Genomic DNA, 57,671 nt, shown 5'->3' on the forward strand with positions numbered 1-57,671 from the left:
TATTGCGACGAACTTCTTCAAGTCTTTTCGCAAGCATGTGTGCAGTATCAATCGCAATTGGCATATAACCTTTTGATTCATCGCACGCAAATCCAAACATAATACCTTGGTCTCCTGCACTAAGAATATTGCTGTCTACTGCATTAGAAATCTCCATTGATTGTTTATTTACTTTGACTAATACTTCATATTCTTCTTCATATCCAATTTTTCTTAATACATCTTTTGCAATCTTAGCATAAGGGATATCTGCTTTTGTATTTGCTTCACCATAAACTAAAATAAAATCATCTTTGATCGTTGCCTCGACAGCCATCTTACTTGTTGGATCTTGGCGTAATGCTTCATCTAAAATGTGATCGGCAATCCAGTCACAGATTTTATCTGGATGTCCACTTGTTACTGATTCACTTGTAAATATTGTTCTCATATTTTCCTCCTTGTCAATTTTACCAAATAAAAAATGCCCCTAAGAAAGAGGCATTGCAGTTTAAGATTCTCTCTTCCTTATCGTTGTTAGCGTTACCACCTTACTTTGTGCAGGTTGGTATGGTCTCATCGAGCTAACCCTCTAAACCATTCTTGATAAATGACTTATTTATTAAACCATAAGGTAGATTGTAAGTCAATAAGTTCTTTGTTTATCTCAATTTTGTTTTATAATAAGTAGAGAAAGAAGTGAGTGTATGGCAAAGGGAATTGAGAAAACAAATGCAATTCGTATCTTGGATAAATCGAAAATGAAATATGAAATCCATACTTTTCAAGATGATATAGCATTAAGTGGTGTTGAAGTTGCGAATTTACTCCATCAAGATCCAAGTCATGTCTTTAAGACTTTGGTTACGATTGGAAAATCAAATCAACATTATGTCTTTGTTATTCCGTCAAGTTGTGAACTGGATTTAAAGAAAGCAGCAAAAATTGTAGATGAGAAATACATAGAGATGATAAAATCCAAAGAATTATTACCTCTAACAGGGTATATTCATGGTGGATGTTCACCCATAGGGATGAAGAAATATTTTAAAACAACAATTCATGAAAGTGCGAAAGACTTTGATACAATTTATTTCAGTGGTGGAAAGATTGGATATCAGATTGAAATGAATGTTATGGACTTAGGAAAAGTAATTCAAATAAACTTTGGGGATGTTGTAGAGAAAGAATGATTAAAATGGTAAAATAGGAATTGAGGTTAAGACAAAATGAAATATAGATTGAAAGAAGAAACAACTGAATTAACAAAAGCTCTTACAATTGCTGGAATTATTATTGTTATTGTTTGTTTTTTGTTATCTAGATTTAATGAAATAATGGTATGGATAGGAAAATTTATTAATGTTTCTATGCCATTTATCTTTGGTATGGCAATCGCTTTCTTATTAACACCGATTGTTGTTTATGTAGAATCAAAGTTATTAACAAAATCAAAAATAAAAGATTCAATGAAACGGATAATCGGCGTAGTATGTGCGGTTTTGTTCTTGATTTTATTAATTGGAGGAATCTTGGCGTTATTAATTCCTCAACTTTATGTAAGTGTGATGACGTTATCAGGGGCAATGGGACAATATATTGATGAAGCACAAAAGTTTATATCAAATCTTTCTATTAATTCAACATTCTATGAAAAGATACTAGAGTACTTGTTTGCTTATGGTGAGCAAATTGTCAATGTAACAATAGAAGGAATGCAACAATACTTACCTCAAATCTTAAATTACTCTTGGGGGTTTGTGATTAGAATTTTAAATTTCTTTGTAGGTGTATTTATTGCTGTGTACATTTTATTATCAAAGGAACGGTTTGGATTGCAATTTAAAAAATTATTATTCGCAGTATTCCCATTAAATTTTGCGAATCGTACAATCAAACTATCACGTCTTACTACACATATGTTGAACTCATTTGTAGTAGGGAAATTTATTGATAGTGTGATTATTGGGATTATTTGTTTTGTGGGTATGTTGATTTTTAAAATGCCGTATGCAGTATTAATTAGTTTCATTGTTGGAGTAACAAATATGATTCCAGTATTTGGACCATTCATTGGTGCAATACCAGGTATCTTTATTCTGTTAATGGCTAATCCAATTAGTGCTGTTTGGTTTGCATTGTGGATTTTAGCGCTTCAACAATTCGACGGAAATATTCTTGGCCCTTATATCTTAGGTGATAGTTTGGGACTACCTAGTTTGTGGATTATGTTTTCAATTATTGTCGGTGGTGGATTCTTCGGAGTTGTAGGTATGTTTTTAGGAGTTCCTCTATTCTCGGTAATTTATATTGTGATTAAAGAGTTTGTAGAAAACCGATTAAAGAAAAAAGAATTAGAAGTAGAGAAGTTATAATAAAAACTTACCCTAGGGTAAGTTTTTTTATCGATTACCAAACAATAAATCGCCATATAATGGCAAATTATAAATATCTTTCGAAGATATTTTTTCATAAGCATCAATTGAATTACGGATATCTTTCATTAATGGTGCTATTTTATAATAGTTTTCAATTCCTTGCGCATGGCTTTCTTGGATAGATAAGACTGTATCGAAAGAAGCATGAAGCATTTCTTGTTTTGCTTCTAGATCATTCATAATACTTTCTAATTCATTAAAGCGAGACACAATGTATTTAGGACAATGGTTAGAAGTGAAAAGTGGTATTAGTTCATTCATTTCTTTTGTAAGTAGTGGAAGAATTTCACGTTTTACAATTTGTTGAAGTGTACGAACTTCTACTTCAATAGTTTTGTTATAGTCTTCATTTAGAATTTCGTAACGTGCAAATAATTCTTTCTCTGTATAAATTTTATAATCAGTAAATAACTGAATAGATTTTGCTTCAATTAATGAGGGGATGGATTCAATATAGGAAACAATATTAGGAAGACCACGTTTTTTTGCTTCCATTACCCATTCATTGGAATAACCATCACCTGAGAAAATAACACGTGAATGATCAATTATGATTTTCTTACATAACTCAAGACTTTTGTCACGAACATCTTGAATGTATTTGATACCTTCTAATTTCACGGATAACTCATCCAAGGTTTTAGCCATCATCGTATTCATGACAATATTTACAGTTGATGCAGAAATGGATGAACCTAGCATTCTAAATTCAAATTTATTCCCAGTAAATGCCATCGGCGATGTACGATTGCGATCAGTATTATCACGTGGAATATAAGATAATCCAAGAATTGGATTTAGATCTGTTTCTTTTTGTTTAGCTTTAACATTGTTTGAAGAGATATTCATTAATAATTCTTCAATGTATTCTCCTAAGTAGATGGAGATAATAGCAGGAGGTGCTTCATTTGCACCAAGACGATGATCATTGCCAGCATTGGATGCAGCCATTCTTAATAGCTCAGGGTATTCATCAACAGCCTTTATGAAAGCACACATAAAGACTAAGAAACGAATATTCTCTGCGGGTTTATCACCTGGAGAAAATAAATTTTGTCCGCTATCAGTACAAAGTGACCAGTTGTTGTGTTTACCTGAACCATTTAAACCCGCAAAAGGTTTTTCATGAAGAAGACAGGCGAAATTATATTTACGTGCTGTTTTATTCAAAATATCCATAACAAGTAAATTTTGATCAACAGCGACATTGCAATTTGTAAACACAGGTGCAAGTTCGAATTGTGCAGGTGCAGCTTCATTGTGTTCAGCTTTAACATAGATTCCCAGTTTCCATAACTCAACATTTACTTCTTTCATGAAGTCAGAGACACGACTTGGAATACTGCCGAAATAATGATCATCTAATTCTTGTGTCTTAGCGGAATTAGAACCAAATAGTGTTCTTCCTGTAAAACGCAAATCCAATCTTTTCTTATACAATTCGATATCAATTAAAAAGTACTCTTGTTCTAAGCCAACAACTGGGGTTACATGTTTAACATCTTTTTCACCAAGTAAGTTGACAATCCGTGTTGCTGCGGTATCGATAGCTTCAATGGATTTAAGCAAAGGAGCTTTTTTATCAAGTGATTCACCATGGTAGGAAACAAAAACTGTGGGTATGCAGAGAATGTTATCTTTTATAAATGCAGGTGAACTACAATCCCAGTAAGTATAACCGCGTGCTTCAAATGTGGCACGCAATCCACCACTTGGAAAACTAGAAGCATCAGGTTCACCCTTAATTAATGATTTGCCAGAAAAACGAAGTAAAGGTTCACCATTTTCATCCGGTTCAATAAATGAATCATGTTTCTCAGCTGTTGAGCCAGTAAGGGGTTGAAACCAATGGGTAAAATGAGTTGCCCCATTTTCTAGAGCCCATCCCTTCATTGCATGAGCTATCGCATCAGCAGTGTTACGATCAAGACTATTTTCTTTCGTCATTGTTTGTTTCCATTGTTCATAAACAGGATAAGGTAAACGTTCCTTCATGACCTTTTCGCTGAATACCAATGAACCAAAATCATCAAATACTGTCTCAAATTTCATAATTTACTCCTTTTTTCAAAATATAAATCAATTATTCCATATAAATTCGATAAAAAGAAGAAAAAAGTGAAAAAATATTACGAAATTCCAAAATATTTTTATGAAATGTTAAAGAAAATGAAAAAAACTAGTATTTTCTACTAGTTTTTAGAATAAATGTTGAGATTCTTCAAGTTTTACTGCGGTTACACCTTCAACTTCTTCAAGTAAGATTGCTTCAATGCCATCAGATAATGTAGCGTCAAGTGACAAACAATCTGCACAAGCACCTAGCATCCGAACAGTAACAACTCCATGTTCATCAACTGAGACAAATTCAACATCTCCACCATCGCGTTGGATGTAGGGGCGAATCTTCTCCAATACTTCAATAATTTTTTCTTTCATATAAAACTTACTCCTAAGAAATAAATAACACCAGCTACAACAATCCCATGGAATATTCCACCGATAACTTCTATCCATTTATGACCAAGAACTTCTTTTACTTTAGTAAGATAAATTGGATCCTCTAATTTCATTTCTGTTATGACTTGTATATCTCTAATTAGTTGTTGAGTAATCTGTATATTACGTCCAGCATAATAGCGCACATTTGCGGCATCGTAAGTTACGATGAGTGCGAATGCAAGTGAAACAGCAAAAATAGTGCTAGAAAATTGTTCTTGTAAACCTACAGCTAAACTAAGCGCAGCAACACCTGCGGTATGTGAACTAGGGTAACCACCACTAGCGAATATTTCATCCCATGACCACTCTTTTGTTTTTAAATAAACAAAGATGGGTTTAACGAGTTGAGCAGTAATTATAGCTATTAGGCAAGCCCAAAATGGGTACATGCTACTGAGTGTTTTTATCATTCTTCCACCTCGCTATACAGTATAGCATACTTTAAGTTTGTTGTGTTATACTATTAAAAGGTTAAGGGGTGATCAAATGCAATATCATATTGGACAGATAGTAGAGGGTAAAATTACCGGTATTCAAGCCTATGGAGCATTCGTTTCAATAGATGAAAATACTAAGGGTTTAGTCCATATTTCTGAAATCAGTGATGGTTATGTAAAAGATGTTTCTAACTTTGTATCACTCAATGATACAGTACGCTTTAAGATAATTGATTTTGATGAAAAAACTAGTCAAGCCAGATTATCACTTAAGGCAGTACAGCCAAATCGATTTAGAAAAGAACGTAAACATCAAAAGATGGGAACAGTCCCAGTAATGAGATTAGGGTTTAAATCGATTCAAGACAAGATGGATCAATGGATTGAAGAAGCCAAGGAGGAAAAAGTATGATTCAATTCGATAGTACACATGCATTTCTAAAAGAAGATATTTTAAGTTACCAAGATAAAGTAAACCAATGTCATGAAGCACTAATGTCTAAAACAGGTGCAGGGAATGATTATTTAGGTTGGGTTGAATGGCCTTACCAATATGACAAAGAAGAATTTGAAAGAATTCTTAAAGTCGCAGAAAATGTAAAAGATAAAGCAGAAGTTTTATTAGTTTGTGGGATTGGTGGGTCGTATTTAGGAGCACGTGCTGCAATTGAAATGATTCAAGGGTTGTATCCAAAAAATAAAACTGAAGTTATTTTTATTGGGAATACATTCTCTAGTACATACTTTAAACAAGTTGAAGATTATATTAAGGATAAAAGTGTTGTATTAAATGTTATCTCTAAATCAGGGACAACAACAGAAACTGCGATGGCATTTAGAATGCTAAAGCAAATTATGGAGAAGAAGTATGGAAAAGAAGAATGCAAAGTACGTATTATTGCGACTACTGATAAAGCAAGGGGAACATTAAAAGATCTTGCAACAAAAGAAGGTTATGAAACATTTGTAATTCCTGATGATATTGGTGGAAGATATTCTGTGATTACTGCTGTGGGATTATTACCACTTGCGATTATGGGAATAGATATCAATAGTATAATGCAAGGAACTCAAAAAGCATATGAAGATTTAAAAGATTCAAGCTTAACAACGAATGCTGCTTATCAATATGCAGTATGTCGTCGTATTTTACAAAATCAAGGTAAAGATGCAGAAATGTTAGTGACTTATGAACCTCAAATGTCAATGGTTGCGGAATGGTGGAAACAATTATTTGGTGAATCAGAAGGAAAAGATGGTTTGGGTGTACTTCCTTGTAGCGCAACATTCTCAACTGATTTACACTCACTTGGTCAATTTATCCAAGAGGGTAAAAAAGTATTGTTTGAAACGTTATTATTAGTTGAACATCCAACAATGGATGGATTATTTCCACATGATGATGACAACATGGATAACATGAATTATCTAGAAAATAAGAGCCTTGATTGGGTAAATAAAATGGCTTGTAAAGGAACACTTGAAGCTCATGAAATTACAGGGAATGTACCTAACTTAATTTTAACATTACCTGATATGAAGGAATTTACTTTTGGTTACATGTGTTATTTCTTCTTTAGAGCTTGTGCAATTACTTGTTACTTATTGGATATTAATCCATTTAATCAACCAGGTGTAGAAGTATATAAGAAAAACATGTTTAGATTATTAGGAAAGGATTAGTTGTTGGTTCTCCAACAACTTTTTAAAATAAACCGATGTGTGGTGTGTGCGAAAGAATTAAAATGATTCAAGAGGGGAGTAATCCCTTCTTTGTTTGCCAACTTGAAACAGGCTATGTTGTGATTGGTGATCATCAACGATTTAAAGGATATACTTTGTTTTTATGCAAACAACATGCCAAAGAAATTCATGATTTGCCCTATGATTTTCGTTGCCAACATATGCTGGAGGTAGTGCTAGTTGAAGAAGCGGTTTCGAATGTATTTAAACCAGATAAGATGAATATTGAATCATTGGGTAATGGGATTGAGCATGTACATTGGCACTATTTTCCTAGATTTAATGGGGATACCCCAGTAAAGGGTCCTGTTTGGTGGCTTCCCAAAGAAGAGATGTATAATCAACGATATGAAACAACAACAAGTGAATTAGAAGAATATAAAATAAAAATAAGAAATGAGTTAAATCGTTTGCAAGCAAAAAGAGGCTAATATGCCTCTTTATTTTGTAATAACTTCAATTGAACCAATTAAATCATCAGTGTAGACACATAAGTAGTTACCAGCGACAAGTTTGTTATCGGTTTCTACTTCGTGATTTGCATCCATTAGCCACACCGCTGAAACTAAAGAATCTGGATGTTCTTGATTGTATTTTGAAAGAAGAGCCAATCCTTCTTCATAAGTCATTGTAAACAGTGTTGTACTTAATGCATCCGCAACAGCACTATCTGGAGTAATAATGGTTACTGAATGAAAGTGATCTGCTGGGAAATTTGTACGAGGGTCAATGATGTGATGGTAAGTATTACCATCTTCTGCAATGTAGTAGCGTTGGTAATCACCACTGGTTACAAAGGATGCGGTACCTTTGCGCTCAACGATAAGAGTTGAATCTTTTCCCTCAGGATTTTCGATTTGTACTCGCCAAGGTTTATCACCTTGCTTTGTACCGATAGTACGTGTATTACCCCCTGCATTGACAACACCAGTAGTAACACCTTGACTCTCTAAATCCTTTGCGATGACCTCTGCGGCAAAACCTTTTGCAATACCACCGACATCAAGGGATACACAAGGATTGTTGATAAACACAGTATCTTTTTCGTCATCAATTTCTACATATTGCCATCCAGAGCATGCTTTAGCTTCTTCTAATTCTTCTTTTGAAGGAACTCTTCCAAGTTCTCCCTCACTCATATAAAGCAAACCTTCTTCACGATATTTATGCCATACTTTAAGTAAAGCACCCATCGTGATATCAAGCTCACCATCTGAGTAATCATAGAATTCTTTAGCAACATGGAGCATATCAATAATGGATTGATCAACTTGAACAGGAGCAACTCCTGCTTGATCATTTATTACTTTGAGGTTATTTACCCCATCATACGTATGGTAAATATCAAAATATTGGTTTAATTCCTCGAATTTTTTGATGGAACGCTCAAAATATTCATCAAATTTTTCCTTGGATTCGGTTAAAACTTGGATTGAGATAAAGGTATCAAATCCGGCTGTTACTGATGTATTTGAGAAGGTCTCAAGCTTCTTTGTTTGGCAACCAGCCAATAGAGCTAAAACCATGATAAATACGACTATTTTCTTCATTTTAATCACCTCGGTTATTATAGCATAAAGGTCAAAACTTTTATAGAAAATAGTGCCTATTAATGATATAATAGTTGCGAAGTCTTTTTTTGACTTGATTATAAAGGAAAGGAATAAGGAAAATGTCATTTATTATTGGCCCAATGCGTAAACACGTTGATGGACATAAAGAACTTACAAGTCATACTGATGTTGTAAATTTAAGTCCAAATACAGTTGCTATTCCATTGGTAAGTGGAGCAATGACTGCTGACTTACTAGTAAAAGAAGGAGATAAAGTAAAGGTTGGAACTAAAATTGCACAATGCAATGGAAATTTTACAATTCCAATGTTTAGCTCTGTTTCAGGTACAGTTAAGGGTGTACAACAAATCATGCATTCATGGTTAAAACCAGTTGATCATTTAGTAATTGAAAATGATCAACAATACACATTTGAAGCACCATTTGCACCAGTAGATTTTGAGAAAGCATCACGTGAAGAATTAATTGAATTCACAATGAATGCTGGAATTGTTGGTTGTGGAGGTGCAGGATTCCCTACTTATGTGAAATATAAATTTGCTAAAGATATCCAACTATTAATTATTAATGCGGTTGAGTGTGAACCATACATTACTGCAGACTACAAAGAAATGAAGGCACATGTGGCTGAATTAGTACTAGGCACTAGAGCATTGTTAAAAATGTCTGGAGCACAGGTTGCTAAAGTTGCAATTAAAGCAACAAAGAAGGATTTCATTCCTACGCTACAAGAAGCATTTAAGCCTTATTCAAATATTGAAGTTGTAGCTGTTCCTGATGTTTATCCTATGGGATGGGAAAGAACATTAGTGTATGAACTTACAAAGAAACGTTATGAAAAATTACCAAGTGAGGTTGGATGTATTGTTAACAATGCAACAACAGCAATTTCACTTGCTCAAGCTTTAAAAGAAGGTAAACCAATTGTAGAAAAAATCATTACTGTTAGTGGAGATGGTATCAAAACACCAAGTAATGTAAAGGTGCCAGTTGGTACAACTGCTCATGAATTAGTTCAAACATGTGGTGGTTATGCTGCAGAAGATGTACTTCTTATTGCAGGAGGACCTATGATGGGTAAAACAATTACAAGTGATGCATTTGTAATTGCACCTTATTCAAATGCTTTGACAGTATTTGTAAATAAACCAGTTGAAGCAATTGCTTGCTTACGTTGTGGTAAATGTTCAGATCATTGCCCAGCAGGTTTACAACCAGTTCGTATTAACAATGCTGCTAAAGTAAATAATACTGCATTGCTTGAAAAATTAAATTACGATGCTTGTATCGAATGTGGTATGTGTTCATACATCTGCCCATCTAAAATTGATGTTACAGAAGGTATTCGTAGAGCAAAACGCTATATGGCGTTAAAGAAGAAATAGGGAGGGGAGAATAACGATGAAATTTACTTTTAAACCGTCTCCAAACTATCGCGATAAACAATCAACTCATTCAATTATGCTTGAATTGATGATTGGTTTATTGGTTGTCTTTGGATTCTCTGTATATTATTACTTTACAGAGTTTGGTTCACAATATGGGATTCGTGCTATCGGCTTACTTGCAACTGCAATGGTAGCAGCATTTGGTACTGAAGCAGTTTGGTATGCATTCAGTAAGAAAAATGTAGCAAAAGAAATTAAGAATTCATTCCCAGCTATCACTGCAACGATTCTTACATTAATGGTTTCAATCAACACAAGCTATTATGCATTAGCAATAGCTACAATTGTTGCGATTCTATTTGGTAAGTTAGTATTTGGTGGTTTTGGACAAAATATTTTCAATCCTGCAGCTTTAGGGCGTGCAGTCATCATGGCAAGTTTTGCTGGTTCAGTTGCAGCAGACTTTGCAACAGGTGCAACTCCAACAGCAGCATACGCTTCAGCAGGTTGGATGAGTACATCAGCAAGTGCATTTGATGCATTTGTAGCTAACTTTGGTGGTATGAGCAATATGTTTGTTGGTATGTATCCGGGAGCATTAGGAGAAACTAGCGCATTAGTTATCATCTTGGTTGGTGTTTATTTAGCAATTAGAAAAGTAATTGACTGGAGAGTTCCAGTTGTCTATGTAACAACAATGTTTGTCTTAACATTCATGGTTGGTGCAATGCATGGTCAAGGATTGTATTATCCTTTATTCCACCTATTATCTGGTGGTGCGTTATTTGGAGCTGTATTTATGATGACAGATCCAGTAACAAATCCAACAAGTGCAGCAGGCAGAATTATCTTTGCGATGGGATGTGCAATCTTAACGGTTGTTATCCGTCTTAAAGCAAATCTTCCTGAAGGGGTATTGTATTCAATTCTATTAATGAATATGTTAACTCCTGCAATTGAAAGATTAACAGATGGTCAACAAATTAAAATGATGAAGAAAAATCTTCTTACAATTGGAATTGTTGGTGTTGTAGGTATTGCTTCAGTTGCTGCTTGCTCACTAGGAGTAACTGCAAAAGAAAGTACAGGTAGTGATGCTGGTACTGGTGAGTCAACAGAAGGTGGATCATCTACTGATGCCCCTGCATTAGCATTAGGTAATCCAGTTGCATTGGATGCTGATTTTGCTAAATTCGATGCTCAAGTTGAATCAAGTGAAGGTGGCGTTTATGTTGTTAAAGTTAAGGGTTATGGACTAATTGATCCAGAAGGTCACGCAGGTGAATCTGGAATTGATTATGCAAGAAACGTATTTGAAGTTCAAATTAATCCTGAAACAAATGAAATTATGAGTATTAAAAACACAACATTTGGAGATACTCCAGGTATTGGGGATAAAGGTGTTAGTGAAGCATATTTAGAAACATTTGTTGGTTTAAATACAACAGATGTTACACAAGAAGTTGATACAGTAACAAGTGCTACTTGGACAAGTGAATCAGTTGTTGCTGCAATACAAGCTGCTATTAATGCAGTAAATGAATAAGGAGGGGACAAACAATGAAGAAAATACTTTATTTAGCTTGTTTCCTAGCTATTATTAGTGCTGTAGCGGGTGGTGCTTTATCTTATGTTAATGGCATCACTGCTCCTATTATTAAAGAAATGGGAATTGCAGCTGAAAAGGAAAATCTTGAATTAATGTTCCCAGGTGCAGACTTTGCAGAAATTGAATATGTTGATGAAACAGGTTTAGTTAAAGGTGCATATGAAGCAACTGGTGAAGGTTATATTTACAAAGTAGAAACAAATGGTTATAGCTCTACACCTATTATCTTCATGATTGCATTTGATAATGATGGTAAGGTAGTTGGATTTACACCATTACAACAACAAGAAACTAGTGGATTTGGTACACGTGTATTTGAAGAAGGATACACAAGTCAAGTTATTGGAAAAACATCTGCTGATGGATTCCCATTACTATCAGGAGCTACTGTTACAAGTACTGCTGTAGTAAACGGTATTAATGCAGCGAAAACAGTATTTAATGATATGAAGGGCATTACCGCTGATCCAAATGCACCAGTTGAAGAAATTAAACCGGAACTAGCATTAGGTAATCCAATTAAGCTAAGTGAAGACTTTGCAAGATTTGATGCTCAAGTAGAAGAAACTGCTGATGGTGTGTATACAGTTAAAGTTAAAGGTTATGGATTAATTGATCCAGAAGGACATGCAGGAGAGAGTGGAACAGAATATGCAAGAAACGTATTCGAAGTCACAATCGACAAAGCAAACAATAAAGTCGTAAGTGTTGTAAATACAACATTTGGAGATACTAAAGGATTTGGTGATAAAGCAACTGGTGAAGATTATTTAGCATTATTCACTGATTTAGATTCAACAAATCTTGATCAAGAAATTGATACAGTAACAAGCGCAACATGGACAAGTAAGTCTGTATTGGCTGCTGTACAAGCTGCAATGAATGCAGCGAATCAATAAGGGGGAAAACAGAATGAATAGAATGAAAAATTTCACAGCTGGATTCCTTCGTGAAAATCCAGTATTCGGATTGTATCTTGGTTTATGTTCAGTACTTGCAATTTCTACAACATTAAACAATGCTATTGGTATGGGTGTTGCAGTTATCGCAGTATTGGTTATGTCAAATGTGATTATTTCAGCTTTACGTAAAATCATTCCAGATGAAATTCGTATTCCAGTGTATATCGTAATTATTGCAACACTTGTTACAATCGTTGAAATGCTTATTCATGCATATGCTCCAAGTTTATATTCAGCATTAGGTGCATTCATTAACTTGATTGTAGTTAACTGTATTATCTTAGGACGTGCAGAAGCATTCGCTAATAAAAATGGTATATTTGATTCAGCTTTAGATGGATTAGGCATGGGACTTGGTTATACTGCAAGTTTGACTTGTATTGCATTAATTCGTCAATTACTTGGTACAGGAGCTCTTAGCTTCTCAAATCCATTTACAAATGAAATCATATTTAACATTCAAATTATTCCAGTTGGATATGAAATCCCATTGTTTACTACAGCTACAGGAGCATTCATTACCTTTGCTTTATTAGCTGCAGCATTATCTGCTTATAACAACAAAAAAGCAGAAAAAGCTAAAAAGGAGGCTAAATAATTATGGCTGAAATGTTCTCAATGTTTTTAGCTGCTGTGCTTATTAATAACATCGTATTATCAAAATTCTTAGGTATGTGTCCTTTCTTAGGTGTTTCTAAGAAGTTAAGTTCTGCAATTGGTATGGGTGCAGCGGTTATCTTTGTTATTTTCGGAGCATCAATCTTCACTTATGGTATTTACTATTTAGTACTTGAACCAAATGGCTTAGACTATATGAAATTAATTGTATTCATCTTAGTTATTGCAGCATTTGTTCAATTTACAGAAATGGTTATTAAAAAATACTCACCAAGCTTATATAAAGCTCTAGGTATTTATCTACCATTAATCACAACAAACTGTGCAGTATTATTCGTTGCACTAGACAACATCACTTCTAAATTCACATTTACAGAAATGTTAGTAAATTCAATTGCTGTTCCAGCAGGATTCATGTTAGTGTTGGTCATCTTCTCAACTATTCGCGAGCGTTTAGATACAGCAGATGTTCCAAATTCATTTAAAGGAAACCCAATTGCATTAATTGTTGCTGCTGTTATGGCATTAGCATTCAGTGCATTTGCAGGTCTAGTATAGATGTTAGTTGCACTTCTTGTCTTTGTTGCATTAGCAGCAGGCTACGGAGTACTCTACTATATGAATCACAAAACACCAGTCCCTGAGGGCTGTGAGAATTTAAAAGCAGAGTGTGAAGGATGTAAAGTCACATCATGTGAAATGCATCCTGTTCACGATACAAGTAAAGGAGAAAACGAAAATGATTGAAGCAATCATAATGATGTTAGTTGTTGGAGCAGTCTTAGGTGCTGCACTCGGTGTTGCAAATAAAGTTTTCTATGTAGCAACCGATACACGTGTTGAAGATGTAACTGCAATGCTTCCAGGTTATAACTGCGGAGGTTGTGGATACCCTGGGTGTTCTGGTCTTGCTCAAGCTTTAGTAGATGGTGAAGCAGATGTTGTAGATTGCAAACCTTCTAAACAAGAAGCTAGAGATCAAATCAAAGAATATCTTGCAAAATAAATATGAAAGAAGAGCCAATAAAGCTCTTCTTTTTTTTAGGCAAAATACAAAATTTGCATATTAATAAGTAGGAGGTAATGCATGAAAAGAATACTTTTATCTTTAATATGTTTAATTTTGATCTGTATAAGTTTATATTTTGGCGTGGATTATTTATCAACAAAAAAGATAGATTTAATTGAAGTAATTGTAGCAAGCAGAGATATTGGACCTCGGGAAATTATCGAGGTAAATGATATAAAGACAATCTTTATTCCAAGAGATTATGTACTAGAAAACGCAATAAATAAACCAGAAGAAATCATTGGGAAAATAACTTCACTTCAAGGGTTGATTCCAAAGGATTCACTATTTTATAAAACGCAATTGGATTCAATAAATAAAATTCCAGATGCAGCAGTACCATTACTTCAAAGGAATGAAGTTGCTTTTCATATTACAAATGATTCAGGTGGACTTGATTTATCTACTTTTATCATAGGACAGACCGTGGATATATATGGAACAATAAATCAAAGAAATGAAACACCTATATTTGATTTACTGTTATCATCAGTACGAGTTGTATCCATTAAGGATCGCAAAGGAATAGAAATTGGAAAAGAAAGTACAGGATCTCCATACTCAATAACACTAGCGATTAATCAAGACCACATTAGTATTTTATCAATGATTCGTAAAACAGGTACTTTAGAACTATATGCTACAAGTAAAAGCTATAGTGGTAAGGAATCAAAACTAAATGAAGATTCAAAAATATTAGAATTTATAAAATAGTCAACATTGCTAGATATCCCCTTTAAAAAGAAGTATACTATTTTTAAGTTGTAGGAGGATAAGGAATGTTTAATCAAAGGAAAACGAGTACATTATTAAAAGAAATGTCATTTGAAAGATTCGGTGGAACTGCTGAAGAACTTAAAGCGGCTAAACTAATTCAAGATGCTTTAAGTAAACTAAAGTTAAAAACAAAATTAGAATCTTTTCCAGTTCAAATGGGAAAAATTAAGAAAGCAAAACTAGAAGTCATTGAACCAGTTAAAATGGAAATTGAGTGTACAGCTTATATGTGCTGTGCAAATACTCCAGCAAAGGGAATTGAAGCAGAGTTTTACTACTATGAACAAGTCAATGATGTCAATTGTAAGCAAGCTAAAAATAAGATTTGCTTAGTGAATGGCTACGTAAATAAGAAGTTGTATAAAGAATTTGTTAAAGCAGGAGCACTTGCACTTATTTCTTTTAATGGAAATATTGATTTTCCAGATGCATATGATTTAGATTGTAGAGAAATGAGACCAACATTATCAGAAATCAAAGCGTTACCAGCAGTCAACATTCTTGTAAAAGATGCAATGAAACTTATTGAAATGAATGTGACTAAAGTGAAAATGACAACGATTCAAGACATCACAACTGCAAAATCGCACAATGTCATTTGTGATATTAAGGGTAGTGATAGTAATGATGTAATTGTATTAACAGCTCATTATGATTCAGTAAGATTTTCTAAAGGTGCATATGATAACGCAACAGGTTCTGTTTGTCTTTATGCATTAGCGGATTACTTCAGTAAGAATCAACCTAAACATAATCTAAGATTTATTTGGTGTGGCTCTGAGGAAAGAGGACTACTTGGATCAAAAGCTTATGTAGAAAAACACAAGAAAGAATTAGATGATATTAAACTATGTATTAATATTGATATGATTGGTTCTACTCTTGGAAAAAGAATTGCAGTATGTACTGCCGATATGAGTTTGGTGCATTGCATTGATTATCTTGGTAAAGTTGTAGGTTTTCCTATCAGTGCTTCTCAAGATGTTTATTCTAGTGATTCAACACCATTTGCGGATGTTGATATTCCAGCACTATCCTTTGCACGTATTACACCAAGTGGTGCAGGCGATATTCATCATCGCTATGATGTATTGGAACATTTATCAGATAAATACCTATTTGAAGATATTAATTTCATTCTTGAGTTTACAAAACGTATGGCAACTGCTTATATTATCCCAGTGCCACGTAGCATTCCTCAAAATATGAAGGATGCAATTGATGCGTACTTTGCTAGAGAAAAAGAGGTAAAGAAATAATGTTTAGAGAACTTCGAAGAAATAAACAAATTCTATCACATGGTGAATGTATAGAAATACTACAAAATGCAACTTCTGGTGTACTTGCAGTATTGGGCGATGATGATTATCCATATGCTGTCCCATTAAGTTTTGCTTATGATGAAGATAGAATAATATTCCATTGCGCGAAAGCTGGGCATAAATTAGATGCAATACTGAAGCATGAGAAAGTATCATTTTGTGTTATTGACAAAGATGATGTTGTTCCCCATGAATTCACGACTTACTTTAGAAGTGTAGTCTTGTTTGGCAAAGCACAACTTATTGAAAAAGAAGATGCAAAAAGAAAAGCAACAGAAATTCTATGTAAGAAATATCAACCTACGGGTGAGGGGATTGAAGAAGAAATAAATAAATCAATTGATCACATGCAAGTAGTTCAAATAAATATTGAACACATGAGTGGTAAGGAAGCAAAAGAACTTGTAATGCGAAGAGGAACTGAATAAGTTCCTTTTTCTATGAAAGAGCGTCAAAAAATAGAATTGAGTGAATTATGATAAAATAATACTATATTATTTTTATCTGTTCATGAAAAGTAAGGGAGGGATTTTTATTGATTAAAGAATTATTAGTTGTTGGTATCATTATCATTATTTGTGTACTTAGTAATAAGTTATCCAATAAAATAGGTATGCCGGTATTGTTTGCATTTATTGTTTTAGGAATGTTATTTGGAACTGATGGTATAGGGAAAATTCATTTTGATAATTATGTTATTGCCGAACAAGTTTGTTCTATTGCTTTAATTTTTATTATGTTTTATGGTGGATTTGGTACAAAATGGAGTGAAGCAAAACCAGTTGCAATAAAAGGAATTGTTTTATCATCAGTAGGTACATTACTTACTGCATTCATAGTAGGTTTATTTTGTTATTTTATATTAAAAATTGATTTGTTGGAGAGCTTCTTAATAGGATCTGTAATTAGTTCTACAGATGCTGCATCAGTATTTTCGATTCTTCGATCAAAACATTTAAATTTAAAAGATAATACCGCATCGCTTTTAGAGATAGAAAGTGGAAGTAATGACCCATTTTCATATATGTTGACCATCATCGTTTTATCACTCATGAATGGACAAGGATCATCACAAGATACATTTGTATTAATTGCAACGCAAATAATTTTTGGAATTTTATTCGGTGTTATCATTGCAGTTTTAGCTAAACAATTTCTTAAATTTGTTAAAATTACTTCTTCAGGATTTACTGCGATTTTTATGGTAGGTATTGCAATTGTTGCGTATGCATTGCCCTCACTTTTTAATGGTAATGGTTATCTAAGCGTTTATATTGCAGGAATTATTTTAGGTAATAGTAAATTACTAAATATGAAAGAATTAGTACATTTCTTTGATGGAGTAACAGGATTAATGCAAATGGTTTTGTTCTTCTTACTTGGGCTTTTATCATTTCCATCATCTTTACCAGGAGTTGCTTTTGTAGCGTTGTGTATTGCAATATTTTTAACATTTGTTGCAAGACCAATAGCTGTATTTTTAATTCTTTCATTCTTTAGGAGTAGTTTAAATCAAAAACTCCTAGTTTCTTGGGCGGGGATGCGAGGTGCTGCATCAATTGTTTTTGCAATTATGGCAGTAATTAATCCTGCTTCAACTAATAATGATATTTTCCATGTTGTTTTCTTTATTGTTTTATTTTCTATTTTATTTCAAGGTACATTCATTCCGTTAGTAGCAAAGAAATTATCCATGATTGATGAACATGTGGATGTTATGAAAACATTTACGGATTACATTGAAGAAATACCTGTTCAATTCATACAATTTAGAATACCTAGTTTGCATAATTGGCTTGGAAAAACGATAAGTGAAATTGAATTACCACCTCGAACCATAATTACTTTAGTTAAAAGGAATGGTGAGAAATTAATTCCAAAAGGTGAAACAATTATTCAGGAGAATGATTTATTAGTCCTTGGTGGTATAGCGATGAATGAAAACAATGAAGTTCAGCTGTTTGAAAAGAATATAAGTGAAAATAGTTCATGGGCTAATAAAAAAATTAGTGAAATTGATTTAAAGAAAGATTTTATTGTTTTGATAAAAAGGACAGATCAAGTCTTGATTCCAACAGGAGAAACACTATTAAAACAAGGGGACACCGTTGTTTTAACAAATAAAGAGAATCTTAAGTAAGTTTTATCTTCTCATTTTTAATTTTGAGTTTATAATAAAGAAAACAATGGGGAGATTAAGAAAATGGGTACGATAGAATTAAAAAAATGGTCAAAGAAGTATAAGAAAGATTTGATGAAGATTTGTAATCAAGCAAATAGAGAATATCTAGCAAACCGTTTACCCTATCCCTACAAGGAAAGCGATGCAGATTGGTGGCTAGATATGATAAGTAAGTTAGAAGGAAAAGAAGGTATATTCCGTGCGATTTTCTTTGATAACCAATGTGTTGGAAATATTACGATTGAAAAAAAGAGTGATGTATTTTCGAAAGATGCAGAAATTGGTTATCTTCTAATTGATGAAGTAAAGGGAAAAGGTATCATGAGTCAAGCAGTGAAGACAATATGTGAAATTGCATTTGATGAACTAGATATTACAAGAATAAGTGGCTCTGTATTTAAACCAAATATCGGTTCCATCAAAGTATTGAAAAAGAATGGATTTGTTGTTGAGGGTACAATGAAAGAAGCAGTATATAAAAATAATAATTTCTATGATCTAGTCATACTAGGTTTGAGAAAAGATAAAAAAATTGAAATCACAGTTTCAAAAAAAGAACTAGCAAAGAAACTTCACACAACCAAACTAGGTGAACAACGATGCAAAGCGAATCTAGAAATATCAGATGAAGATGTGATTGAATATTGTAAGAAAGTAATTTTGGATAAAAAGAGTAAAGTTATGCAAGAAGGCAAGAATTATTATGTACAATTGTATGATGTTAAACTTGCAATTAATGCAAAGAGTTTTACATTAATTACTGCACATAGAAAATAGGTAGAGGACATGCAAGCTAAGGAATTATGGCAAAGGTTTAAAATAGAAAAAAACATTGAAACTGATGTATATGAAGCATGGGCATTTGGTGCTAGTCCAGATAAGCTTTTGGATTTAGTGCTTCAAGGAAAGAAAATTGCAACAGCTTCTGCTTATCGTTTATATGAATTAGAAAAAGAGCCATCTCCAGTAGTAGGTGGATATAGCGTTCTTTTGGATTCTAGGGGTGATGCTAAATGTATTATTGAAACAACGGTGTTAAATCAAGTTCCTTTTAATGAAGTAAGTGCAGAGTTCGCTGCAAAAGAAGGTGAAGGTGACTTATCACTACAATATTGGAGGGAAGTTCATCAAGAATTCTTTACAGATTGCCTACAAGAAATTGGAGAAGTCTTTACTGAAGATATGATTGTTGTATGTGAAGAATTCAGACTTGTTTATCAAATATAACTTAGGAGAAATCGAATATGTTTTGCGAGTATGAAATTAATGTACTATGTTGCAAAACAGTTAATGAATGCTCAAAAATCATTTGTTCTTGAGAATAACTTTGAAAATGTTTCTATACAAGATTTACTCTCTTTGATTAAAGAGACATCTTATAGCGTAATTCACATTCGTGTAATGGGAGATTATCATATAATCTATGAACGATTTATCAATCGTGACCAAAGTGAAGAGCGTCATTTGGGGCATTTTTTGAACTCGAAATATCCATGTGTGGATATGCATGAGTATAAAAAGCTAACATTTGAAGAGTTTGTTGAATCAATTCAATTAAGAGGAATGGATAGCTTTGAAATTACTGAACATAAGATTTTAATTGATAACACAGATTTTTCAAAAGTTAATCTTGATGGTATCATGCAAGAGATAAATTCTATGATAGAAAATTAAGTCAGTTGGACTAAAGTTACAATTGACTTTTATTATGCAAAATAATAAAATAGTCCTAGTTTGTTTAAACTCCATCGAGCTTATGCTTTTGCTCGTAAAACTCGAAAGTAGAGCTTATGCTTTTTGCTCATAAAACTCGAAGCACATGGAGGGAATAAGATAATGAAGAAGATTTTATTAAGTGTACTTGCTTTAGTCATGCTTGCAGGCTGTGCAACAACACCAACAACACCTGAAACAACACCTACACCAAGTGTACAACCTACAGCGCCAGCAGACGCTGAAACAGGGGCTACTAGTGATGCAACTACATCAGCATCAATTGTTGTAGATGAACTTGTAAAAGAATACACACCAAAAGGATTTACTGATGCAGAGGTTGAAAAAGTATTATTTGTCGTTGGAGATCCACGTCACAACAGTGTAACTTGGGATTTAGCGAATACAGCAATGGCTTATTTTGAAGAAAAAGGGATGGAAGTAGAATTACGAGATTTATATGCAATGAATTTCAATCCAGTATTATCTGTTGAAAATTTCTACTATGCGAAAGACGGAGCAGGGGAACCAACTACAGAAATAAAAGCTGAACAAGAATTAGTTAAAGCTGCTGACCACATTATCTTTGTATATCCAAATTGGCATGATTCTGAAATCGCAATTGTTAAAGGATACAAAGAAGAAGTATTTGCGAAGAAATTTGCATATCAAGATTCTGAAAGTGGTTTAGAAGGATTATTAAAAGATAAGTCAATTTATACAATCATGAACTGTGGTTACTTAGGTGGTGGTCGTGGTTGGATTGGCGATGGAATCATCGACACAGAAACATGGGATAAATACATGAATGCATTCGATGTATTTGATCAAGATACAGCTGCATTCTGGGGAGTTACTAGTTATGGTCGTTATGTAAATGATAGAACACCAGCTAATACTTCTGAAAACTACGCAGAAGAATTAAAAGAATTAGAAGATAATTTAATTACTCATTTAGACAAAGTTTACTTTTCTAAAAACTAATGATGAAGATAGGCTTACCGGTGTAGGTCTATCTTTTATTGTGCTCATTTGTTATGATTAAAATATAAAACTCATAATTAATAAGAGGAAGAGTCAACGTTCATTGAGGCAACAGATTTTGTGTGGATACAATAAGATCAGCTTAGTTACAGTTGTAGAAAGTGGTAAATCGATATGGAATTTCAATATAAGTTGCAAGAGCTTAGAAAACAAAAAGGTTTAACGCAGGAAGAACTATCAGAAGTATTGTATGTTTCTCGCACTGCAATATCGAAATGGGAATCTGGACGTGGTTATCCAAGTATTGATTCCCTAAAGGCAATATCAGAATATTTTTCAATTTCAATTGATGAATTGTTATCAAATAAGGAGTTAATTCGATTTGCTGAAAAGGATAGTAACCAAAAAATACAAAGACAGCGTGATTTAGTATTTGGTTTATTAGATTGTTCAATAGCTATGTTGTATTTCATACCAATTTTTAGTTATAGAGTAGATGATTTTGTAAAACAAGTCTCCTTATTCTCAATAGAGAATAAACCGGATTTCATTTTAATTAGTTTTGTTTCAATTATTACACTAACTGTATTGTGTGGAATTACTATTTTAGCAATGCAAAGTTCTACAAATGAAGTATGGAATAAGATTAAGTTAAATTTATCTTTAGTGCTTAGTATTATTAGTGTTGTTGTATTTTTAGCAACATTGCAAAGTTATCCTACATTTTATACCTTTGTCCTTCTTATAATTAAGGGAGCATTGCTCATAAAACAGTAAGACACGAAGCGTATCATCAATGTGACTCCTCGTTTCTTTAACGAATAGCTTATCTAAGTTAATTTTGACTTAGGCATGAGCCGTAAAGAAAAAGGAGTTTTTATATGAAATTAAAAAGAATTAACTTAAGTCTTATTACATCATTTTGTTTGCTTATTTTATTTATTGCCTATACATGGATGGTGATGAAATTTGATCAAGCAGCAATAGGCCCACAGGGATCAATTGTAGGATTTTCAAAACTGAATCAATATGTACATGATTTATTTGGAGTAAACATGATGCTTTACAATTTAACGGATATCCTTGGTTTTGTGGTACTTCTTTTGATGGGAATCTTTGCACTTATAGGGGTTACTCAATTAATCAAGAGAAAAAATATCAACATGGTCGATAAAAATATTATTTTATTGGGCGTATACTATGTGCTTGTTTTCTCTGTGTATCTTTTTTTTGAGACATTTGTAGTAAATTATAGACCAATTCTTATTGAAGGGGTATTAGAAGCATCTTATCCTTCTTCTACCACTATGTTAGCTCTTTGTGTAATTCCTGCTACAATGATGCAATTTAAATACTACATTATCAATAAAAAAGTAAGATACGCATTAAATGTTGTTTGTTCTATTTTCTTAAGTTTCATGGTATTTGGTAGAATTTTATCAGGTGTTCATTGGTTTACAGATATCTTTGGAGGTATCTTAATTAGTGGTGTCCTAGTCTGCTTATATGTTTACTTTGAGCAACAAATAAACAGAAAAAAAGCCTTTAAATAAAGGCTTTTAAATTGCAAATGGGGCGACTGAGGGGAATCGAACCCCCGAATGTCAGAGCCACAATCTGATGTGTTAACCACTTCACCACAACCGCCATGTGCATTACTTATATTACCTTATTTGGGTGCTTTTGTAAAGGAAAAAAGTGCAAAAAATGCATCTAGTTATCATGACGACATGGTATAGATAAAGAACTATGATATAATTTATACTCGAGGTGGAATTTATGAATAAAATTGCAATCCTAGTTGATTCATCTGCAGACATTACAAATGAAGAAGCTAAAGCTTTAGGTATACATGTAATTCGTATGCCATTAACTATCAATGGCGAAGATATAATGGAAACTGATGGCATTTCAGATGAGGAATTTATCCAAAAGATGAAAAATGGAGCTACAGTTAAAACATCACAACCACTGTTGGGGAATCTTGTGATGAAATGGAAAGAATTATTAGAAGAGTACGATGCAGTGCTATTTTTGCCAATCTCTTCTAAATTAAGTGGTACATATAACAGTGCCGTACTTGCTAGTCAAGATTTTGATGGGAAAGTAGTAGTAGTCGATACAGAAATGGCATGTTGCCCATTACAATTTACTGCTATGGATGCAAAGAAAATGGCTGAAAAAGGTTATTCTCTTGAAGAGATAAAGAATAAGATTGAGAATGAAACCTATATGTTTGCGTGCATTGTACCTGAAACACTAACTTATTTAAAAAATGGTGGAAGAATATCACCAGCTGCTGCAGCTTTAGGAAACTTATTAAAAATTATTCCAATTCTTAAAGTTGAAGAAGGATATATTGATGTAAGTGATAAAGTACGTACGACAAAAAAAGCTTATTTAGCCGCAATTGAAAAAACAATCGATGTACCAAACAAAGAAGATTATTATTGGTTTGTTGTTCATTCTGATTGTGAGGAATTAGCAAAAGAGTATAAAACGATTGTAGAAGAAAAAGTGAATCAAGATGTACAAGTTATGCCAATTCGTGCTATTATTATGGCACACACAGGGCCAGGTACTCTTGGAGTAGGAAGATTAAAGAAATTATATTATTAATTCAGCCGAGTGCTGAATTTTTATTAGGTGAGAGATGAAAATTAATTTAGATGATTTAGAATTTAATGTAGAAATTGAAAGAAAAAGGATCAAGAACATGTATTTGCGTGTTCGTTTAGATAGAACACTTTTTATTACTGCTCATCCTTCTGTTCCTCAACATCAAATAGAAGCTTTCATTCAATCTCGTAAAGAGTGGATAATCAAAACACTTAAAAAAGAAGCAGCGAGAGAATTACAAAATAGAAAAGGAATTAATGGTCCAATTCTGTATTTATTGGGTGAGAAGAAATATGTAAAATATGAAATATCAAAGAAGAGTCATGTCTTATTAGATGATGATATTATTACTTTTTATGTGCCTGAGATTAATGATAGAGAGATTATGAAAGCATTTCAAAACTTTGCGAAACCTTATTTAATGAAAATCCTTGAAATTCAAAGAGTTCGTTGGGATCGTATAATGGAGATGTATCGTGTAGAACTACCTTCAATTAAAATTAAAATGCTGACTTCTAAATGGGGTAGTTGCCTAGTTGAGAGATCAGAGATTACAATGAATTTATCACTTATCCATTATCCTCTTGAGTGCATTGACTATGTCTTGTGGCATGAGTATGTTCATTTGATTGTCCCTAATCATTCAAAGCGCTTTTATGATTTGCTTAGTCATCATATGCCAGAGTATAAAAAAGCCAAAGATAGGTTAATATGATAAACTAAATTTAAGGAGATTTGAACTATGAAAGAAATAATGAATCTAGGTACTGATTATTTTACCAATGGATTAGTTGGATCGTTTATATATTGCGTTATTGTGTATATCTTAGGTGCAATTATAAAAAAATATGCATATAGCTTCTTTAATCATAAAATTGAGAAATATGGGAAAGCTCAAGCTACATCTTATACTTTTGCGAAAAATACTGTCAAAGGAATTGTGAATATAGTTATTATCTTTTTATGCTTAATGGAAATCAAAGCTTTTCATCGTTTAGGAACTGCAATGTTAGGTGCCTCAGGTGTAGTTGCCGTGGTAATTGGTTTTGCAGCACAAGAATCAATGTCCAATTTTATAGGTGGTTTTTTATTATCATTTTATAAACCATTTAAAGTTGGCGATTTGATTAGTATATCGGAAAAAAATTTAGTAGGAACAGTAGAGGACATTGGACTAAGGCATACAATAATAAGAACATTTTCAAATTCAAAAATTGTTGTACCAAATAGTGTTATGAATTCTGCAATCATCGAGAATAAAAATAATGATAATAATAAATTCTGTAATTTTATTTACTTTACGATTTCTTATCAAAGTGATATAGATAAAGCAATGTCATTAATTCAAGAGATTGCGACAAAACATCCAGATTGCATTGATGTAAGAAATTCAAAAGACAAAGCGAAGAATGCACCAATTGTTACTGTATATGTAACTGCATTAAAAGAATATTCTGTAGAACTGCGTGCTTCAGTTTATAGTAAGGATGCAAATGTTGGATTTTCTATGTCATGTGAACTAAGAAAAGAAATCAAAGAAACATTTGATAAAGTAGGTATTGTAATTCCATATCCTACGCAATTAATCTATACACAAAAAAATAACTGAAAATATTTTCATGATTTTGAGTGAATACTTCGTGAAATTTCAAGAAAATGTCAAAAGACTATTGATAATAAAAATTAATGATTTAAAATGAAAGTATAAAGAACCTTTGAATGGAGTGAAAGATCATGAGAAAACAAGTACAACCTGTTTTCATTGTTCAAAAGATGAATGATTATGATGTGAAAAAACCTGTTTTCAACGGGGTTCAAGGGAAAATTGTGTATCATTTTTAAGATGGGCTTAATTGTGTCCATCTTTTTTGTTACACAGTTGTTTGAGAAATAAAAGGAGGAAAATATTATGGATCAAACAAACAAAGATTTTTTCGAAGCAGCAGCTAGCGGTGATTTTGCTAAAGTATGTGCTGCAGTATCAAAAGGTGCTAATGTTAATATTAGTAATGGTGATGGCAGAACAGCGCTTATGCGTGCTTCAAAACGTGGTTATGAAGATATCGTACGTTTCTTATTAGATAATGGTGCGGACACAAGAGCGAGAGATAAAAATAATAAAACGGCATTAATGGGAGCAGCAAAGAAAGGACATTTAGAAATCGTAAAGATGTTAGTTGAAGCTGGTGCTGATCCTAATTCTCATGATAATAAAGGTCGTACAGCGCTTATGCGTGCAGCGTTCCTTGGTCAATTGGATGTTGCTGAATACTTAGTAAGTAAGGGTGCAGATATTAATAAAACAGATGATGAAGGAAGAACTGCTTTAATGGAAGCAGTGAATGCATTTAAAGTAGAATGCATTAAATATTTAATTGATCATGGTGCTACTTTGAATGTCCAAGATAATAAAGGATGTACAGCACTTATGCGTGCAAGTTATGGTGGGTATTTGGATTTGATTAAATACTTATTGGATCATGGAGCAGATAAAGAATTACTAGATAATGAAGGTAACAAAGCAATTCACTATGTTCGTAAAGAAAACTTCGAAGAATTGAAAGAATATTTGAAGTAGGTGAAATTATGAGAGACTATCTAGCGAATGAAGTAAGAAATATCGTATTATTAGGACATAGTGGTGCAGGGAAAACAAGTGTTGTTGAAGCTGCATTGTATTACACAAAAAATACCGATCGTATGGGATCAACAATAGATGGAACAAGTACACTTGATTATGATGCAGAAGAAGTGAAACGTGGTTTATCTGTTTATACTTCACTAGCACCAATTGAATGGAAGAATTGTAAAATCAATTTTATTGATACACCAGGTTACCTTGATTATGAAGGTGAAATGTTAAGTGGACTTACAGTAGGTGATAATGCACTAATTGTAGTAGGTGCAAAAGACGGTGTTCAATCAGGAACTGAAAGAGCATGGAAACAAATTACAAAACGTAAACTTCCTACAATTTTCTTTATTAATAAAATCGATGAAGAAAATGCTTCCTTCGATAACACATACAATCAATTACGTGATACATTTGGTAAAACTGTTATTCCATTTGAAGTACCAATTACTGAAAATGGTAAAGTAGTAGGTAGTATAAATATTTTAAGAAATAAAGCTTGGTATCATGATGATAAAGTAGAACCAAAAGAAGTACCAGATGATATGAAAGATATTGTTGAAGAGTACTACAATCAAATTGCTGAAGCAATTGCAATGACAGATGATGCATTGATGGAAAAATTCTTCTCTGGTGAGCGTTTCGACGAAGATGAAGTAGCTAAAGGACTTCGCATTGGTGTTCGTAATGGAGATATTCGCCCAGTATATTGTGGTAGTGCAGTAAATCAAACAGGAATTGAACGTTTAATGGATTTAATTACTGAATATTTCCCAAGTTATGCTGAAATAGGACATATCCATGCATACAATGAAAAGGGAGAAGTCATTGATTTAGAAACAAATGAACAAGAAGCAATGTCAGCAATGGTATTTAAAACAATTGTTGACCCATTTGTTGGAAAGATTTCATTTATCAAAGTATTAACGGGAGTTATGAGTAGTGATTCGCAAGTCTTAAATGCACAAAAGGGTGAAACTGAAAAAATTGCTCAAATCTTCGTTATTAAAGGAAAATATCAAGTTGCGATTGGTAAATTATTTACTGGAGATATTGGTGCTGTGGTTAAACTACAATACACTGATACAAACGATACATTGTGTACGAAGAATAAAGTTGTTACTTACAGTGCAATTGAATTTCCACAACCAATGTTGGGTGTAGCGATATGGCCAAAAACAAAAGCGGATGAAGATAAACTAAGTTTTGGTCTTCAAAAGATGACTGAAGAAGATCCATCTGTTCGTATCGTAAAGAATGCTGAAACAAAAGAAACAATTCTATATGGTATGGGAGATCAACATATCAATGTAATTCTTAGTAAACTAAAATCGAAATACAAAGTAGATGTTGAAACAACAAAGCCAAAAGTACAATATCGTGAAACGATTCGTTCTAAAGCTGAAGCAGAAGGAAAACATAAGAAACAATCTGGTGGTGCTGGACAATATGGACATGTAAAGATTCGTTTTGAACCATGTGAAAGTGAAGAAATGGTTTTTGAGGAAGATGTATTTGGAGGTGCAGTACCTCGTCAATACTTCCCAGCAGTTGAAGCAGGTCTTCGCGAATGCATGGAAAAAGGTGTTCTTGCAGGATATAAAGTTGTAGGTGTTAAAGCAGTACTTTATGATGGATCTTATCATGAAGTAGATTCAAAAGAAATTGCATTTAAATCTGCAGCACGTCTTGCTTACAAAGATGGTATGCCAAAAGCAAAACCAATCATTCTTGAACCAATTGGTAAAGTAGATGTTATAGCTCCAGAAGAGTATACAGGTACAATTATTGGTGATTTCAACAAACGTCGTGGTATTATCGTTGATACAGCAATGGTTGATGAGAAAGATCAAAAGATTACTGCTGAGGTACCAATGGCAGAAATGCAAGTATATGCTACAGAACTTCGTAGTATGACACAAGGTAGAGGAACATATATCATTGAATTTGATCGTTATGAACCAGCACCTCAACCAGTAGCTGATAAAGTAATTAAAGAAACAGTATTAGCAAAAGAGGAAGAAGAATAATTTAATATTAGGGATATCGTTTCCATGATATCCCTAATTATTTATTTGTAGGAGGAATGGATGAAATTATTTGTAACAGATTTGGATGGAACACTTTATCCTAAAAAAGAAGTAAGTAACCCGAATCAATTCGAAGATAATTTAAAAGCAGTTCACAAATGGATAGAACAAGGTAATAAATTTGCAGTTGCAACTGCTCGAGGTGTTCACCATTATGAAGTATTGTGCAAGAAAATAGGATTAACTCCAATTTTTATAGGTGCTAATGGTGCACAAATACGCTATGAAAATGGCGAGGTCATAGCGAAAACAATTCCTATCAGTATATTCATCGATTTATGTAAGTTGATAACACAGCATAAGATAAACGCAAGTGTTGCAACAGGTATCAATAAGCAGTGGGTATGGTCAAGTAAAGATTGTTACCCTTTGGATTGTGAAGTAAAACCACCATACATCAATGATGTAGTTGTGATGGATGTTGAAGATATTGATATCACACTGGGAACAGAGAGAATACAAATATTTGTATCGAAAGAAAAAAGAGATGAGTTAAGAGCGTTTCTTGAATCAAAAAATTATCCAGTTACCATTACAACAAGTGATGTCGATTTAATTGATATTGGTCCACTTAATTCATCAAAGGGAATTGCAATAGAAGAAATTTGTAATCACTATGGTATTGCGAAAGAAAATCTTGTGGTTGCTGGTGATTCAGAAAATGATATCACGATGTTTGAAGTAACAGATCATAGTTATTGTATTGATCATGCAGAACCAGATGTATTAAACAGTGCAAAACATACTGTTGCATCTGTTGAAGAAATCATTAAATTAGAAATATAAAAGAGTTCACAGTGATGTGAACTCTTTTGCTGACTTGGGTATTCTTAATTGCAATGCTTTGTTTTGAAGTGTGATATGTAATTCTCGCTGCATGAAATTTTCGCCATCGGATTGAATATGAACAGGCCGATTTACTTTTATGTGAATATCTTTTCCATGCAAGTGAGAGACTTCCTTAATGTTCTCGGTATTGCCTTTAAAGTATTTTGGTAATAGGTACAACATTTTTACAATCGGTGTTGTATGGACAATACAAATATCAAACAGTCCATCTTGAATATCTGCGTACTTTGTGGGAGAAAACCCATTTCCATAATACTTTCCATTCATAATTGCGATAAGGATACTGCTTATTTTTGTTTCTTTTCCATCAACCGTGATTGTTGCTTCAAAAGGTTGTGGATTGAAGATGTTAACAATTGCAGCAATACCATAAAGTAGGAATTTTGGTAAAGGTGATTTCTTCAGTAATTCACACACCATATTGTTCACCCTGGCATCAAGACCAAGTGTGGTGGTATTAAGAAATACTTTATCATTGCATAATCCATAATCAATCGAAATTGTTTTTCCTTCAATTGTTTCTTGAATGATTTCGTGAATATCTTTGTCTTTGACTTCTAGCATTCGAAAGAAGTCATTACTTGTTCCAGCTGGAATTATAGCCATAGAACATTCCTTTTGTAATCCATTTGCGATTTCATAAGCTGTGCCATCACCACCAACACTATAGATACAGGTATCTTTTTTATATTGTTTGGTGATATCAGTAGCATGTCCCACATAATCAGTTTTAATTATTTTGTGATCAAGATGCAATGTAGAACAAAGGAATTGTATCGTTTCGATTAATTCATTTGTTTTATCCTTACATGTAAATGGATTAACGATAAAAACATGCTGCATTTCACTCACCTCCCCTAGATTGTGATGATCAAAGATTATTTATTATTGCTTGTGTATAGTCTGTTGTTGAAGATTTACCACCAATATCTTTTGTACATTGATCAATGTTTTCTAAAGTCTTGTTGATTGCATTTCGAATTTGAGTGGCTTCTGTTTGGAATCCTAAATAGTCTAACATCATGCATGCACTTAATAGTAATGCAGTAGGATTAGCTATATTTTTACCTGCGATATCTGGTGCTGATCCATGTACTGCTTCAAACACTGCATATTCATCATTCCATTGAGCACTTGGTAGTAAACCTAAACCACCAATTAAACCACTTGTTAAATCAGATAAGATATCACCATAAAGATTTGGCATAACAAGGATATCAAATTGTTCAGGTTTCATTACAAGTTGCATACATGCGTTATCAACAATTAAATCATTAGCTTCAATTTGTGGATACTCTTCTTTTATTTGATTGAATATCTCTAAGAATAAACCATCACTTTTTTTAAGAATGTTTGCCTTATGAACACATGTTACTTTATTGCGATGATGATCTGCAGCATATTCAAATGCAGAACGAATAATTCTTTCTGAACTTTTACGAGTAATTTTTTTGATAGCGTGTACTTCATCAGGGCTAATCACTGTTTCTTCACCGATATATAAATCTTCTGTATTTTCTCTGAAGACGATAAGATCAATATTTTCATATCTACTTTTGATATTTGGTAAAAGTTTTGCGGGTCTTACATTCGCATACAAATCAAAAATCATACGAAGTTGAACATTTACACTTCTAAACCCTTTACCAATAGGTGTTGTTACAGGAGCTTTAAGTGCAACTTTATTTCTTTTAATTGATTCGATGGATTCATTTGGAATAAGTTCTCCACATTTTTCATAAGCAGTTTGACCAATATCATATTTTTCGAATTGTAAAGGTAGTTTACAAGCTTCTAGAATTTGAATAACTGATGAAGTGATTTCTGGCCCAATGCCATCACCTTCAAATAGTGTTATTGTTTTCATTTTATTCTCTCCTTTTTCTTTCCTACATATAAACCTGCAGGTCTAATGATTCGATTGCAGTATAGTTTTTCTTCAATATTATGTGCTAACCAACCAACACTTCTACTTGTTACAAAGAGTGGTGAATATAAATCTTCTGGTATTTGTAACATGTCATAAATAAGTCCACTGTAGAAATCAACATTTGCACAAATATTTTTCCCTTTATTTACTTTAAAGTAACTGACAACCAATTCTTCAAAACGTTCATAAAAAGCAAGTCGCTTAGTTTCACCACAAGCTAAAGCTAACTCTCTTGCTTGATCTTTAAGTAAGATGCAACGAGGATCAGATAGTGTATAAACAGCATGTCCAAAACCATAAATAAGACCTTGTTTATCAAAGAAATCTTTTTGATGCAAACGTGTAATAATTGTATTAATTTCATCATCACTAGCATCCTCACCGATTTCTGCAATGATGGTATCCATCATTTGTTTGCATGTTATGTTTGCACCACCATGTCGTGGACCTTTAAGTGATCCAATGGATGCGGAGAAAGCAGAGTAAATATCTGTTCCAGTTGATGCTACAACAAGATTAGAGAATGTTGAGTTATTTCCTGAACCATGATCTGCATGCATGATTAATAATAAATCAAGAATCTTAGCTTCTTCTTTTGTAAAGTGTGAATCAGGACGAAGCAAGTGAAGAATATTTTCAGCAATACCATAGTCTTTATTTACAGGGTGAATCATTAAACTTTTATTATCGATAAAATGTGCTTTAGCTTGATATGAATAAATCATCATTTCTGGAAGTTTTGCGATGATTGATAATCCTTGTTTTAAAGTATTGGTAACACTTGTATCATCTGCTTTTTCATCTTCGTTATATAAATTAAGTAAGTCTTTTTGTAATTCATTCATAATACTATTCGAAGGGCGTTTTAAAATGTTTGTAGTTAAGAAATCTTTTGGTAATTCATAACCTTGTTGAAGTTCGTGTTTGAAAAGATCCAATTCTGCTTTGTTTGGTAAATAACCAAAAAGGATTAAGAAGCAAGTTCTTTCAAAACCATCAACTTGTTCACTTTCAACTTGCTTTAGTAAATCAGCAAGTTCAATACCACGATAATATAATTCACCTTCAGCATCAATTTTTGTACCATTTTCTAGTTTTTGATAGCCAACAACATCGGCAATTCTAGTTAGACCAATTAATACACCAGTTCCATCTTCATTACGCAAGCCCTTTTTTACATTATATGTCGAATATAAATCATGAGAGATATCGTTATCTACAATCGATTTATCAAAGATTTCAAGTATTTTTTTGTCCATAAAAAAACCTCCTAATTGTGTATAGTTTAACACAAAGTGAGATAAATGTGCATTCTTTGGCAGGTGGAAATGGATATTTATAAAAATCATGATATAATTTTTTCTAGCTGGAGGTAAATCATGAAAAGTGTAGCTTATAAAATATTAGAAAAACACCTTGTAGAAGGTCAAATGATACAGGGAGAACCAATAAAAATACATATTGATACAACCCTAACACAAGATGCAACAGGGACAATGACCTATCTGCAACTTGAAAAAATGGGAATTGATAAGGTGAAAACAGATTGTTCTGTTAGTTATATTGATCATAATACCCTTCAAAATGGTTTTATGAATGCAGATGATCATCGTTATTTACAAACTGTGGCTGATGCTTATGGAGTTTACTATTCAAAAGCAGGGAATGGAATTTGTCACCAAGTTCAATTGGAACGATTTGATAAGCCAGGTCAAACATTACTTGGATCAGACTCTCATACACCAACGGGTGGTGCAATGGGAATGATTGCAATAGGTGCAGGTGGTTTAGATGTAGCTTGTGCAATGGCAGGAATTCCATTTTCACTAAAAATGCCAAAGATTATAAATATTAAATTAACCGGGAAATTAAAACATGGAGTTGCAGCAAAAGACATCATCTTAAAAGTACTTGAAATTTTGAGTGTAAAAGGTGGAGTTGGAAATATTTTAGAATACAGTGGTGAAGGCATTGATACACTCTCTGTACCTGAAAGAAGTACAATTACCAACATGGGAGCAGAACTAGGTGCTACAACCTCTCTTTTCCCATCAGATAACCAAACAAAGATATTCTTAGAGAAGCAAGGACGTGGGCAAGATTATATTGAAATTGTAGCGGATGAAGATGCAATATATGATGAAGTCATTGAAATTAATCTTAATGAACTTGAACCATTAGTAGCGGCACCTCATTCTCCTGATAATATTGAGACGGTAACAAGTTTAGTTGGAAAGAAAGTGGATCAAATTTGTATTGGTTCATGTACAAATAGTTCATTCACTGATTTATGTACAGTTGCGAATATTTTAAAGGGAAAGAAAGTTCATTCAGATGTATCTTTATCCATTTCATTTGGTTCTAAACAAGTTTTAGAAATGCTTGCGAAATGTGGTGCACTTAATGATATTTTATCAAGTGGTGCACGTGTATTAGAAGCAACTTGTGGTCCATGTATCGGTATGGGACAATCACCTAAATCAGATGCAGTGTCACTGCGTACATTTAATCGCAACTTCTATGGACGAAGTGGTACGATGAGTGCAGGGGTATATCTAGTTTCACCAGAGGTTGCAGCTGTTTCAGCAATTGCAGGTGTTATTACAAATCCAATGGACATAGAATTTGAAAAAGCACAGATGCCAGCGACATACATCATTGATGATTCAATGATTCTTGTTCCAACCCGTGATAAGTCAAAAGTTATTGAAAAAGGTCCCAATATTAAGGACTTACCTTCAAAAGAACCTTTATCTACAATTGATAAAAAAGTGATGATAAAAGTCGAGGACAATATAACGACTGACCATATTATGCCAGCTGGTGCTAAAGTTTTGCCATACAGAAGCAACATTGAGAAAATTAGTGAATTCTGCTTTAGCCAAATTGATGAGAATTTCTATTCTCGTTGTAAGGCAAATGATGGGGGTATTATTGTTGCAGGTGATAATTATGGTCAAGGATCATCAAGAGAGCATGCGGCACTAGCTCCTATGTACTTAGGTATAGATGCAGTTATTGCAAAAAGCTATGCAAGAATACATCAACAAAATCTAATTAATTCTGGAATTATTCCAACAGTGTTTGAAAATCCACACGATATGGATGCAATTGATTTATTGGATGAATTGGAATTTGTAGATGTTGCAAATTTAGAAGTGGATCAACCTCTTGTCGTTAACAATAAAACAAAAGGAACATCATTTAAAGTTTTGCATAACTTAACAAGTGAACAAATAGATACTATTAAAAATGGTGGATTACTTAATACAATAAAAAAATCAGTTATGAATTAATAACTGATTTTTCTTATGAATTGTTCTGCGCAACGTAATCCATCAACAGCACTAGATACAATACCACCTGCATAGCCTGCACCTTCACCACATGGGTAGAGGTTTGGTGTACTTGTACTTTCTAATTGGGCATTGCGTAATACACGGATTGGACTACTTGATCTTGTTTCCACACCAGTGAAGACTGCATCACCAGAAGAAAATCCAGGCATTCTTTTTTCAAAATAGGTTAATGCTTCAACCATAGCTTCATTTATCTCAGAACTAAATAACTCCTGAAGATTAGCGAATGTTGTTCCTAATGAATAGGATGGAGTGACTCCTTTTAATTCTGTTGTGACTTTGTTTTCTAAATAATCGGAAACAAGTTGAATTGGAGCTTTGTATTGTCCGTTACCTAATTGGAATGCTTTTGCTTCTAATTCGTGTTGGTAGTTAAAACCATCAAAAGGAGAATTTTTATAAAAGTCTTCTTGATGAACTTGAACAAGAAGAGCACTATTTGCGTTTTCTTGATTACGATCATGTTCACTCATTCCATTAATCACAATCGTATTCTCATTGTTTGAACTAGAGATTACATAGCCACCAGGGCACATACAGAAACTATAAACACCACGGCCATTATTTGCAGTATGAGTAATACGATACTCGGCAGTTTTTAGTCGAGGATGATTAGCATGGCTACCATATTGCATGTGATTGATGAAGTCTTGTTTATGCTCAACCCTTAACCCAACTGCAAAACCTTTAGGTTCAATATAAACTGATTGATTATAAAGAGATTCATATGTATCTTTAGCACTATGTCCTGCACATAAGAAGACAGTATCTGTATCATACGTTATGCCACCTGCTTGAACACCTACAATTTGATTGTCAGATAGAATGAGATTTTCAAATTTTGTATTAAAGTGAATTTCACCACCTAATTGAATAATCTTGTTTCGAATGTTTTTTACAATACCACGAAGTTGATCTGTACCAATATGCGGATGAGCCACATAAGCGATATCTTCATCAGCACCAGCTTCGATTAATTCTTCGATTACTTTAGTAACACGAGGATCTTTGATGCGTGTTGTTAGTTTACCATCAGAAAATGTACCTGCACCACCTTCACCAAATTGAACGTTGCTTTCAGTATTAAGAATTCCTTCATTCCAAAAAGCGTCTACATCATGTATACGGTTTTCAATTGCACTACCACGTTCAAAGATGATTGGCTTGCAACCAGCTTCTGCAAGGTATAATCCTGCAAACATGCCTGAGGGACCAAATCCTACAACAATAGGACGATGCGTTATCGGTTTATCTAGTGTAGGAAAAACATAAGGTGTAGGCTCATAGAGGCTTACATCTTTACGTTTGATATATCTTGATTCATTTTTAACATCTGCTTGGACTGTATATACAAAATGGATTTCATCTTTACGTGCATCAATAGATTCTTTATTGATTTTGAAAGAAATGATATCTTGTATTGGACAACCAATTTTTCTTGAAATTGTTTCTTTAGTGCATTCATCATCTAAGGTGCACTTGATTTGATTTATTAAAAGCATATTATCACCCAAAACATTATAGCATGGTATAATAACAATAGATATGGAGGAATTTATATGAAGAAGACATTTCTAATATTATTATCGCTTATAGTATTGGGTGTTGCTGGATGTAGCAGTAAACCTGAAGAAAATAAAACTACCCCAACGCCTACCCCAGCGGTAACTTCGACTGAGAAGCCAATGGAAGGACCATCGGCAACACCAAAGCCTGAGGAAACAATGATGCCGAAAGAAGATCTTGAAATTGGAGATACTTATATTCAAGGTACATTTATCGAAAATACAGATAACTCACCTACAACTCTAACTTTTATGAAAGATGGTAATTTCACATCCAATGTGAATGCTTGTACAGGTATGGTGTTTGTTGAAGGTACTTACTTAAAGGATGGAGATACAATATCACTTTCTATTCCTGCTGAAACAGGCGTGTACTATATTGATCATGATCAACCATTCTACCTAACAGTTGAAGGTAAAACATTAAAAGATAAAGATGATGGTGGTTTCTCATGCGCTGATGTTGGCGAATACATACCAGAGTAAAAAAACAAAGCTATCGTAAGATAGCTTTACTTATGTAAAAATTCAAGGATTGTATTGTATAAATCAGTATCTCTAGAATAATCTGCAACAAAGGCGTGATCCACAATGCCTTTGTTTTTTAATTCATTGAATGCATCTAAGTTTTCATGAGGTTGATAAACAAAGATAGGTAATCCACCGTGTTCTTTTACAAAACTCATTGCATAAGCATCAGTTAAACCATCACCAATATAGATTACATTTTCTAAATTCAAATCATCTAAATGATTCAATGCACAAATTTCTTTAATCTTATCAACTTTACGACGATCATTCATTGCATAAGCAATACCAGTTGCTGTTTTGTTTTCATCATAGCTAAATACAGTACCATAAATTTCATCAAAATATTTCGCAACTCCTGAATGTTGTAAAGGTACTTTAAATCCAGAACTTACTAAATAGTTTTTCGTAAGATTTTTTATGTCTTCAAAATATTCAATAACACCAGGATTATAATCGTTAAGATTACCACCCATAGCAAATGTTTCATCAGTTAATGGGTAACCATACTCCTTTAAAACATTTAGGAAAGTTATATAGTAAGCATCAAAAACATCTTTGGTTGGATTCAATGCTAGCCAAGCTTTCATCTTTTCTTCGTATTCTTGAGCAGTACAACCAATTTTATCCATCAGTTCAATTTTTGGAACTGAATAAGGGGTAAGCGTTCCGTCAAAATCATAGATTACAATTTTATTCTTCATCATCTTCCTCGCTTCTATGTAATTATTATATCGAGAAAATAAGCTTTACTCAATGAAAACATAGTCTTCCTTTTAGGAACATGCTAAAATAAAAAAGGAGATATGACTATGATTGTGACTGTAAATACAATGAAACAATGTGAACAAAATTCAGGCTTATCCAATTTCGAATTAATGGAGCAAGTTGGTTTTAAACTCGCAATTGAAATCATGAATCGTCACAAACAACATGAAAATATAGTGATTGTATGTGGTAAAGGAAACAATGCAGGAGATGGATTTGTCTTAGCAAGATATCTTTTGGATTCTAACTATCATGTAAGTGTAATTGCTTTGTATTCAGAGCTAACAACACCTGAATCACAAGAAAATATGAAAAAGTTACCAAAGAAAATCTTTGTTAAGAAGAATGATATTTTTAATAGTATTGAAAATGCAAATGTTCTTGTGGATGCAGTGTTTGGATTTGGTTTTAAGTTTGAAATACCAAGTGAATGTAAAGAAGTGTTTGTTCAATATAATCAGTCAAAAGCAGTTAAGTATTCAATTGATATCAACAGTGGTGCAGAGGCAGATACTGGACACATTGCTTGTGATGCACTCAAATCGCATATTACATTTGCACTGGGATATAAAAAAATTATACATGTTTTGCGTAAAGATCATCACTTGTTTGATGAATGCATTGTTATCCCCATCGACATAAAAGAATGTGATCACTCTGAACTTGTTGAAATGACACAAGAGCAGTTTGTAAAAGAGTTTCCAAGAATTCAAGAAGATGCCTACAAAGGTCAAGAAGGCATACCTTTGATTGTGGGTGGATGTTATGGCATGGCAGGAGCTACTTGTCTTAACATATTGGGAGCAAAAGCAAGCGGAATAAGTTATCTTCATGTTGCTTGTGATGAGAAAATTTATCCAATTCTTGCGACGAAGGAAATAACACCTGTATTTCATCCTTTTACACTAGATACGGTTGGCTCTGTATTAAAAGAAGTATTGCCCAAAGTAAAATGCATTGCTTTTGGAAGTGGTGCAACTTATCTAGATAGTAAAAAAGTAATATTGGAATTACTTCTTCAACAATCCACATGTCCTGTTGTATTGGATGCTGAAGGAATACGTTGTCTTCAAAACAATCTTTATATTTTAAAACTTGTAAGAACCCAAGTCATTTTGACACCACATTTAAAAGAATTTGCGGATTTAATTGGAATGTCACTTGAATCATTAAAAACAAACAAACTAGAAATTGCAAAAGAATTTGCAAAGGAATATCATGTAACACTTGTATTAAAGGGACCACATACTTTAGTTGTATCAAGCCAAGGTGAAGTCTATATAAATCAAACAGGAAATGCAGGTCTTGCAAAAGCGGGTAGTGGGGATTTCCTTACAGGTTTAATCACAGGGTTTATAGCACAGAAGAGAGATGTTTTTATGGCGGTTATCCTAGCTGTATGGTTACATGGTCACGCAGCAGATCTAGCGCTTAAAAATCATCATCAACGTATGATTCAAATTGAAGATTTAAAACAAGAAATTGAACAATTTTATTTTGATCAATGTTAGTCATGACATAGAGGAACTCTTCATGTATAATATATAGGCAAACGAAGAGCTGGCCGAGCGGTCGAAGGCACCATCTTGGAAAGGTGGCGTAGTGCAAGCTACCGTGGGTTCGAATCCCACGCTCTTCGCCAACAAATCGTCAAGGCTTCTTGCTTTGATGTTTTTTTTGTTGTATTCTAAGCGAGATGGTAGATAGTCTGCTTATATTTACCACAGTTAGGAGGCACCCTATGAGTTGTATTGATTTCATCCTCGAAAATGGTGAAACGTGGTTAAAATATGCGGTCAAAATAAATGTTTTACAAGAAAACAAGGATAGCTTAAAAGAGCTAAGACAGCAGGCGTTATGTGACCCGAAAATCAAGGAATATCTTACAGATGTTTCGAATTTTCATAGCTGTCTTGTAAGTAATCATAAAAACCCTGACTTAACTATGCACAAACTGCTGTTTTTATTAGAGCTTGGGTTTGACACGGACGTTGTGGAGATACAGGCGGGTGTGGATGAAATTTTGGCACATATTGATGAAAACGGTGTTTATCAGTCACTGACTAATATTCCTAAACATTACGGCGGTAGTGGAGACAATACCTTTGGCTGGTGTTTGTGTGATGCGCCTCTGTTACTTCTTTTATTGCTAAAAGCAGGTGTTGACTACGATAAACATATTAAGCCAGGTGTTGAGTATCTTCTGAATTTTCACACACAGGACGGCTTCCCCTGTACTGTTTCCAAAGAACATGGAAAATTTAGAGGGCCGGGTCGAAAAGACGATTGCTGTCCCTTTGCTACACTGATGATGCTAAAACTACTTTCTAATATTGAGCAGTATAAAAATAGTAAGATTGCTGAAGAAATAGCGTTGAGTTTTCTTTCTTTGTGGGAAAACAGCTTGGAAAAGCATCCCTATATGTTTTATATGGGGACAGACTTTAGAAAGCTGAAAGCCCCGGCTATGTGGTATGATATTGTGAGTGTTGTTGATGTTTTAAGTCGCTTTGAAAATATAAAAAATGACAAGCGCTTTATTGAAATGGTTATGATTATAAAATCCAAACAGGATGAGAACGGTTTATTTACACCTGAATCTGTATATCAAAAGTTTAAGGGTTGGGATTTTGGGCAAAAGAAACAACCATCCCCATACCTAACCTATCTTTGTAGCCAAATTTTATTGCGGGCAGGCATATGAGCCTTTTGCGCCTTTGCCCCATTGGGCCAAGACATACGAATTGAGTAGAATCTTACTCTAATTCAAAATAGCATTTTTGTATCGCTTTTTCAAAAAAGACATATTTTTTCCACTTAGAAAATGGTATGTCTTTTTCTGTATCTAAAACTATGATATATTGTAAATTAGATTATATTTGCTTGGGAGGTATAGAGCATGGAATTATGGGATGTATATCACAGTGACCGAACAAAGACAAATAAAACGATGATTCGAGGAGATGAATTTGAAAATGATTCCTATCATTTAGTAGTTCATGCCTGTATTTTTAATTCAAAAAATGAAATGTTAATTCAACAAAGACAACCATTTAAATCAGGATGGTCAAATATGTGGGACATAACTGTTGGAGGAAGTGCTGTATCAGGTGAAAGTAGTCAAAGGGCAATAGAAAGAGAGCTATTTGAAGAAATCGGGTTAGAAATTGATTTGCAAAATATCCGTCCTCACTTAACAATCAATTTTGATCAAGGTTTTGACGATGTATACTTGATTGAAAAAGAAGTTGATACTGAAAAGTTAAAATTACAATATGAAGAAGTTCAGCGAGTAAAATGGTCTTCTATAGATGAAATATATCAAAAGATAGATGAAGGTACATTTATTCCCTACTATAAAAGTTTCATTCAATTGCTTTTTGATATAAGAAAACAATATGGATGTCAGCAAACAGTCGATCATCAGTAGATTGAATTAGAAATCATTTTTATGATTCAATTCAAGCAGAAAGGATTATCATGGAAAACATAGCAATTGAGAATAAAATGTATCAAATGGCGATTGAACTGATTGAAAGTCGCTATCCTGTTGGATGGGGTGGTGCTGCCGTCATCCATACTGCTAACGATAATTATTATTCAAGTGTTGCATTAGAAACAGCAAATGGAAGTGCACAGTTATGTATAGAAGTCGGTGCAATGTGCGATGCTCATAAATTTAATGAGAAAGTAACTCATTGTTTATGTGTTGTACGTGATGATGAAAAGTCATCCTTCAAAGTTTTATCTCCTTGTGGTATTTGCCAAGAGAGATTGCGCTATTGGGGAAAAGATGTTTTGGTGGGTGTTACTACAAGTGACCATCAACTTAAATTCATAGAATTATCAAAACTTCAACCTCATCATTGGTCAGATGCTTATCCAGCAGAAGAATTAGAGCATTTTGAAGAATAACAGATGGAAATACATCAAAGGAAGTTAAGTATAGTGGGTGGACAAACCTACTTAAAAACCATAGGTAATATAAGACAATGATAACTCAAATTGATTTACAAATTATGGAATGGATTCAAAATCATCTACAATCGGAGATGATGACTTTTATTATGAAGTTTTTTACTCATGTGGGTGATTTGATGTTGCTGTGGGCAATATTGTTGATCATCTATTTTTTATTTAAGAAAGATAAAATGAGATCAAAAAAAATATTCTTTTCTTTACTTTTAACATTTATTATCAGTGAAATTATTTTGAAGAATATTGTAAAACGACCAAGACCATTTGTTGAGAATAAACATTTGCAATCACTTATACACGATCCAACATCATATTCATTTCCATCAAGCCATAGTGCTACCTCATTTGCAGTAGCCTCATCACTTACAAAGATTAAGCCATGGGTTACTATAGGTTCCTATGTGTTAGCTGCATGTATTGCATTTTCAAGAGTATATTTGAATGTTCATCATCCAAGCGATATTCTCATAGGTGCTCTTATCGGTATTTGTGCATCTAAGTTTATAGATTATGTGCTAAAGAAAATTGATTTGAATAAATCTAAAAAGAGTGAGGAAATTAACTTATGAAAAAAATGATGAAGATCTTGATTTGTATTGTCCTTGTTAGCCAACTCTTTGGATGCGAATCAAGTCCAACTAATTTAAAGAAAGTAATCACTTTGGATATAGAAAACATGAAAGTTGATTTCTATGTTGATAAGACCGACAAAACCTTAAAATTTACAAGTGATAAAAAAGCATATTATAATGCAGATGATGCGAAGCAAGAACTTATTATTGACAAGGAGTACTTTATTTATTGTGACTCATTGTCCACTGATTCGATTATCTACAATGGAGAAATTATCTTGCCATTGGATACTTTTGAGTGGTCAGATGATGAATCAACTTCTAATATAGCTTCGGTCTATGTATTGAATAAAAATATTGAATACCAATTTATACCTAATAAATAAGTAAAAGAAAAACCTGCATCAATCGATACAGGTTGAAGTACAAAATGGTGCCCCAGGCCGGACTCGAACCGGCACAGTATTGCTACCGACGGATTTTGAGTCCGTTGCGTCTACCAATTTCACCACTAGGGCATGTGCTTTAATATTGTACCTTATGAAATCATAAAAATCAACTTGAAATCGTTGCAATAAAGTAGCGAAAGGAGTGAAAAGATGAAGATTGCTTTCTTAGACCGTGATGGAACAATTAATTTAGATTATCCTAATCAAATGTGGGCAAAAGTGAAGGAACCAGAATTTCTTGAAGGAAGTTTTGAGGGGCTGAAATTTATTTTAAGCCAAGGTTATCAGATTATCATCATTACAAATCAATACATTATCCAAGATGGAATTATTACAGAGAAGCAGTATCATGAATTTCATAATCTATTTTTAAATCGATTAAAAAAAGAAGGGATAACAATTTTAGATACGTTTTATTGTCCTCATAATGATAGTGAAGCTTGTAGTTGCAAAAAACCAAAAGATGGATTGATTAGGCAAGCACTACAAAAATATCCAAGTATTGATTTATCAAACTCATTTTATGTAGGTGATAGTCTTTGTGATAAACAATTAGCGAATACAATGAAATTACCATTCTATACAAATAACTTAGCCTTAAAGGAAGATTCATTTTATATCAAGAATTTGAATGATTTAAGAAATTATATCAAGAAGAAATAGAGGTATATTTATGGAGAAATGGGATGGCTATGATTGTGTGTGTAATCCTCTAAACTTAACATTAATACGGGGAGAGCCAATACCAGTAGGTGTGTATCATATAGAAGTCATTGTAATTGTTGCGTCGAATGATGGAGAATTTTTACTAATGCAAAGGTCATTGGATAAGAAAGAGTTTCCGGGTTATTATGAGCCAGGGGCATCCGGTAGTGTGCTTCAAGGGGAAACAATTTTAGAGGGAGCATTTAGAGAACTAGAGGAAGAAACTGGGATCGTCGCTCATAATATGATATTTATTGAAAGATCAGTAAGAATTGAATATAAAACAATATACTATGTCTATTACACAATTTACGAGGGTGATAAAAATAAAATATCACTACAAGAAACTGAAACGATTAGCTTCAAATGGTTAAGCAAAGAAGAGATGAGAAAATCCTTTGATGAAGAGTGGTTACTTCTTATGTTTAAAGAGGCAATGGATTTTGTGATAAAGAAGATGTTGGTGTAACTTACTGCTCTTGATTAATACCTCTACAATTCTCAAAAAAAGAATGATATAATATAACTAATCACAGAGGCATCGTGATGGGAAAGGGGTACTTAGAATGGCAGAAAAAAAAGAAGTTAAAAAAGCAAAAGCAACTACTAAGAAAGAACCTACTAAAAAGGCAGCGAAGGTGACAGAAAAGAAGGTTGCAGAAAAGAAAGTTACAGAAAAGAAAGCGCCAGCTAAAAAAGCTGCACAAAAAGAAAAAGTAACTAAAAAAACGATGCAAGATTACATCGATGTAATTAACTGGAAGAAATGGGAAGCACATCACATGAATTGGCTTTATATTGAAGTGAATGCAGGTGACTTGTTGACTGAGTGTGAAGCAGGTGTAAACAACATTCAAGCATGTTGTAAAGCAATTTTAGATTGTATGCTTGAAGGTGATGCATTTATTGTTGAACCAACTGTAAAAACTAAAATAGCTGATTCATTAACTGTTCGCTATTATGTAGATAATTTAAGTCCTGAACGTAACAAATACTAAGTCGCCTTGGCGACTTTTCTTTTTATTAAATAGAGTAGAATGGGTGTTGTTACACAAAATATGACTTCAACTAATCCATTAATACTTCCATAATACATGGTGATAGAAAAACAGATTCCAATCATTACAAGATAGAGACTGTACAAAATAGAAAGTTGTTTGATTGCGTAAAAACTAGTCATGGAAGCAATTTTATATAAACAAAGATTATATAAAATAAAAGCTAGATAGGCAGTGGCAACATGAAGAAATCCCATCAATGAAATTCCCTTTTCATAAGGAATAAGAGCGGATATCAACATCGTTATAAATGTTATAAGGATAAGTTGAGGCTTTAATTTTATAATCTTGTATAGTGTATAAAGTAAGTAAGCGTGTGTTAGTATGGAAACCAAGAGCCAAACCATAAATAAGGGTTGAGTAAGTGGCTGATTAGCAAGATAAGTAAAATTATTTGTTAGCATATTGGCTTTAGAACCAAGAAATATTGTCAATCCGGGTACAATAAAACAGCTACTTAGACAAAGTAGAAATGAAATTAATTTTTGATTTAATTTAGATTTACTTGATTTTTGCATGGTACAATTGTAGCATGAATTTATATTTTGGGAGACAGAGAATGGAAAAATTAAAAGTTGGATATCAAGGAGAACATGGTACATTTAGTGAAATTGCCGTATGTCAGTATTACAAGAATATAGAAATTGAACAAAGAAGTTATAAGAATTTTATTGATATTTTAAATGATTTAGAAAGCGGTGTTTTAGATACAGCACTTTTACCTGTTGAGAATAGTACAACGGGAATTATTTATCGTACCTATGATTTACTTGCGAGTCGTGATGTTTTTGCGATTGGTGAGCAAAACGTTAGAATACAAGAAAACTTAATTGGTATACAGGGTTCAAAAATAGAAGAGATTAAAGAAGTTTATAGTCATCCAGAAGCTTTAGGACAATGTACTGGTTTCTTTAATACGCATCCATGGATGAAACCAGTTTCTTATCAAGATACTGCAAAGAGTGTTGAATTTATTAAGGAGTGTAATGATCCAACTAAAGGGGCACTCGCAAGTTATTTAGCGGCAGAATATTATGATTGCCCTATTCTTGAAAAGAATGTGAACGATAATGCATTAAACACAACTCGCTTTCTTTGCGTATGTAAGGGCGAAAGAATTGTAGAGAATGCAAATAAAATAAGTATGTACTTTGTTGTAAACCATGAACCAGGTGCACTTTATGAGGTGATTAAAATATTCGCAGAGAATCACCTAAATATGTTAAAATTAGAGTCTAGACCAATTCAAGGTCGATTGTTTGAGTATTGTTTCTATATTGATTTTGATGGTAGCCTTGATAATCCTGTTGTTCAAGAAGTCATTGCGAAAGTTAAAGGTCATTGTGTAGAAATGAAATGTTTAGGTTCATATCGAAAATCGATGGAGGATTAATATGAAAAAAATAGTTTGTTTATTATTGGCTTTACTGCTTGTGGGATGTGCGACAACAACTGCACCTACACCAACACCTGAAGAAACAGGAAAGCCAAGTAGTAATGTTGGTTGTGATGTAACAAGTCAGTGTGAAGAGGGAGAAAAAGCAGATATGAGTGCTTATGAAAACTTTATGGATACCGATCACGTTTTCCGTTCAATTTCTATGCAAGAAGGAAATGAACTGTTAGAGAGTGATAAAACTTTTGTTTTATACTATGGTTTTTCTACATGTCCTTGGTGTATTGAATTATTACCAATACTAAATGATATAGCGAAAGAAAATGAGTATGCTGTGCATTATGTAAATGTGCGACCTGAAGGAACAGATTCAAGTTTCGATATTCGTGTGGATACCAATCCAGATTATGTTAAGCTTACAGAAATCGTGAGTGATTATCTTCCAGTAAACGATGAAGGGGTTAAAAGATTATCCGTTCCTTTTGTCTTCTTTGTAAAAGATGGTGAAATAGTAGAAACTCATATTGGTACCTTAGATACCCACGATGCTAAGGAAAGAGTCATGACAGAAGATGAAAAAGCAGAATTAACTACAATTTTGCAACAAGATTTTCAAAAAATGAAAAAATAGTAAATAATTTTCAGAAAAATATTGAAAATATATTCATGTATGTTAAAATAGGACTATATTCGAGGTAAAGATTATGAAACAAAACAATATTTTGAAAGGATTCTTTTATTACTTTAGATAGCAGGGTGATGTCAATAGATATTGCCCATTTCTTGTGACTTGGCATATCTATGGTAAATATACTTAATAAAACCATATAGATTGCCTATATGGTTTTTATTTTAGACTGGTGAGGGAAAAGTATGAAAATGCATTGTAATTTAGGTGAAAAAGGTTATGACATTCTACTGGAAAGAGGATGTTTAGACAAGTTGAGTAAGGTAATGGATACCACGAGGCGCTATTTTATAATTAGTGATGATGGAGTACCTACTGAACTTATCATGAAGGTTCGCAATCAACTACAAGATGCGAATATGGTAATACTAAAACAAGGTGAAGCATCCAAGAGTATGGAGAATTATGAACATTGTTTAAAAATGATGTTGCAAAAGAAATTTACTCGCCGTGATTGTGTCTTAGCAATTGGTGGAGGCGTTGTAGGTGACTTAGCAGGCTTTGTTGCTGCAACTTATATGCGTGGAGTAGATTTTATTAATATCCCAACGACAACACTTTCTCAAATTGATAGTAGTATTGGAGGTAAGGTTGCGATTGATATGATGGGTATTAAGAATTGTGTGGGTGCATTTTGGCAACCACAACTCGTTCTTATTGATCCAAACGTATTGACTACATTACCAACCCGTCATTTCTATAATGGCTTAGTAGAAGCGTTAAAAGCGGGTTTAATTCAAGATAAAATCTTGTTTGAACTCTTTGAAAGAGATGATTATTTAGATCATCTTGATGAAATTCTAGAACGCTCTCTTGAAGTGAAACGAAAAGTCGTTGAAGAAGATGAAAAAGAAATGGGTCTAAGAAAAATATTAAACTTTGGACATACAGTAGGTCATGGTATTGAAAGTGCACTTCACTTTGAAGGGTATTATCATGGTGAATGCGTAGGATTAGGAATGATTGCGATTTTAGATAATCAAGAGATACAAGATCGTACTAGGAAAATACTTATTAAAATGGGTTGTCCAACGCATGCAAAAGTAAAAAGTGAAGAAGTAGGAAAATATATTGCAAGTGATAAAAAATCGAAAGGTGAATTAATTACTGTAATACGAGTTCCTCGAATTGGAGAAGCCATCTTGGAAGATATTCCGATTCAAGATGTAGAGAAAATAGCAAAGGAGGTTTGCGAATGAAAAATACAATAGGAAATTTATTTAGAGTCACACTTTTTGGTGAATCTCATGGAGAAGCTATCGGTGTTGTTTTGGATGGTGTACCTGCAGGAATTGAAATTGATAAAGAATTATTTGATCATCAAATGTTTCTAAGAAAACCAAAAGGAACTATCTCAACACAGCGACGTGAAAAAGATGAAGTCAACTTTGTAAGTGGACTCTTTGAAGATAAAACAACAGGAGCACCATGTTGCATGTTGATTTACAATGGAGATCAACATTCTCAAGATTACTTAAAGATTAAAGATGTTGCACGACCATCTCATGCAGATTATGCCGCAAATGTAAAATATGGAGGATTCCAAGACTATCGTGGTGGTGGTCATTTCTCAGGAAGACTTACAGCACCACTGGTTGCAGCAGGAGCTATCGCTATTCAAATACTTAAAGAAAAAGGAATTACAATTGGAACACATGTTAAACAACTACATACGATTGTTGATGATTCCTTCTCAACAGAGATTGAAGAGTGTAAAAAACAAATTGAAGAAATTAATCAAAAAGAATTTTCCATAATAAATGAAGATAAAAAAGAAGATATGATTCAAAGAATTGATGAAGCTCGAATGAGTCTTGATGCAGTTGGTGGTGTACTTGAAACCTGTGTAATTGGAATGCCTGCCGGAATAGGTGAACCAGCATTTGATTCAATTGAAAGTCGATTATCACATGCGATATTCAGTATAGGTGCTGTGAAAGGAATTGAATTTGGATTGGGATTTGGATTTAAAGATAAAATGTCGTCTGAGGTCAATGATGAATTTGAAGTAATCGATGGCAATATAGTAACCAAAACAAATAACAATGGTGGTATCAATGGTGGTATTTCAAATGGTATGCCAATTTTGTTTAAGACAGTAGTTAAACCGACTTCATCGATTGCGAAGCATCAAAAGTCAGTGAATTTTAATACAAAAGAAAATGTTGATTTAGAAATAAAAGGACGTCATGATCCTGCAATTATTCACCGTGCACGTGTTGTCGTTGATAGTATGGCAGCTATTACACTTGTGGATTGTTTGATGGAAAGATATGGCATGGTATGGTTTCAAGGAGAAAAGAAATGAAGCGTGGATTAATTGGTTACCCTTTAGGGCATAGTTATTCAAAACCAATTCATGAAAAATTGGGTGGTTATCCATTTGAAATCGTTGAGCTTCATCCTGATAACTTTGATTCATTTATGAAAGAAAAAAACTTTGTATCAATCAATGTGACTATTCCCTATAAACAACAAATCATTCCTTATCTTGATGAACTGGATGAGAAAGCTAAGAAAATAGGAGCAGTGAACACAGTAATCAATCAAGATGGAAAATTAATTGGATACAATACGGATTATTATGGATTCTGGTGGATGTTGAATCATCACAAAGTCATGATTGAAAATAAAAAAGTTGCGATACTTGGAAATGGTGGTGCAACGCAAGCAGTCAAGGTAGTCATAGAAGATATGGGTGCAAAAGAAATCATCATTGTATCAAGAAAAAGTTCTGATGAATCCATATCGTATGAAGAGTTATACAAACAACATAACGACATTGAAGTTTTAATCAATGCAACCCCTGTAGGCATGTCACCAAAACATGATGCAAGTCCAATTGAACTTGAAAACTTCAAACACTTAGAAAGTGTTGTGGATATTGTGTACAATCCACTAAGAACTAAATTAATGATTGATGCAGAAAAGTTAAATCTTCAAACGGTGGGTGGATTAGAGATGCTAGTTGCCCAAGCAAAACAAGCTGTTGAAATCTTTGTTGATAAAACTCTGAGTGATCAGGATATAGAAAATGTACATCACATGATTAAAAGCAAAAAAGAGAATCTAGTATTTATTGGAATGCCTTCTTCGGGTAAAACGACAATCGCTAAAATATTAAGTGAAGAACTTGATTTGCCTTTTGTGGATTTGGATGAAGAAATCGTTAGAAAATCAGGTAAAACAATAAAAGAAATTTTTGCAGAAAGTGGAGAGGATAAATTCAGAGAAATTGAAGCTGAATGTGTACTTGATCATTGCATGGATGAGGGTCGTGTTATCTCATGTGGGGGTGGCGTTATCAAAAATAGTAAAAATATTGAGCATCTTAAAAAGAAGGGGTATCTTATTTGGATTGATCGTGACTTAGAATTTCTTAAATCAGATCAAAATAGACCACTATGTAAAGATGATGAAACAATGAAAAGACTTTATTTAGAGCGATATCCGATCTATAAAGAAGCAGCGGATTGTAGAATTGAAAACAACAACTCTGTTGAAGAGATAGTAAATAAAATAAGAACCCATTTAGAAAGTAGGAAAACAAAATGATAATAACATTAAAAAAAGGTGCTCCGGAGCACGAAATAAATAAATTAATTCACCAATTTGAAACACAAGGTTTACAAGTAAATATGATTACTGGACAAAATTTCAATGTGTTCGGTTTAGTAGGCGATACGGCAAAGTTAGATGAAAAACGCATTCAAGCAAATGAATGGGTAGAAAATGTTCAACGTATCGCCGCACCCTATAAACTTTCTAATAGAATGTTTCACCCAGAGGACACTGTTGTGGATGTAAATGGAATCCAAGTAGGTGGAGAAAATCCAATTGTTATTATTGGTGGACCATGTTCTGTTGAGGGTGAATCAATGATGGTTGAAGTAGCAGAAAAAGTAAAAGAAGCAGGTGGATGTATGATGCGAGGCGGTGCATACAAACCAAGAACATCACCTTATGCTTTCCAAGGTATGGGTGAAGAAGGATTAATCTGCATGGATAAAGCACGTGCAAAAACAGGATTACCTATCGTATCTGAATTAATGAGTGCAGATAAAATTGATGAGTTTGTTAAGTATGTCGATATTATTCAAATTGGTGCACGTAATATGCAAAACTTTGATTTATTAAAAGCAGTAGGAAAACTAGATAAACCAATTTTATTAAAAAGAGGTTTAGCGAATACGATTGAAGAGTGGATTATGTCAGCAGAATACATTATGGCAGGTGGCAATAAAAATGTAATTCTTTGCGAACGTGGTATTCGTACATTTGAAAAATATACACGCAATACACTTGATTTAAGTGTTGTTCCTATTATTAAACAAAAAACACATTTACCGATTATTATTGATCCCTCTCATGCAACAGGAGACTGGAAATTAATTGAGAGTATGTCACTTGCAGCAATTGCAGCAGGGGCTGATGGATTAATTATCGAAGTTCATCAAAATCCAGAATGTGCATGGTCAGATGGCCAACAATCACTTAAACCAGAAAAATTTAAACAAGTTGTAGAAAAATGCAAGAAGGTCGCGGAAGCAATTGGTCGCTCTGTTTATGAAGGTTAAAGTAACTCCGTCCAATCTCACAAATAGAGTCATTGAAATACCTCCTAGTAAATCAATGGCTCATCGTGCGATTGTGTGTGCATCACTTGCAAAAGGTAAAAGTGTCATCACGAATGTTGATTATAGTGTTGATATTCAAACAACATTAGATGGAATGAAAAAGTTAGGTGCTAAGATTCAACAATTTGATGATTATGTTGAAATTGAAGGAATTGAAGATTTAGGGAAAATCACAAATACAGAAATTGAATGCAATGAATCAGGTTCTACATTGCGATTCTTTATTCCTATTTTTTCATTAACAAATAAGAAAATTATTTTTACCGGTACAAAGCGTTTAATGGAAAGACCACAAGATATCTATCAACAAATCTTTGATGAACAAGGTCTTCATTTTAGACAAGATACAGGGAAAATAGAAGTAGAAGGTTCAATCCAAAGTAAACGTTATAAATTAAAGGGAAATGTTTCCTCACAATTTATATCAGGATTATTATTTTCATTGCCTTTATTAAAAATGGATTCAGTAATTGAAATTGAACCACCTTTCGAAAGTAGATCTTATGTGGATTTGACATTGCAAATGATGAAGCATTTTAATGTGTACGCGCATTTCGTAAATGATACAACCATCCATATTCCGGGTAATCAATCTTATCTTGCAAAAGACACACGCGTTGAAGGTGATTTTTCACAACTTGGTTTTTATGCCGTTTTAGGAGCTCTGCAAGGTCCTCTTGATTGTATTGGGTTAAATACCAATTCACTACAAGGAGATAAGCAAATCGTCTCTATACTAAAAGATATGGGAGTTAAGATAGATGTGCTTGAAGATGGCTATCGTTTCCATAAAGCTGATTTAAAAGGATGTATGATTGATTTAAATAACTGCCCTGACTTAGGTCCAATCTTATCAACATGTGCAAGTTTTGCGCAAGGTGAGACAAATATTGTCAATGCAGGCCGTTTAAGAATTAAAGAGAGTGATCGTATCCAAGCAATGGAAGATGAATTGTTGAAGTGTGGTGTTGATTTCTCTTCGACAAAAAATACGATGACAATTAAAGGACCATGCGCTTTTGAATGTAACAGTGAACTACATGGTCACAATGATCATCGCATTGTTATGGCATTATCGATTGCAGCTACGTGTGCAAAACAACCTCTACTCATTGATGATGCACAATCAATTAGAAAGTCATATCCAGGATTCTTTGAAGATTTAATGTCACTAGGAATCCAGGTAGAGAAAATCGATGATTAGTAAGGACACACGATTTTGTATTGTAGGATTAGGTTTATTGGGAGGATCTTATGCCCAAGGTTTAAAAGCAAATGGATTTTATGTCACAGCGATTGATATCAATGAAGAGAGTATAGATTATGCACTCAATCAAGGCTGGATAGATGAGGGTGGTGTTACACCGACAAATCAACTTCTCGATGTAGATTGCATTGTACTTGGACTTTATCCCAATGTCGTTGTTAAGTGGATGAAGCAGTACCAAGATAAAATTAAGTCAGGTTGTATCATTACCGATGTAACGGGAGTAAAACGCGGAATTGTACCTGAGATTCAATCAATTCTTCGTCCTGATTTAGAATTTGTTGCAAGTCACCCAATGGCAGGAAGAGAAGTAAGTGGTGTTCAATATAGTGATCCTAATATTTTCAAACCTGCAAATTTCATCGTAACACCAACCGATAAAAATACAGATACAGCAATTGAGTTTGTAAAGGATTTATCCAAAGAACTAAGTTTCAATCGCACAACTGAGTTATCACTGAGTCAACATGATGAAATGATTGCGTTTTTATCACAGTTAACCCATGTTATTGCGGTGAGTTTAATGAATACCAATGACAATACACATCTTGTTGATTATACAGGAGATAGCTTTAGAGATTTAACTCGTATTGCTAAAATCAATGAAAATTTGTGGAGTGAGTTATTTATCATGAATAAAGATTACTTACTCAAAGAAATTGATGATTTTCTAGATGAAATGAAACGCTTTCGTGATACACTAGAAACTGAAGATATCGAGGAAATGAAAAGATTGTTTATTCAATCAACAACGAGAAGAAAATTATTCGATAAATAGGAGGTAAGTATGAAGTTCTATATCATCAATGGTCCCAATATTAACATGGTTGGTATTCGTGAGAAACAAATTTATGGCACAATGGATTTCAATCAAGTGATTGAATTAATTCAAAGTGAATCGATTCAACGAGGAATCGAAGTAGAATGTTTCCAAAGTAATCATGAAGGAACATTGGTTGATATAATTCAAGATGCTTATTTTAAGAATATTGATGGTATTGTGATTAACCCTGCTGCATATACACATACAAGTGTTGCCATAGCAGATGCAATTAAAGCAATTGCACCTATTCCTGTTGTAGAAGTTCATCTCTCAGATATAAAAGAAAGAGAAGCGTTTAGGCACCACTCTTATTGTGCTCCTTATTGTATAGAGCAAATTAAGGGACATGGTCCACAAGGGTACATCATGGCAATGGATGTCCTCATTAAAGCAATTGGTGAAAAACAATGATCTATTTTGGAATAATTGGTCCAGGTAAAATTTCACATCGATTTATTTTGGGAATGAAAGATGTAGTTGGTGCTAAAATCATTGCGGTAGCATCGCGAAATGAGGAAAGAGCAAAGACAGTGAAAGAACAGTATAATTTTGAAAAATATTATACTTCATACATTGATTTATTGAAGGATGAAAAAATTGATGCAGTTTATATTGCAACACCACCCCATACCCATGATGAACTTATTCGTTTATGTTTATCTTATGGAAAACATGTACTGTGTGAAAAACCACTGATGGGAAGTAGTGAAAAAGCTAAGCAATGCTTTGTTTATGCTAAAGAAAAACAATTACTTCTTATGGAAGCAAATAAAGCACCTTTTACACCAGTATTTAATCAAGCTAAAGAATGGATTGAATTCAATGCAATTGGTAAAGTACAATACATTGATGCAAGTTATAGCTACCGTCAACTCTTTGGTGAAGACCATTGGGTTTATTGGAAAGATGAAGCAGGTGGAGGTATGTTTGATGTAGGAGTCTATCCTTTAGCGTTTGTTACATGTTTAATGAATTCACCAGTAGTTGAAAAGAAAAGCATGAGTATTGATCACAATGGCTTATGTGATGGTTTTGAACAAATTCTACTTCGCTTCGAAAACGGAGTTATGGCAAGCGTACGAGGCGGTATCGATGTACAAACTGAGAATAAAGTAATGATTTATGGTGAAGATGGTTTTATTGAATCAAACAATTTTTGGAAAAGTCATGAGATTCAACTTGTCAAAGGAAATGAAGTAGTAAAAAAGCATTTCGATTTCACCAGTGAATTTACATTTGAGATTCAACATTTCGTTGATTGTATAAATCAAAAATTAAGTGAAAGCCCTGTTTTATCTGCAAATAGAAGTATTGAAATGATACAAATTATAGAAAAATAACTCGAGTGGGTTATTTTTTGAACATTAGGGGGTATGTAGAATGAAAGAGTTTTTTAAGAAATACATTGGTCCAAAAGCGTTTTATTTAAAGACTGCAAAAATTGCGATACCATTATCACTACAAAATCTATTATCAAGTTGTATGGGTATTGTGGATACACTCATGGTTTCATGGATTGGTATGGTAACTGCAGTAGGTACTGCTGCACAAATTGACACACTATGTTCAATGATCGCCTATGGATCAATTGGAGGAACAAGTATGTTTTCTTCACAATTTTATGGTGCAAAAGATTATAAAAATTTGAAGAAAACATTTGGTTTGAGTTTATTATTAGCATTAGGTAACGCATTATTTTGGTTTTTAGTCGCAACTTTTTTTGGACAACAAATTCTTTTGTTTTATATGCCAGATGCAGAAATTGTTAAGTTTAGTCTTCAATATTTAGATGTTGCGAAATTTGGTTTAGTTGTGGGTAGTATCAACTTTGCGTTTAGTTATATGTATCGTAGTATCCAAAATGCTAAAGTATCTTTATTAGTTAGTATTATTACGATTTCATCCAATGCAATACTCAACGCTTGTCTTATTTTTGGGTTTGGTATCTTCCCAAAATTAGGAGTTGTTGGAGCAGCATTAGGTACTGTAATTGCACAATCAATTGGTTTAGTAATTTATTTAAGCCATGCGATTATCACAAAACAACCATTCTTTGGAACATTCTCTGAAATGTTTAAGATTGATAAAGTATTCGCATTTCCTATCTTAAAAAAAGTAGTACCATTAATTTTCAATGAAACATTGTTTGGTTTAGGCTCTACACTCTTTATCAAAGCCTTTGGACAACTTGGTAAATCAAGTATGGATGCTTATTATGTAGGAAACCAAATTTATAATACTTTCTTATTCATTGTTTATGGTTATGGTAGTACCATTGCGATCTTACTTGGGGTTAAACTTGGCTCAGGTAAAATTGAAGAAGCAAAGCAAGATGCCAATTATCATTTGGGATTATCATTTATTCTGTCTATCATCTTAGTTCTTGGTATGGTTATCTTCGCAAACCCAATGGTATCTATATTTAAACTTGATGATCCAATTGTACAACTTTTAGCAGTCCAAATTGTTTGGGTACTGGCAGTTAAGGTATCCATGCGTCTATTTAATTTCATTATTTTCTCTATTTTAAAGTCTGGTGGCGAATCAAAAGTAATCCAAATTCTCGATTCAGGTATTCTATGGGTTATTGGGTTGCCTAGCGCGTTTATTTGTGTTAATCTACTACACATGAGTAGTATCGTACTTGTTTTATTAATTACTCAGCTTGAACAATTAATTCGATTTGTCTTTGGAATTATCTACGTACGTAAGGAAAAATGGGCAAACGACATGACAGTTTTGGTAGATTAGTAAAATTTTGATATAATACTCCTGTTAGGTGGTAAAAAATGAAGAAAAAAGAAATGATGATGATTCTTGGCGTAGTAGTGATTGCAGCAGTAATTTTCATTGCTGTTCAATTCATGAATACGCAGAAAAATAAAGATGTAGTTCGTGTTATTTACAAAAGTGATACCGTATTGGAATTTGATCCAAATAAAGATGCAGAATATTGGTTTGATGGCAGTTATGGAAAGCTCATGGTTGAAGTAAAAGAGGGTCAGTGGCGTGTAACAAATGAAGAATGCCCAAACCATGTATGTAGTTCTACAGGTTGGGTATCAGCAGATAGTTATTTACCCATTATTTGTTTGCCAAACGAAATATCTGTTGAATTAAAATAGGTGGCAATATGAAAACTAATTCTACAAAACGTTTTGTGTACATTACACTCTTAAGTGCAATGGCAATTACAATTAATATTCTTGAATCAACACTAATTCCCCCCTTACCATTTGGAATACGATTTGGTTTAGCTAATATCATTGCCCTAATCACAATTGAAATCTTAGGTGTTAAGGAAATGATTATTGTGAACATCATGCGTGTTGTGATTGGTAATCTACTTAGAGGATTAATCTTTGGAACAACTTTCTGGATAGCATTTGGTGGTGTGGCATTAAGTAGTATTGTATTAATCTTATGTAAGAAAATGAATTCTTCGCTCTTATTTACATCAACGTTAAGTTCGATTGGACATACTGTTGGTCAAGTTTTTGTGGTGATGTTTATCTACCAACAAGCAAGTATGATTGCGATTGTACCTTATTTATTGATTGCAGCAATTCCTACAGGTATTCTTACAGGTATTGTAGCGAAAGAAGCGTTAAAAAGAGTAAAAGTATAGTAAATCTAGAACAAACTAAATGGTTTGTTCTTTTTCTTGGATTATGTAGTAAATAAAGAAATAAAAACCCTGAAATACTTGAAAAAACAAGTGAAATACGATATAAGGTACTAAGGGATTGTTTTAAGGGAGATGCAAAATGAATAGGATTAATTGTAGTGTAAAGAAAGTAATAATCTTTCTAGGTTACTAATATGAAAGAATTATTATTAAAAGATTATAAGCCCGAATTAGAATGTGTGAGAAAACTTACTGAAATTAAAAAAGCAAGATTCCCAGTCATTGATATTCATACGCATTTAGGTAAGTTAGGCTTAGGAGAAGAGTATCAGTCAAAATATGATTTAAAGAAATATTTAGATAAATTAGTTAAATTAAATGTAAAGCATATTGTGAATATGGATGGTTTATATCAAGATGATTTTGATAAGATGATGAAGTTTACCACAAATTACAATCACTACATTACAACTTTTATGTCCATTGATTTTTCTAATTTTGGTTCCAAAACATTTGAAGAGGAAACTACAGATCATATATTAGCTTGCTATCATAGAGGTTCTAGAGGAATAAGACTAGAACATCAGATTTCTTTTACTTATAAAGATAAGAAGGGTAATTATCTTCGCTTGGACGATGAGAGGTTAAAGTTTATCTACAAATTAGCGAGGAAATTTGATATTCCTGTATATATCAGAGTAGGAGATAGTAAAGCTTATTTCAAAGCTATAAATGAAAATAACGAACAAATTGAAACCTTAATAAATAATCCAAAACAATCACATTATAATAATGGAAGCCCATCCTTTGAAGAATTATTAGAGATGCAAGAA

The 57,671-nt window shown here is 33.3% G+C and carries 63 protein-coding genes, 3 tRNA genes and 1 riboswitch (2 of these 67 cut by a window edge); of the genes, 54 read left to right on the plus strand and 12 right to left on the minus strand.

Annotated features, from left to right (window positions below; all coding sequences use genetic code 11):
• A protein-coding gene (metK, locus tag B5D14_RS10285; RefSeq protein ID WP_078712550.1) for a methionine adenosyltransferase crosses the window boundary here: on the minus strand, positions 1–430 show its beginning. It extends 656 nt beyond the left edge of the window; only the first 430 of its 1,086 coding nucleotides appear in the window; it begins with the start codon at positions 428–430; its stop codon lies beyond the left edge, outside the window.
• 74 nt (positions 431–504) lie between these two features.
• Positions 505–592: riboswitch (SAM riboswitch) on the minus strand.
• 94 nt (positions 593–686) lie between these two features.
• Between metK and ybaK the strand changes: the two genes are divergently transcribed.
• Both ybaK and B5D14_RS10295 read left to right on the plus strand, forming a co-directional pair.
• The gene (gene ybaK / locus B5D14_RS10290; RefSeq protein WP_078712551.1) at positions 687–1,172 is read left to right on the plus strand and encodes a Cys-tRNA(Pro) deacylase; all 486 of its coding nucleotides are present in this window, start codon (positions 687–689) and stop codon (positions 1,170–1,172) included.
• A 36-nt stretch (positions 1,173–1,208) separates the two neighbouring features.
• Positions 1,209–2,354, plus strand: coding sequence for an AI-2E family transporter (locus B5D14_RS10295; RefSeq protein WP_078712552.1), 1,146 nt, complete (start codon positions 1,209–1,211; stop codon positions 2,352–2,354).
• A gap of 27 nt (positions 2,355–2,381) precedes the next feature.
• On the opposite strand, the gene B5D14_RS10300 is transcribed toward B5D14_RS10295, so the two are convergent.
• From B5D14_RS10300 to B5D14_RS10310, 3 genes are all read right to left on the minus strand, one after another.
• The gene (locus B5D14_RS10300; RefSeq protein WP_078712553.1) at positions 2,382–4,469 is read right to left on the minus strand and encodes a glutamine synthetase III family protein; all 2,088 of its coding nucleotides are present in this window, start codon (positions 4,467–4,469) and stop codon (positions 2,382–2,384) included.
• Between the two features lie 147 nt (positions 4,470–4,616).
• Positions 4,617–4,856: a NifU family protein gene (locus B5D14_RS10305; RefSeq protein WP_078712554.1), complete on the minus strand. Its 240-nt coding sequence runs from the start codon at positions 4,854–4,856 to the stop codon at positions 4,617–4,619.
• Positions 4,853–5,329: a divergent PAP2 family protein gene (locus B5D14_RS10310; protein ID WP_078712555.1), complete on the minus strand. Its 477-nt coding sequence runs from the start codon at positions 5,327–5,329 to the stop codon at positions 4,853–4,855. Before B5D14_RS10310 ends, B5D14_RS10305 begins: the two co-directional genes overlap by 4 nt.
• A gap of 76 nt (positions 5,330–5,405) precedes the next feature.
• Here B5D14_RS10310 and B5D14_RS10315 point away from each other — a divergent pair, with 76 nt between their 5' ends.
• From B5D14_RS10315 to B5D14_RS10325, 3 genes are all read left to right on the plus strand, one after another.
• A complete protein-coding gene (locus tag B5D14_RS10315) occupies positions 5,406–5,768 on the plus strand; it encodes a CvfD/Ygs/GSP13 family RNA-binding post-transcriptional regulator (protein ID WP_078712556.1) in 363 nt (120 codons plus the stop codon).
• The gene (locus tag B5D14_RS10320) at positions 5,765–7,039 is read left to right on the plus strand and encodes a glucose-6-phosphate isomerase (protein WP_078712557.1); all 1,275 of its coding nucleotides are present in this window, start codon (positions 5,765–5,767) and stop codon (positions 7,037–7,039) included. Before B5D14_RS10315 ends, B5D14_RS10320 begins: the two co-directional genes overlap by 4 nt.
• Before the next feature lie 62 nt (positions 7,040–7,101).
• Entirely contained in the window at positions 7,102–7,530 is a 429-nt protein-coding gene (locus B5D14_RS10325) for an HIT family protein (RefSeq protein ID WP_245289560.1), read from the plus strand.
• A 9-nt stretch (positions 7,531–7,539) separates the two neighbouring features.
• Here the strand turns inward: B5D14_RS10325 and B5D14_RS10330 are convergent, their stop codons facing one another.
• The gene (locus B5D14_RS10330) at positions 7,540–8,649 is read right to left on the minus strand and encodes an FAD:protein FMN transferase (protein ID WP_078712559.1); all 1,110 of its coding nucleotides are present in this window, start codon (positions 8,647–8,649) and stop codon (positions 7,540–7,542) included.
• 122 nt (positions 8,650–8,771) lie between these two features.
• Here B5D14_RS10330 and B5D14_RS10335 point away from each other — a divergent pair, with 122 nt between their 5' ends.
• The 17 genes from B5D14_RS10335 to B5D14_RS10415 all read left to right on the plus strand — a co-directional run bounded on the left by B5D14_RS10335 (position 8,772) and on the right by B5D14_RS10415 (position 22,850).
• On the plus strand, positions 8,772–10,058 hold the full coding sequence (locus B5D14_RS10335; protein WP_078712560.1) for an RnfABCDGE type electron transport complex subunit C: 1,287 nt from the start codon (positions 8,772–8,774) through the stop codon (positions 10,056–10,058).
• A gap of 16 nt (positions 10,059–10,074) precedes the next feature.
• A complete protein-coding gene (locus B5D14_RS10340) occupies positions 10,075–11,607 on the plus strand; it encodes an RnfABCDGE type electron transport complex subunit D (RefSeq protein WP_078712561.1) in 1,533 nt (510 codons plus the stop codon).
• Positions 11,608–11,621: 14 nt separating this feature from the next.
• A complete protein-coding gene (locus tag B5D14_RS10345; RefSeq protein ID WP_078712562.1) occupies positions 11,622–12,569 on the plus strand; it encodes an FMN-binding protein in 948 nt (315 codons plus the stop codon).
• A gap of 13 nt (positions 12,570–12,582) precedes the next feature.
• Positions 12,583–13,230, plus strand: a complete 648-nt coding sequence (gene rsxE / locus B5D14_RS10350; RefSeq protein WP_078712563.1) for an electron transport complex subunit RsxE — start codon at positions 12,583–12,585, stop codon at positions 13,228–13,230.
• A gap of 2 nt (positions 13,231–13,232) precedes the next feature.
• Positions 13,233–13,808, plus strand: coding sequence for an electron transport complex protein RnfA (locus B5D14_RS10355; RefSeq protein ID WP_078712564.1), 576 nt, complete (start codon positions 13,233–13,235; stop codon positions 13,806–13,808).
• Positions 13,809–13,997, plus strand: coding sequence for a hypothetical protein (locus B5D14_RS10360; protein WP_078712565.1), 189 nt, complete (start codon positions 13,809–13,811; stop codon positions 13,995–13,997).
• Positions 13,990–14,256 (plus strand): RnfABCDGE type electron transport complex subunit B, encoded by a 267-nt coding sequence (locus tag B5D14_RS10365; RefSeq protein ID WP_078712566.1) that lies wholly within the window; start codon positions 13,990–13,992, stop codon positions 14,254–14,256. Before B5D14_RS10360 ends, B5D14_RS10365 begins: the two co-directional genes overlap by 8 nt.
• 81 nt (positions 14,257–14,337) lie before the next feature.
• Positions 14,338–15,033 (plus strand): CpaB family protein, encoded by a 696-nt coding sequence (locus tag B5D14_RS10370; RefSeq protein ID WP_078712567.1) that lies wholly within the window; start codon positions 14,338–14,340, stop codon positions 15,031–15,033.
• A gap of 65 nt (positions 15,034–15,098) precedes the next feature.
• A complete protein-coding gene (locus B5D14_RS10375) occupies positions 15,099–16,355 on the plus strand; it encodes a M28 family metallopeptidase (RefSeq protein ID WP_078712568.1) in 1,257 nt (418 codons plus the stop codon).
• Positions 16,355–16,846, plus strand: coding sequence for a pyridoxamine 5'-phosphate oxidase family protein (locus tag B5D14_RS10380; RefSeq protein WP_078712569.1), 492 nt, complete (start codon positions 16,355–16,357; stop codon positions 16,844–16,846). Before B5D14_RS10375 ends, B5D14_RS10380 begins: the two co-directional genes overlap by 1 nt.
• Positions 16,847–16,953: 107 nt before the next feature.
• Positions 16,954–18,558: a potassium/proton antiporter gene (locus B5D14_RS10385; RefSeq protein WP_078712570.1), complete on the plus strand. Its 1,605-nt coding sequence runs from the start codon at positions 16,954–16,956 to the stop codon at positions 18,556–18,558.
• A gap of 63 nt (positions 18,559–18,621) precedes the next feature.
• Positions 18,622–19,377, plus strand: a complete 756-nt coding sequence (locus tag B5D14_RS10390) for a GNAT family N-acetyltransferase (RefSeq protein ID WP_159443785.1) — start codon at positions 18,622–18,624, stop codon at positions 19,375–19,377.
• Positions 19,378–19,386: 9 nt separating this feature from the next.
• Positions 19,387–19,827, plus strand: a complete 441-nt coding sequence (locus B5D14_RS10395; RefSeq protein ID WP_078712571.1) for an ASCH domain-containing protein — start codon at positions 19,387–19,389, stop codon at positions 19,825–19,827.
• 39 nt (positions 19,828–19,866) lie between these two features.
• A complete protein-coding gene (locus B5D14_RS10400; protein ID WP_159443786.1) occupies positions 19,867–20,274 on the plus strand; it encodes a hypothetical protein in 408 nt (135 codons plus the stop codon).
• Between the two features lie 162 nt (positions 20,275–20,436).
• Complete coding sequence (locus B5D14_RS10405; RefSeq protein ID WP_078712573.1) at positions 20,437–21,297, plus strand: NAD(P)H-dependent oxidoreductase; 861 nt, start codon at positions 20,437–20,439, stop codon at positions 21,295–21,297.
• Positions 21,298–21,471: 174 nt separating this feature from the next.
• Positions 21,472–22,074, plus strand: coding sequence for a helix-turn-helix domain-containing protein (locus tag B5D14_RS10410; RefSeq protein ID WP_078712574.1), 603 nt, complete (start codon positions 21,472–21,474; stop codon positions 22,072–22,074).
• A gap of 104 nt (positions 22,075–22,178) precedes the next feature.
• On the plus strand, positions 22,179–22,850 hold the full coding sequence (locus tag B5D14_RS10415) for a phosphatase PAP2 family protein (RefSeq protein WP_200804809.1): 672 nt from the start codon (positions 22,179–22,181) through the stop codon (positions 22,848–22,850).
• Positions 22,851–22,868: 18 nt separating this feature from the next.
• On the opposite strand, the gene B5D14_RS10420 is transcribed toward B5D14_RS10415, so the two are convergent.
• Positions 22,869–22,944: transfer RNA gene (locus B5D14_RS10420), tRNA-His, on the minus strand.
• Between the two features lie 132 nt (positions 22,945–23,076).
• On the opposite strand from B5D14_RS10420, the gene B5D14_RS10425 reads away from it, so the two are divergent.
• From B5D14_RS10425 to B5D14_RS10450, 6 genes are all read left to right on the plus strand, one after another.
• Entirely contained in the window at positions 23,077–23,916 is an 840-nt protein-coding gene (locus B5D14_RS10425; RefSeq protein ID WP_078712575.1) for a DegV family protein, read from the plus strand.
• A gap of 34 nt (positions 23,917–23,950) precedes the next feature.
• Positions 23,951–24,631: a M48 family metallopeptidase gene (locus B5D14_RS10430; RefSeq protein ID WP_078712576.1), complete on the plus strand. Its 681-nt coding sequence runs from the start codon at positions 23,951–23,953 to the stop codon at positions 24,629–24,631.
• A gap of 27 nt (positions 24,632–24,658) precedes the next feature.
• Positions 24,659–25,525, plus strand: a complete 867-nt coding sequence (locus B5D14_RS10435; protein ID WP_078712577.1) for a mechanosensitive ion channel family protein — start codon at positions 24,659–24,661, stop codon at positions 25,523–25,525.
• A gap of 300 nt (positions 25,526–25,825) precedes the next feature.
• The gene (locus B5D14_RS10440) at positions 25,826–26,494 is read left to right on the plus strand and encodes an ankyrin repeat domain-containing protein (protein ID WP_078712578.1); all 669 of its coding nucleotides are present in this window, start codon (positions 25,826–25,828) and stop codon (positions 26,492–26,494) included.
• 8 nt (positions 26,495–26,502) lie between these two features.
• Complete coding sequence (gene fusA, locus B5D14_RS10445; RefSeq protein WP_078712579.1) at positions 26,503–28,578, plus strand: elongation factor G; 2,076 nt, start codon at positions 26,503–26,505, stop codon at positions 28,576–28,578.
• Between the two features lie 60 nt (positions 28,579–28,638).
• The gene (locus B5D14_RS10450) at positions 28,639–29,424 is read left to right on the plus strand and encodes an HAD-IIB family hydrolase (protein WP_078712580.1); all 786 of its coding nucleotides are present in this window, start codon (positions 28,639–28,641) and stop codon (positions 29,422–29,424) included.
• A 6-nt stretch (positions 29,425–29,430) separates the two neighbouring features.
• Here B5D14_RS10450 and B5D14_RS10455 read toward each other — a convergent pair whose 3' ends face one another.
• From B5D14_RS10455 to B5D14_RS10465, 3 genes are read right to left on the minus strand one after another with little or no spacing between them, the layout of a single operon-like run.
• Entirely contained in the window at positions 29,431–30,330 is a 900-nt protein-coding gene (locus tag B5D14_RS10455; RefSeq protein ID WP_078712581.1) for a diacylglycerol/lipid kinase family protein, read from the minus strand.
• A gap of 28 nt (positions 30,331–30,358) precedes the next feature.
• Complete coding sequence (locus B5D14_RS10460; protein WP_078712582.1) at positions 30,359–31,354, minus strand: isocitrate/isopropylmalate dehydrogenase family protein; 996 nt, start codon at positions 31,352–31,354, stop codon at positions 30,359–30,361.
• Entirely contained in the window at positions 31,351–32,676 is a 1,326-nt protein-coding gene (locus tag B5D14_RS10465; protein WP_078712583.1) for a citrate synthase, read from the minus strand. The genes B5D14_RS10460 and B5D14_RS10465 overlap by 4 nt, the downstream gene beginning before the upstream one ends.
• A 120-nt stretch (positions 32,677–32,796) precedes the next feature.
• On the opposite strand from B5D14_RS10465, the gene B5D14_RS10470 reads away from it, so the two are divergent.
• Positions 32,797–34,713 carry an aconitate hydratase gene (locus B5D14_RS10470; protein WP_078712584.1) on the plus strand — a complete coding sequence of 639 codons (1,917 nt, stop codon included), beginning with the start codon at positions 32,797–32,799 and terminating at the stop codon, positions 34,711–34,713.
• On the opposite strand, the gene B5D14_RS10475 is transcribed toward B5D14_RS10470, so the two are convergent.
• Complete coding sequence (locus B5D14_RS10475) at positions 34,710–36,278, minus strand: NAD(P)/FAD-dependent oxidoreductase (RefSeq protein WP_078712585.1); 1,569 nt, start codon at positions 36,276–36,278, stop codon at positions 34,710–34,712. The genes B5D14_RS10470 and B5D14_RS10475 overlap by 4 nt on opposite strands.
• Before the next feature lie 57 nt (positions 36,279–36,335).
• Here B5D14_RS10475 and B5D14_RS10480 point away from each other — a divergent pair, with 57 nt between their 5' ends.
• The gene (locus tag B5D14_RS10480) at positions 36,336–36,827 is read left to right on the plus strand and encodes a hypothetical protein (protein ID WP_078712586.1); all 492 of its coding nucleotides are present in this window, start codon (positions 36,336–36,338) and stop codon (positions 36,825–36,827) included.
• A 26-nt stretch (positions 36,828–36,853) separates the two neighbouring features.
• Here the strand turns inward: B5D14_RS10480 and B5D14_RS10485 are convergent, their stop codons facing one another.
• Positions 36,854–37,573, minus strand: coding sequence for an HAD family hydrolase (locus B5D14_RS10485; RefSeq protein WP_159443787.1), 720 nt, complete (start codon positions 37,571–37,573; stop codon positions 36,854–36,856).
• Positions 37,574–37,681: 108 nt separating this feature from the next.
• Here B5D14_RS10485 and B5D14_RS10490 point away from each other — a divergent pair, with 108 nt between their 5' ends.
• From B5D14_RS10490 to B5D14_RS10520, 7 genes are all read left to right on the plus strand, one after another.
• Positions 37,682–39,148, plus strand: coding sequence for an NAD(P)H-hydrate dehydratase (locus B5D14_RS10490; protein ID WP_159443788.1), 1,467 nt, complete (start codon positions 37,682–37,684; stop codon positions 39,146–39,148).
• Between the two features lie 43 nt (positions 39,149–39,191).
• Positions 39,192–39,279, plus strand: a tRNA-Ser gene (locus B5D14_RS10495).
• Between the two features lie 99 nt (positions 39,280–39,378).
• Positions 39,379–40,341 carry a hypothetical protein gene (locus B5D14_RS10500; RefSeq protein WP_078712589.1) on the plus strand — a complete coding sequence of 321 codons (963 nt, stop codon included), beginning with the start codon at positions 39,379–39,381 and terminating at the stop codon, positions 40,339–40,341.
• Positions 40,342–40,536: 195 nt separating this feature from the next.
• Positions 40,537–41,067, plus strand: a complete 531-nt coding sequence (locus tag B5D14_RS10505) for an NUDIX hydrolase (protein ID WP_078712590.1) — start codon at positions 40,537–40,539, stop codon at positions 41,065–41,067.
• Between the two features lie 50 nt (positions 41,068–41,117).
• Positions 41,118–41,552, plus strand: coding sequence for a cytidine deaminase (locus B5D14_RS10510; protein ID WP_078712591.1), 435 nt, complete (start codon positions 41,118–41,120; stop codon positions 41,550–41,552).
• A gap of 77 nt (positions 41,553–41,629) precedes the next feature.
• On the plus strand, positions 41,630–42,184 hold the full coding sequence (locus B5D14_RS10515; protein WP_078712592.1) for a phosphatase PAP2 family protein: 555 nt from the start codon (positions 41,630–41,632) through the stop codon (positions 42,182–42,184).
• The gene (locus B5D14_RS10520) at positions 42,181–42,573 is read left to right on the plus strand and encodes a hypothetical protein (RefSeq protein ID WP_078712593.1); all 393 of its coding nucleotides are present in this window, start codon (positions 42,181–42,183) and stop codon (positions 42,571–42,573) included. Before B5D14_RS10515 ends, B5D14_RS10520 begins: the two co-directional genes overlap by 4 nt.
• Positions 42,574–42,618: 45 nt before the next feature.
• Here B5D14_RS10520 and B5D14_RS10525 read toward each other — a convergent pair.
• A tRNA-Leu gene (locus B5D14_RS10525) sits at positions 42,619–42,705 on the minus strand.
• Between the two features lie 81 nt (positions 42,706–42,786).
• On the opposite strand from B5D14_RS10525, the gene B5D14_RS10530 reads away from it, so the two are divergent.
• From B5D14_RS10530 to B5D14_RS10615, 17 genes are all read left to right on the plus strand, one after another.
• Positions 42,787–43,299: an HAD-IIIA family hydrolase gene (locus B5D14_RS10530; RefSeq protein ID WP_078712594.1), complete on the plus strand. Its 513-nt coding sequence runs from the start codon at positions 42,787–42,789 to the stop codon at positions 43,297–43,299.
• Between the two features lie 10 nt (positions 43,300–43,309).
• Positions 43,310–43,810 carry an NUDIX domain-containing protein gene (locus B5D14_RS10535; RefSeq protein WP_078712595.1) on the plus strand — a complete coding sequence of 167 codons (501 nt, stop codon included), beginning with the start codon at positions 43,310–43,312 and terminating at the stop codon, positions 43,808–43,810.
• Positions 43,811–43,907: 97 nt separating this feature from the next.
• Positions 43,908–44,339 carry a hypothetical protein gene (locus tag B5D14_RS12440; protein WP_200804810.1) on the plus strand — a complete coding sequence of 144 codons (432 nt, stop codon included), beginning with the start codon at positions 43,908–43,910 and terminating at the stop codon, positions 44,337–44,339.
• Between the two features lie 619 nt (positions 44,340–44,958).
• Positions 44,959–45,792: a prephenate dehydratase gene (locus B5D14_RS10550; protein ID WP_159443789.1), complete on the plus strand. Its 834-nt coding sequence runs from the start codon at positions 44,959–44,961 to the stop codon at positions 45,790–45,792.
• A 1-nt stretch (position 45,793) separates the two neighbouring features.
• Positions 45,794–46,426 (plus strand): TlpA family protein disulfide reductase, encoded by a 633-nt coding sequence (locus tag B5D14_RS10555; protein ID WP_078712598.1) that lies wholly within the window; start codon positions 45,794–45,796, stop codon positions 46,424–46,426.
• Between the two features lie 242 nt (positions 46,427–46,668).
• Complete coding sequence (gene aroB / locus B5D14_RS10560; protein WP_078712599.1) at positions 46,669–47,682, plus strand: 3-dehydroquinate synthase; 1,014 nt, start codon at positions 46,669–46,671, stop codon at positions 47,680–47,682.
• Positions 47,679–48,791, plus strand: a complete 1,113-nt coding sequence (aroC, locus tag B5D14_RS10565; protein ID WP_078712600.1) for a chorismate synthase — start codon at positions 47,679–47,681, stop codon at positions 48,789–48,791. Before aroB ends, aroC begins: the two co-directional genes overlap by 4 nt.
• Entirely contained in the window at positions 48,788–50,038 is a 1,251-nt protein-coding gene (locus B5D14_RS10570; RefSeq protein ID WP_159443790.1) for a shikimate kinase, read from the plus strand. Before aroC ends, B5D14_RS10570 begins: the two co-directional genes overlap by 4 nt.
• Positions 50,035–51,060 carry a 3-deoxy-7-phosphoheptulonate synthase gene (gene aroF, locus B5D14_RS10575; RefSeq protein WP_078712602.1) on the plus strand — a complete coding sequence of 342 codons (1,026 nt, stop codon included), beginning with the start codon at positions 50,035–50,037 and terminating at the stop codon, positions 51,058–51,060. Before B5D14_RS10570 ends, aroF begins: the two co-directional genes overlap by 4 nt.
• On the plus strand, positions 51,050–52,324 hold the full coding sequence (gene aroA / locus B5D14_RS10580; protein ID WP_078712603.1) for a 3-phosphoshikimate 1-carboxyvinyltransferase: 1,275 nt from the start codon (positions 51,050–51,052) through the stop codon (positions 52,322–52,324). Before aroF ends, aroA begins: the two co-directional genes overlap by 11 nt.
• Positions 52,317–53,165 carry a prephenate dehydrogenase gene (locus tag B5D14_RS10585; RefSeq protein WP_078712604.1) on the plus strand — a complete coding sequence of 283 codons (849 nt, stop codon included), beginning with the start codon at positions 52,317–52,319 and terminating at the stop codon, positions 53,163–53,165. The genes aroA and B5D14_RS10585 overlap by 8 nt, the downstream gene beginning before the upstream one ends.
• 9 nt (positions 53,166–53,174) lie before the next feature.
• Positions 53,175–53,621, plus strand: a complete 447-nt coding sequence (gene aroQ / locus B5D14_RS10590) for a type II 3-dehydroquinate dehydratase (protein WP_078712605.1) — start codon at positions 53,175–53,177, stop codon at positions 53,619–53,621.
• Positions 53,618–54,550 (plus strand): Gfo/Idh/MocA family protein, encoded by a 933-nt coding sequence (locus B5D14_RS10595; RefSeq protein ID WP_078712606.1) that lies wholly within the window; start codon positions 53,618–53,620, stop codon positions 54,548–54,550. The genes aroQ and B5D14_RS10595 overlap by 4 nt, the downstream gene beginning before the upstream one ends.
• 40 nt (positions 54,551–54,590) lie before the next feature.
• The gene (locus B5D14_RS10600) at positions 54,591–55,961 is read left to right on the plus strand and encodes an MATE family efflux transporter (protein WP_078712607.1); all 1,371 of its coding nucleotides are present in this window, start codon (positions 54,591–54,593) and stop codon (positions 55,959–55,961) included.
• Positions 55,962–55,999: 38 nt separating this feature from the next.
• Positions 56,000–56,335: a NusG domain II-containing protein gene (locus tag B5D14_RS10605; RefSeq protein ID WP_078712608.1), complete on the plus strand. Its 336-nt coding sequence runs from the start codon at positions 56,000–56,002 to the stop codon at positions 56,333–56,335.
• Positions 56,336–56,343: 8 nt separating this feature from the next.
• Positions 56,344–56,838: a Gx transporter family protein gene (locus B5D14_RS10610; RefSeq protein WP_078712609.1), complete on the plus strand. Its 495-nt coding sequence runs from the start codon at positions 56,344–56,346 to the stop codon at positions 56,836–56,838.
• Positions 56,839–57,032: 194 nt separating this feature from the next.
• A protein-coding gene (locus tag B5D14_RS10615) for an amidohydrolase family protein (RefSeq protein ID WP_078712610.1) crosses the window boundary here: on the plus strand, positions 57,033–57,671 show its 5' portion. It continues 444 nt past the right edge of the window; only the first 639 of its 1,083 coding nucleotides appear in the window; the start codon lies at positions 57,033–57,035; the stop codon falls past the right edge of the window.

Origin of the sequence: Anaerorhabdus furcosa, from assembly GCF_900167375.1 — a bacterium.
Lineage (GTDB): Bacteria > Bacillota_I > Bacilli_A > Erysipelotrichales > Erysipelotrichaceae > Anaerorhabdus > Anaerorhabdus furcosa.

Coding starts and splice junctions, on each gene's coding strand:
- ybaK (WP_078712551.1), top strand. CDS start 687: ATGGCAAAGGGAATTGAGAAAACAAATGCAATTCGTATCTTGGATAAA.
- B5D14_RS10295 (WP_078712552.1), top strand. CDS start 1,209: ATGAAATATAGATTGAAAGAAGAAACAACTGAATTAACAAAAGCTCTT.
- B5D14_RS10300 (WP_078712553.1), bottom strand. CDS start 4,469: ATGAAATTTGAGACAGTATTTGATGATTTTGGTTCATTGGTATTCAGC.
- B5D14_RS10305 (WP_078712554.1), bottom strand. CDS start 4,856: ATGAAAGAAAAAATTATTGAAGTATTGGAGAAGATTCGCCCCTACATC.
- B5D14_RS10310 (WP_078712555.1), bottom strand. CDS start 5,329: ATGATAAAAACACTCAGTAGCATGTACCCATTTTGGGCTTGCCTAATA.
- B5D14_RS10315 (WP_078712556.1), top strand. CDS start 5,406: ATGCAATATCATATTGGACAGATAGTAGAGGGTAAAATTACCGGTATT.
- B5D14_RS10320 (WP_078712557.1), top strand. CDS start 5,765: ATGATTCAATTCGATAGTACACATGCATTTCTAAAAGAAGATATTTTA.
- B5D14_RS10325 (WP_245289560.1), top strand. CDS start 7,102: ATGATTCAAGAGGGGAGTAATCCCTTCTTTGTTTGCCAACTTGAAACA.
- B5D14_RS10330 (WP_078712559.1), bottom strand. CDS start 8,649: ATGAAGAAAATAGTCGTATTTATCATGGTTTTAGCTCTATTGGCTGGT.
- B5D14_RS10335 (WP_078712560.1), top strand. CDS start 8,772: ATGTCATTTATTATTGGCCCAATGCGTAAACACGTTGATGGACATAAA.
- B5D14_RS10340 (WP_078712561.1), top strand. CDS start 10,075: ATGAAATTTACTTTTAAACCGTCTCCAAACTATCGCGATAAACAATCA.
- B5D14_RS10345 (WP_078712562.1), top strand. CDS start 11,622: ATGAAGAAAATACTTTATTTAGCTTGTTTCCTAGCTATTATTAGTGCT.
- rsxE (WP_078712563.1), top strand. CDS start 12,583: ATGAATAGAATGAAAAATTTCACAGCTGGATTCCTTCGTGAAAATCCA.
- B5D14_RS10355 (WP_078712564.1), top strand. CDS start 13,233: ATGGCTGAAATGTTCTCAATGTTTTTAGCTGCTGTGCTTATTAATAAC.
- B5D14_RS10360 (WP_078712565.1), top strand. CDS start 13,809: ATGTTAGTTGCACTTCTTGTCTTTGTTGCATTAGCAGCAGGCTACGGA.
- B5D14_RS10365 (WP_078712566.1), top strand. CDS start 13,990: ATGATTGAAGCAATCATAATGATGTTAGTTGTTGGAGCAGTCTTAGGT.
- B5D14_RS10370 (WP_078712567.1), top strand. CDS start 14,338: ATGAAAAGAATACTTTTATCTTTAATATGTTTAATTTTGATCTGTATA.
- B5D14_RS10375 (WP_078712568.1), top strand. CDS start 15,099: ATGTTTAATCAAAGGAAAACGAGTACATTATTAAAAGAAATGTCATTT.
- B5D14_RS10380 (WP_078712569.1), top strand. CDS start 16,355: ATGTTTAGAGAACTTCGAAGAAATAAACAAATTCTATCACATGGTGAA.
- B5D14_RS10390 (WP_159443785.1), top strand. CDS start 18,622: ATGGGTACGATAGAATTAAAAAAATGGTCAAAGAAGTATAAGAAAGAT.
- B5D14_RS10395 (WP_078712571.1), top strand. CDS start 19,387: ATGCAAGCTAAGGAATTATGGCAAAGGTTTAAAATAGAAAAAAACATT.
- B5D14_RS10400 (WP_159443786.1), top strand. CDS start 19,867: ATGTACTATGTTGCAAAACAGTTAATGAATGCTCAAAAATCATTTGTT.
- B5D14_RS10405 (WP_078712573.1), top strand. CDS start 20,437: ATGAAGAAGATTTTATTAAGTGTACTTGCTTTAGTCATGCTTGCAGGC.
- B5D14_RS10410 (WP_078712574.1), top strand. CDS start 21,472: ATGGAATTTCAATATAAGTTGCAAGAGCTTAGAAAACAAAAAGGTTTA.
- B5D14_RS10415 (WP_200804809.1), top strand. CDS start 22,179: ATGAAATTAAAAAGAATTAACTTAAGTCTTATTACATCATTTTGTTTG.
- B5D14_RS10425 (WP_078712575.1), top strand. CDS start 23,077: ATGAATAAAATTGCAATCCTAGTTGATTCATCTGCAGACATTACAAAT.
- B5D14_RS10430 (WP_078712576.1), top strand. CDS start 23,951: ATGAAAATTAATTTAGATGATTTAGAATTTAATGTAGAAATTGAAAGA.
- B5D14_RS10435 (WP_078712577.1), top strand. CDS start 24,659: ATGAAAGAAATAATGAATCTAGGTACTGATTATTTTACCAATGGATTA.
- B5D14_RS10440 (WP_078712578.1), top strand. CDS start 25,826: ATGGATCAAACAAACAAAGATTTTTTCGAAGCAGCAGCTAGCGGTGAT.
- fusA (WP_078712579.1), top strand. CDS start 26,503: ATGAGAGACTATCTAGCGAATGAAGTAAGAAATATCGTATTATTAGGA.
- B5D14_RS10450 (WP_078712580.1), top strand. CDS start 28,639: ATGAAATTATTTGTAACAGATTTGGATGGAACACTTTATCCTAAAAAA.
- B5D14_RS10455 (WP_078712581.1), bottom strand. CDS start 30,330: ATGCAGCATGTTTTTATCGTTAATCCATTTACATGTAAGGATAAAACA.
- B5D14_RS10460 (WP_078712582.1), bottom strand. CDS start 31,354: ATGAAAACAATAACACTATTTGAAGGTGATGGCATTGGGCCAGAAATC.
- B5D14_RS10465 (WP_078712583.1), bottom strand. CDS start 32,676: ATGGACAAAAAAATACTTGAAATCTTTGATAAATCGATTGTAGATAAC.
- B5D14_RS10470 (WP_078712584.1), top strand. CDS start 32,797: ATGAAAAGTGTAGCTTATAAAATATTAGAAAAACACCTTGTAGAAGGT.
- B5D14_RS10475 (WP_078712585.1), bottom strand. CDS start 36,278: ATGCTTTTAATAAATCAAATCAAGTGCACCTTAGATGATGAATGCACT.
- B5D14_RS10480 (WP_078712586.1), top strand. CDS start 36,336: ATGAAGAAGACATTTCTAATATTATTATCGCTTATAGTATTGGGTGTT.
- B5D14_RS10485 (WP_159443787.1), bottom strand. CDS start 37,573: ATGAAGAATAAAATTGTAATCTATGATTTTGACGGAACGCTTACCCCT.
- B5D14_RS10490 (WP_159443788.1), top strand. CDS start 37,682: ATGATTGTGACTGTAAATACAATGAAACAATGTGAACAAAATTCAGGC.
- B5D14_RS10500 (WP_078712589.1), top strand. CDS start 39,379: ATGAGTTGTATTGATTTCATCCTCGAAAATGGTGAAACGTGGTTAAAA.
- B5D14_RS10505 (WP_078712590.1), top strand. CDS start 40,537: ATGGAATTATGGGATGTATATCACAGTGACCGAACAAAGACAAATAAA.
- B5D14_RS10510 (WP_078712591.1), top strand. CDS start 41,118: ATGGAAAACATAGCAATTGAGAATAAAATGTATCAAATGGCGATTGAA.
- B5D14_RS10515 (WP_078712592.1), top strand. CDS start 41,630: ATGATAACTCAAATTGATTTACAAATTATGGAATGGATTCAAAATCAT.
- B5D14_RS10520 (WP_078712593.1), top strand. CDS start 42,181: ATGAAAAAAATGATGAAGATCTTGATTTGTATTGTCCTTGTTAGCCAA.
- B5D14_RS10530 (WP_078712594.1), top strand. CDS start 42,787: ATGAAGATTGCTTTCTTAGACCGTGATGGAACAATTAATTTAGATTAT.
- B5D14_RS10535 (WP_078712595.1), top strand. CDS start 43,310: ATGGAGAAATGGGATGGCTATGATTGTGTGTGTAATCCTCTAAACTTA.
- B5D14_RS12440 (WP_200804810.1), top strand. CDS start 43,908: ATGGCAGAAAAAAAAGAAGTTAAAAAAGCAAAAGCAACTACTAAGAAA.
- B5D14_RS10550 (WP_159443789.1), top strand. CDS start 44,959: ATGGAAAAATTAAAAGTTGGATATCAAGGAGAACATGGTACATTTAGT.
- B5D14_RS10555 (WP_078712598.1), top strand. CDS start 45,794: ATGAAAAAAATAGTTTGTTTATTATTGGCTTTACTGCTTGTGGGATGT.
- aroB (WP_078712599.1), top strand. CDS start 46,669: ATGAAAATGCATTGTAATTTAGGTGAAAAAGGTTATGACATTCTACTG.
- aroC (WP_078712600.1), top strand. CDS start 47,679: ATGAAAAATACAATAGGAAATTTATTTAGAGTCACACTTTTTGGTGAA.
- B5D14_RS10570 (WP_159443790.1), top strand. CDS start 48,788: ATGAAGCGTGGATTAATTGGTTACCCTTTAGGGCATAGTTATTCAAAA.
- aroF (WP_078712602.1), top strand. CDS start 50,035: ATGATAATAACATTAAAAAAAGGTGCTCCGGAGCACGAAATAAATAAA.
- aroA (WP_078712603.1), top strand. CDS start 51,050: ATGAAGGTTAAAGTAACTCCGTCCAATCTCACAAATAGAGTCATTGAA.
- B5D14_RS10585 (WP_078712604.1), top strand. CDS start 52,317: ATGATTAGTAAGGACACACGATTTTGTATTGTAGGATTAGGTTTATTG.
- aroQ (WP_078712605.1), top strand. CDS start 53,175: ATGAAGTTCTATATCATCAATGGTCCCAATATTAACATGGTTGGTATT.
- B5D14_RS10595 (WP_078712606.1), top strand. CDS start 53,618: ATGATCTATTTTGGAATAATTGGTCCAGGTAAAATTTCACATCGATTT.
- B5D14_RS10600 (WP_078712607.1), top strand. CDS start 54,591: ATGAAAGAGTTTTTTAAGAAATACATTGGTCCAAAAGCGTTTTATTTA.
- B5D14_RS10605 (WP_078712608.1), top strand. CDS start 56,000: ATGAAGAAAAAAGAAATGATGATGATTCTTGGCGTAGTAGTGATTGCA.
- B5D14_RS10610 (WP_078712609.1), top strand. CDS start 56,344: ATGAAAACTAATTCTACAAAACGTTTTGTGTACATTACACTCTTAAGT.